Genomic DNA, 57430 nt, shown 5'->3' with positions numbered 1-57430 from the left:
TGGTATCAAAGAAATTCAGGGTGCGCCCGTTGGTGACACGCTGACCTTATCGAATACTCCTGAAGTTGAAATGCTGCCGGGCTTTAAGCGTATTAAACCGCAGGTGTATGCAGGATTATTCCCTGTCAGCTCTGATGATTTTGAAGATTTTCGTGATGCCCTAGAAAAACTCACCCTTAATGATGCGGCGCTGCAGTATGAGCCTGAGTCATCCGATGCGTTGGGTTTTGGTTTTCGTATTGGCTTTCTCGGCATGTTGCACATGGAAATTATTCAAGAGCGGCTAGAGCGTGAATACGACTTGGACTTGATCACTACTGCGCCTACTGTTGTCTTTGAAATTGTACAAAAAAACGGCGACGTAACCTATGTTGATAATCCGTCGCGCATGCCGGACCCTTCGCTTATCCAAGAAATGCGCGAACCCATTGTGCGTGCTACGATTTTAGTACCGCAAGAACATTTGGGTAGTGTGATTACCCTGTGTGTAGAAAAACGCGGTGTGCAGATTGATATGAAGTTTTTGGGGACTCAGGTTCAGGTTATTTACGAGCTGCCCATGAACGAAGTAGTACTGGATTTTTTTGATCGCTTAAAGTCGGTAAGCCGTGGTTATGCGTCATTGGAATATAGCTTTGACCGCTTCCAGGCTGCAAACCTGTCGCGCCTTGATATATTAATTAATAACGAAAAAGTGGATGCGTTAGCGCTCATTGTGCACCGGGATCAGGCTGCTAGTAAGGGGCGATTACTGACCGAGAAGATGAAAGATCTGATTCCGCGACAAATGTACGATGTGGCGATTCAGGCGGCAATTGGCGGTCAAATCATTGCCCGTACCACAGTCAAAGCGCTACGCAAAAACGTATTGGCTAAGTGCTACGGTGGCGACATCAGTCGAAAGAAAAAACTACTGGAAAAACAAAAAGCAGGTAAAAAACGTATGAAGCAGGTGGGTAACGTAGAAATCCCGCAAGAAGCGTTTTTAGCTGTATTGAGAGTGGATGACTAATTATATGAGCTTAAATTTCCCGCTTATTTTAGTTATTGCTGTGTTCGTTTCTGGGGTGGTGGCGCTGATTGATGTTGTTTGGCTGGCGCCTAAGCGTCGTCAGGCGGTAACAGCGTATAAACAGCAAGTAGGCACCACCGCCAATCAAGAGGTGGTTGAGCAGTTATCTAAAGCGCCCTTGCTTGCCGAATATGGCCGTTCTTTGTTTCCTGTATTGGCTATTGTGTTGGTGTTGCGCTCATTTTTATTTGAGCCGTTTCAGATTCCTTCAGGCTCTATGATTCCAACCTTGGTAGAGGGCGACTTTATTTTAGTGAATAAATTTGCCTATGGAATTCGCTTGCCAGCAGCGGATATCAAGGTGATGGATGTCGGCACCCCGCAACGCGGCGATGTGATGGTGTTTAAGTACCCCGAAGATCCACGAATTAATTATATTAAACGTGTGATTGGTTTACCCGGCGACACGATTAGGTACACCAGCGACAAAAGGATTTTTGTTAATGGACAGCTCGTACCGCAAAAGCTATTGCGCGAAGAGCCTGGCAGTTTGGGTAGCGCACACATTTTTTCTGAGCAGCTGGGTGATAACGCATATCAAATTCGTAAAATGCGCCGTACCCGTACAGAACCAACGCGCGAATGGGTGGTGCCGGAAGGACACTACTTTACCATGGGTGATAACCGAGACAATTCCAGAGACAGTCGTTATTGGGATGCGCCACATATTGCACCCGAGCTGCAGGGTATGGTTCCGGATGAGTATGTAGTGGGTAAGGCATCGCTAATTTGGGTAACCTGGCCATCACCAAAATTGAGCAAGCTGCCGCATTTTGAGCGTGTTGGTTTAATCAAGTAAGGGGTAAACTAGCACTGGCCGAATATCCGGCAACTTACATGCTTGTCGTTAGAATTCAACTTTGCTAGTTTTGTATATGGAGATAAATATGAGATTTTCGCGTTCGCAACAAGGCATGTCGCCTCTGAGTGGGTTGGTAATTATTATTCTGGTGGGCTTTATAGCCACTATCGCGTTTAAAATTATTCCGCATTATATTGATAATAAAGCACTGACTAAGATTATCACCGCCGTGGAAACCGATGCAGCTACAGCCAGTAGAGTGAATAGTCCAGCTGATTTTTATGCACATATCAGCAAAGGCATGCAAATCAATGCTATCAATGACATCAGACCGCAAGATGCAGTGAAGATAAGCTTGGAAAATAATGAGTTTTTAGTGCAGGTAAACTATGAAAAGCGAGAGCCTGTGATAAAAAATATCGATTTGGTGGTTAAATTTGAAAAAGAATATCGCGTGCGTGCCCGGTGAGTAATGCAATAACACGCTTGCAGGCTAGGCTGGGATATAGCTTCAAGGACACTGGCCTGCTCACATTAGCGTTAACCCATCGCAGTTTTTCGGGGCGCAACAATGAGCGCCTTGAGTTTTTAGGTGATGCGGTACTTAATTTTATTGCTGGCGAGGCGCTGTTTCAGCATTTCCCGCAGGCCAAGGAAGGGCAGTTATCGCGTTTGCGGGCACGTTTAGTTAAGGGCGAGACCTTGGCCGTTTTGGCGCGCGGATTTGATTTGGGTGAGTACCTACGTCTAGGTTCAGGTGAGCTGAAAAGCGGTGGTTTTCGCCGTGAATCTATCCTTGCTGACGCAACAGAAGCCATTATTGGTGCTATCTATCTTGATGCTGGACTGGAAGCTGCGCGTGAGCGTGTTTTGGCTTGGCTTGAGCAAGAGTTTGCGACGTTAACCCTAGTAGATACCAATAAAGATTCAAAAACTCGACTGCAAGAATTTTTACAATCCCGTGGCTGCGACCTGCCGAACTATGAAGTAGTAGATATTCAGGGTGAGCCGCACTGTCGAGTGTTCTTCGTTGATTGCGAAGTTAAGCTACTCGACGAAAAAACCAAAGGCAGCGGTGCGAGTCGTCGCATTGCTGAACAAGTAGCCGCTGCCGCTGCGCTGGCAGCCTTAGGAATTGAAAATGGCCATGACTGAAACTGAACAGCAAACAAGCCGCTGCGGCTATGTGGCCGTTGTTGGGCGACCCAACGTGGGTAAGTCCACCTTAATTAACCATATCTTGGGACAAAAGCTGGCTATTACTTCACGTAAGCCGCAAACCACCCGTCACAATATGCTGGGCATCAAAACAGAAGGCGCCGTTCAAGCGCTCTATATTGATACCCCAGGTATGCATCTTGGCGCGGAAACAGCGCTGAACCGCTATATGAATCGTACTGCAGGGCAGGCATTAAGAGATATTGATGTCTGTGTGTTTGTTGTCGATCGGATGCGCTGGACCGAAGAAGATGAATTGGTGTATGAGCGGATTAAAACGCTTACGTGCCCTCTTATTATTGCGGTTAATAAAACCGATCGCTTAGAAGATAAAAAGCAGATGTTGGCGCATCTACAGTGGTTGAACGATAAAATGCCGCACGCAGAAATCGTACCTATTTCGGCATTGCACACACAAAATATCGACACCCTTGAGCGTGTGATTGGTCAGATGCTGCCAGAAAATGAGCATTTTTATCCTGAAGATCAAATAACCGACCGTTCCAGTCGTTTTCTGGCGGCGGAATTGGTGCGGGAAAAAATTATGCGTCAGCTGGGTGCTGAGCTCCCTTACCAGATCACGGTTGAGGTGGAAGAGTTTAAGCAGCAGGGACGCATTTTGCATATTCACGCGCTGATTTTAGTTGAACGTGATGGGCAGAAAAAAATTATTATTGGTGAAAAAGGCGAGCGCATTAAACTGATTGGACAGGAAGCGCGCAAAGATATGGAAGTGCTATTTGACACCAAAATAATGCTCAACCTTTGGGTTAAGGTGAAGAAAGGTTGGTCTGACGATGAGCGAGCATTGCGTTCATTAGGTTATCAAGACAGTTAATCGGCATCTTCAGGCTATGCAAAGTCCTGCGTATATTCTGCATACTCGGCCTTATAAAGAATCCAGCGCACTGGTTGATCTGTTTACACCAGAAGGACGCATGCGTGCGGTTTTAAGAAGCGCGCGCAGCAAAAAAGGCAGCTTAGCCAGACCCTTTATTTTATTGGATATAGAACTTAAAGGTCGCTCCGAACTTAAAACACTGGCACGGCTGGAATCCGGCGGGCAGTTTCATTTATTGCAAGGTGAGCGTCTATTCTGTGCGCTGTATTTAAATGAACTGTTGATGCGCATGTTGCCTTTGGCCGATGCGCAGCCCGTTGTTTTTCAACATTATGAAATAACCTTGCAGGCATTGGCTCAAGAGCACGCGCTAGAGCCGTTGCTGCGCACCTTTGAATGGCGTTTGCTGGAACAGCTGGGTTATGGGTTTTCCTTAACGCACGACATTCAAGAAATGCCTATTGATATGCGATACTGGTACGCTTTACAGCCCGATGCTGGCTTTGAGCGTTTGAGTCGCGTTTTGCCCGGGGCTTTTTTTGGTGCTGATTTACATAATCTAGCGGCGACACAATGGCAGCAGCCAGAGGTGTTACAAGCGGCAAAGCGGTTGATGCGCCAAGCGCTGGCACCGCATTTGGGTCAACGCCCGTTAATGAGCCGCGAACTTTTTCTTACGCAAAAGGAGCTTTCTTCATGAATTTAAAACAACGTATTTTGCTCGGTGTAAATATCGACCATATCGCCACGGTGCGCCAAGCTCGCGGCGGCCAAGCTCCTGACCCAATTACAGCAGCTTTGTTGGTTGAGCAGGCTGGAGCAGACGGCATTACCATTCATTTACGCGAAGATCGCCGTCATATTCAAGACCGAGATGTCCACATGCTGCGTGAAGTGATGACCACCCCAATGAATTTTGAGATGGGTGTCACTGAAGAGATGCTGAAAATTGTTGAGAAAGTGCGTCCAGAGCATGTCTGTCTTGTGCCGGAAACGCGCGAAGAGTTAACCACTGAAGGCGGTTTGGATGTGTTAGGTCAAGAGGCGCGCATCAGCGAAGCCGTGGAGCGTTTGCAAAAAAACGGTTGCGAGGTATCCATCTTTCTGGATGCAGATAATGCGCAAATTCAGGCGGCTAAACGCGTTGGAGCGACCACCATTGAGTTGCATACTGGGCATTACGCAAAGGCTAAAGATGCTAAACAACTGGCAGTGGAGCTAGAAAAAATACAGAAAGCTACATCCTTTGCTCTGAAACAGGGATTAACTGTAAACGCAGGTCATGGACTGAATTACCAGAATGTCGAAGCCATTGCTGCGATTCCCGGTATCAACGAATTGAATATCGGCCACGCCATAGTTGCGCACGCGCTATTTGTTGGTATCGGCCAAGCGGTTACAGAGATGAAAGCTTTGATGCTTGCTGCATCGCGTCGCTAAATCTAGCGCAGGGTTGAAAGTCAGAGCCAACCTACCTTTCCGATAAACGGCATACCCGGCAACACCTAGTGTTGCCGGCATTCACAAGCCGACCATAATTTGAATCAAGAAATCCTTTCGTATCTAGCTTGATAAGCACAATATATGGTGTAGCATCGCTATCAATATACTATAGGTTGTGTTTTGCGATTTGCTTATGAGGCCTCTGGAAGTGCTTTTCAGGGGCTTTTTGCCGCAGAACAGATTGTTTAGGAGTTCATCATGATTCAAGCAAGTGCAGCAGTTACCCACGCTTCATCTCAGACGGATATTAATTTACAGCCCGCTTCGCAAGATATTTGGGATGCGAAATACCGCCTGAAAACCAAGGATGGCTGCGGCATTGATGCCAATATTGACGAAACCTACCAAAGGGTGGCACGGGCGTTGGCAGAGATTGAATTGCCTGAGCAGCGTGAGCACTGGTATGAGCAGTTTTTATGGGCGCTTTATCGTGGTGCTATCCCAGCTGGACGCATTATTTCCAATGCCGGAGCAACAGCCTACAAGCCAGCCACTTCCACCATTAACTGTACGGTTTCTGGAGTGGTTGGCGACTCAATGAACGATATTTTAAGCAAATTGCATGAAGCAGGCTTAACGCTAAAAGCCGGTTGTGGTATCGGCTATGAGTTTTCTACACTCAGACCCAAGGGTGCTTATGTTTCTGGCGCTGGTGCTTACACTTCTGGGCCGCTGTCGTTTATGGATATCTACGACAAAATGTGCTTTACCGTCTCCTCTGCAGGTGGCCGCCGCGGTGCGCAAATGGCGACCTTTGATGTCGGCCACCCTGATGTGTTGGACTTTATCCGTGCCAAACGTGAAGATGGTCGTTTGCGCCAATTTAACCTGTCGCTACTGATTACTCGGGAGTTTATGCAGGCCGTACAAGAGGATAGTGATTGGGCGCTGGCCTTTCCACTGAGTCCAGCGGAATTAGAAACCGATAAGCTGGATGTAAATGACACCAGCCAAGTGATTTGGCGCTATTGGCCCACCACTGAAAAATACATTACCCGTGAAGATGGCATGGTGGCGTGTCGTGTGTATCGCACCCTGAAAGCACGGCGGATTTGGGACTCCATTATGGCGTCCACTTATGATTTTGCCGAGCCCGGTTTTATTCTTATTGACCGGGTGAATGAGTTTAATAACAACTGGTTCTGTGAAGAAATTCGCGCCACAAATCCTTGCGGCGAACAACCCTTGCCTCCTTACGGTGCTTGCTTGCTGGGTTCGATTAATCTGACCCGTTTTGTGCGTCAGCCTTTTACCGAGCAAGCCAGTTTTGACTGGGATGAATACCGTAAGGTGGTGAATATCTTTACCCGCATGCTCGATAATGTGGTGGAGATTAATGGCTTGCCGTTGCCTGAACAGCGTGCAGAAATTATGCGTAAACGCCGCCATGGCATGGGTTTTCTTGGCTTGGGTTCAACCATCTGTATGTTGCGTATGAAATATGGCGATCCGCAGTCACTGCTGTTTACTGAGCGAGTGGCCAAAGAAATGGCGCTGGAAGGCTGGCGAGCGGGATTGCAGCTGGGGCAGGAAAAAGGTGTTGCACCGCTCATGGACGAGGTGTTTACTGTGACTGGTGCAATGCTAGCCAAGCGACCAGAAATGAAGAAGGATGGATATAAAATAGGCGAGCAAGTTACCGGCAAAGTACTGTGGGCCAAATACAGTCGTTATATGCAACAGGTCGCAGCTGAAGAGCCTGAGTTGGTCGAGGCGCTGGCTGAGCAGGGTGGGCGTTTTACCCATCACAGCTCGATTGCCCCCACTGGCACGATTTCTTTGTCGCTGGCTAATAATGCCTCCAATGGCATTGAACCGAGTTTTGCCCATCACTATTTTCGCAATATTATTCGTGAAGGCAAGAAGTCCAAAGAGAAAGTAGATGTGTTCAGCTACGAGTTGCTAGCGTACCGCACACTCATTGACCCGCAGGCGCAGACGAATAATCTGCCTGACTATTTTATTAGCGCCGATGAAGTCAGTCCGATTCAGCATGTGGACGTGCAAGCCGCAGCACAGAAGTGGATTGACTCCTCAATTTCGAAAACGGCCAACGTGCCCACGGATTATCCATATCAGGACTTCAAGGATATTTATCTGTATGCCTATCAGCAGGGCTTAAAGGGTTGCACCACGTTCCGTTTTAACCCAGCAGCATTTCAGGGCGTTTTGGTAAAAGAGGAGGATTTAGCAAGTAGCATCTATAGGTTCAAACTGGCAGATGGTTCTAATGTTGAAGTTAAAGGTGATGAGCAGATTGAGTATGACGGTGAAATGCATAGCGCCGCCAACCTTTACGAGGCTTTGAAAGAAGGTTATTACGGCAAATTTTAAGCAGAGGAAACAATAATGACGATTAAAATTGATGAGAAAATAGTTGGCTATGAAGTGGTTAAAGCTAATGAAAAAGTACAGCCTGCTGCCGCACCTGAACCAAAGTTTGTTGAAATGCACGAGAAAGTTAAGCGCCCTGAGCTGCTGGTAGGGTCGACCTATAAAATCAAAACGCCCAATTCTGAGCATGCGTTCTATATCACGATTAACGATATTATTTTGAATCAGGGCAGTGAGCATGAGCAGCGCCGTCCGTTCGAGATTTTTATTAACTCAAAAAACATGGAGCATTATCAATGGATTGCCGCATTAACTCTGATTATTTCAGCGGTGTTTCGCAAGGGCGGCGATTGTACGTTTTTGGTAGAAGAGCTGAAAAGTGTATTTGATCCCAAAGGCGGATACTTTAAACAGGGAGGGCAGTGGATGCCTTCTTTGGTGGCTGAGATAGGCGATGTGCTTGAGCGCCACCTTAAATTTATCGGCTTAATGGACAGTGGTTTGGATGAGCATCAGCAGCGGTTTATTGCGCAGAAAAAAGCTGAATTTGAGCAACTGGCTGCAGCAAAGCAAGCAGCGGCTAATTGTGATGACAGTACAGAGAAATACCCAGCTGGTGCGCAGCTATGCAGTAAATGTCATACACAAGCGGCTGTGCAAATGGATGGTTGTTTAACTTGCTTGGCTTGTGGTGATAGTAAGTGTGGTTAGACTCTGTGGCATGCAACGTTGGGAAGCTGTAAAAATAGAGATGCTAAGCCTGTTGATTAAGTTGAACAATTGGAACGTTTTGCAGTCATATTCGCAATGAGATTTGATTTTTTTTACCAAATCTTACTGCGTATAACCCGCATGAATTATTGTCTGGAGATACCATGAAAAAAACATTACTAGCTTCCCTAATTGTTTCTGCATCCTTACTGGCAGGCTGTGGTGATCAAGAACCCAGCAAGACGGCGCAGCCTAAAAAACAGGAATCCAGCGTGGTTGAAAAAGTGAAGGAGTCAACACATAGCGCCGCTGAAGCGACCAAAGATGCCGTTAAAGCGACTGATAAAAAAATTGGCGAAGTAGTGGATGCTACTGCGGAAAAATTGGGCGAAGCTAAAGATACAGTGGTAGAAAAATCTGCAGAGTTGAAGGATGCAACTGTAGAGAAAACAAAAGCCGCTAAAGAAGCAGTGAGCGAAAAATGGGATGATGTCAAGGACGCCACCAAAGAAGCTGCTGAAGACGTTAAGGAATGGGCTGAAGAAAAGAAAAAGTAATGCGTTAGTTGCTATTTTTGATTATGTCCGCTTGTTGTAATAAAAAAAGCCGCACACTTAGGTTGCGGCTTTTTTTATACGCTCAGAAGTTATTCAGGTTGCAACATATCCTCTGGGCGCACCCATTGGCTGAATTGCTCGTCGGTGACCAGACCTAAGTCCAGCGCCGCTTGGCGTAGGGTTTGATTGTCTTCGTAGGCTTTTTTAGCGATTTTAGCCGCATTATCGTAGCCGATATGCCGATTAAGTGCGGTAACTAGCATTAGGCCGTTTTCTAAGTGAGCGGCCATTTGTTGCTCGTTGGCAGTCATACCTGCAATGCACTGTTTTTGGAAGTTGACGCAACCGTCGGCCAGTAGTTCGATGGACTCCAGTAGATTATGCACAATAACGGGCTTAAATACGTTGAGCTGTAAATGACCTTGGCTAGCCGCAATGCTAATGGTGGTGTCGTTGCCTATTACCTGACAGGCCAGCATTGATAAGGCTTCGCATTGGGTTGGGTTTACTTTTCCCGGCATAATCGAGCTGCCCGGCTCGTTCGCGGGTAAGTGCACCTCAGCCAAGCCGGCGCGTGGGCCAGAGCCCAGCAAGCGTAAGTCATTGGCCAGCTTCATCAGGGTGACTGCTAGGGTTTTTATAGCACCTGATAAGGTTACTAGCGGTTCATGTCCGGCCAGTGCGGCAAATTTATTCGGCGCGCTACGTAAAGGCAACTCTGTCAATTGTGCTAATTCTTTTGCAATGGCCTCGGCAAAACCTGGGCTAGAGTTTAAGCCTGTGCCTACCGCTGTGCCGCCTTGTGCCAGTTCGCAAACAGCAGGTAGGCTGTTGTCGATGGCCGTCTGTGCATAATCCAGCTGGGCAACAAACGCAGAAAGTTCCTGCCCAAAGGTGACTGGCGTAGCATCCATCATGTGTGTGCGACCCGTTTTCACCAGTTTTTCATAACGCTTTGCTTGTTGGTCGATACCGTCACGTAGGGTTTTAATGGCGGGTGTTAGGTGCAGGGTAACAGCTTGCAGTACGGCAATATGCATGGCCGTGGGAAAGCAGTCATTGGAACTTTGTGCACGGTTGACGTGATCGTTAGGGTGTACCGGTGATTTACCCCCGCGTGTTTGCCCTGAAATTTCATTGGCGCGCCCAGCAATCACCTCGTTGACGTTCATGTTGGTTTGCGTGCCGCTACCGGTTTGCCAGACGGTGAGCGGAAAATGCTGATCCAATTCGCCAGCAATCACCTCATCGGCGGCTTGTTCAATCAGTTGAGCAATGTCGGTCGGCAGCTCGCCCAGATTTGCATTGACGCGCGCGGCTGCTTTTTTGATGTGTGCAAGTGCGTGCACCACGGCCAGTGGCATGGGTTGGTGGCCAATGGCGAAGTTTTCTTTTGAGCGCTGGGTTTGTGCGCCCCAATATGCTTTGCTTGGTACTTCTATAGCACCCATGCTGTCGGTTTCAGTGCGTGTGGACATGATGCGGCTCCTATAGGTCTGAATTTCCGGCGCGTTCTTTGGCGGCTAGCTCAGCGTTACGTTGTTGCATGCGTTCTAACTTTTCAGGATCGATGGGCATTTTGTCTGCGGTATCTCGTAACAGTAATAAACTGCTAATAACCGTAGCAAAAACAGCTGTGATGAGTGACCAGATATACCAAGGCATGTCAGTACCTATCAGTTGAAATGAAGTTGCTAAGTTAGACTAGCAGTCTGACAGCAGGTTCTACAAGACACAAACGCGGGCATCAATGCCCGCGCTACCAGCCGGTCAGTCCGGTTCGCGCAAAAGTTGCGCTCCAACAAAGCTCGTTACGTTTGTAGATACTCTGTTTAAGCGTTGCTACGCAGTTAGCGAGCGGTTAAGCGCGCTAAACAGCGCTTTGATACTCGCTGTGGTGATATTGCCGTCGATGCCCACACCATAGACCGCTTTATTACCGCCTTGGCGCAATTGAACGTAGGCAGCAGCTTGAGCTTGGCTGCCATTGCCGATGGCGTGCTCGTAGTAGTCCATGATGTCCACATCAAGAGCTAAGCTACTAACCACAGCCTCTAAAGGCCCTTTCCCTTGACCATTCAGAGTGTGCAGGTTGTTATCGAACAGTACGTCTATAACAACATCGGTTAGTCCATCGCTTTCTTGTAAACGGTGGCCTTGGTAATGATAGGGGCTATTAGCCGTTAGGTATTCCTGCTGCAAAATTTGATAGATTTTTGTAGCAGGAACCTCAAGTCCAGTACGATCGGTTTCTGCCTTAATGACCTGGCTGAACTCAATCTGCATGCGTCTTGGCATGTTTATGCCGTATTCTTGCTCTAGCAAATAAGTCACGCCACCTTTTCCTGACTGGCTATTAACGCGAATAACCGCTTCATAACTACGACCAATATCAGCTGGGTCGATGGGTAAATAGGGCACTTCCCAAGGCGCGTCGGCTTGCTGCTGGGCGAAGCCTTTGCGAATGGCGTCTTGATGCGAACCGGAAAACGCTGTGTGCACCAAATCACCTACATAAGGATGGCGCGGGTGTACCGGCAGCTGGTTGCACTCTTCGACGACTTTACGAATGCTGTCGATATCTGAAAAGTCGAGCTGCGGGTTAATGCCGTGGGTGTAGAGATTTAACGCCATGGTGACCAAGTCCACGTTGCCGGTGCGCTCACCATTGCCAAACAAACAGCCTTCCACGCGATCCGCTCCGGCTAACAAGCCCAGTTCACTGGCAGCGATACCGGTGCCGCGGTCGTTGTGGGTGTGCAGGCTGATAATAACGTTGTCACGGTGATTGATATGGCGGCCAAAGTACTCGATCTGATCGGCGTACACGTTAGGTGTGCTCACCTCAACGGTTGCAGGCAGATTAAGAATGACTTTGTGCGAGGGCGTGGGCTCTAAAATCTCCAGCACCGCATTGCAGACGCCCACTGCAAAATCGGGTTCAGTCGCACTAAAGGTTTCCGGTGAATACTCAAAACGCCAGTCTGTCTCTGGGTACTGCGCAGCGTATTTTTTTAACAACTGCGCTGCATGGACAGCCAAGGCTTTGGCACCTTCTTTGTCCTGTTTAAAAACGATTTTTCTAAAGGCTGGCGAGGTGGCGTTGTACACATGCACAATGGCTTTTTTAGCGCCCTGCAAGGATTCAAACGTGCGTGCAATCAAGTCTTCCCGTGCTTGGGTTAACACCTGAATAGTGGTGTCTTCAGGAATGTGATTGCCTTCGATTAGCATGCGTACAAAATCAAAGTCAGTTTGCGAGGCAGAAGGGAACGCGACTTCAATTTCTTTAATGCCTATAGCGACCAGCGTTTTAAAGAATTTAAATTTTTTCTCAGGGCTCATTGGTTCGATGAGCGATTGATTGCCATCGCGCAAATCCGAACTACACCAAATGGGCGCTTGAGTAAGCGTTTTGTTGGGCCAAGTGCGGTCAGGTAAGTTTAACACTGGATAAGCGCGGTATTTGCTGGCTGGACTGTCTAGCATGCTCATAGGTTGTGCCTTGATTGAATTGCAATAAAATTGGCTTTGGTAAAGCCTTGGTTGCTTAGAATTTAAATATAGTTTTGTTTGATTGCAACAAAATTATAATAATTGGCAGAAATAACTTTTGTGGCGGGTGTTTTCTTTCTTTCTTGCGCAAAGTTAACTTATTTCGAAATTAAATTTCTGGCGGCATTGTGACGCAAGTGCATCTGCGCTAATTTATGTACCATTAAAAGGCAGCAAATTTTAAGGGAAATACTTTGCTTACTTCTGCGCGACCTAGATTAGCGTTTTGGCTCAGCTGTTTTGCTGTGCTGATGATGCACTTAGGCCCCTTGATTTCAGGGGCGCAGAGTCTTTTGTCGCAAGAAAACGCTCACGAGCTTCAGTTGGTCGCCCCGTCGCACCAGTCGATGACGCACCACGAACAGCATGCTGATACTGAACATGATATGGACCATCATGCGCTGATGGGTCATATGAACAATCCCTCTTTGCCGCAGTGGGTTAACGACCTGATGATGTGCGGCTATTGTGATTTACTGACCTTCAGTCCAGGTTTGGTTTTGCAGCTTGTTTTTGCGCTACCCCCTAGGGCCGCGCAACCTGCTGTCATAGAGCTGGTTTCACTGGATGTTTACCAGTCTTGCTTACAGGCGCATGCTGCACCGCGCGCTCCCCCTATTTTCGCCTAAATTATTTGAAAAAGTGAATTAGCTAATTGCTGCACGCTGATACCTAGCGTGCAGCAGCTGGTTGTTTAAAAAGCTTTTAGGTGAATTTATGCAAAATATTTCTATAACTAAGCAGCCGCTTGCGTGGGCTGTAGCTATGGCGGTGGCCGGTATTTCCATTTCTTCGCTAGCGCAGGCTGAAGATGCTCAACAACTTAAGCTACCTACTGCGGTGGTGACTGGTGTTGCTCAGCAGTCCCCCGGTGTGGTGGTGACTGATACCAAGCAGCCACGTCAGCCTGTTCCGGCCAGTGATGGTGCGGACTATTTAAAAACTATTCCGGGTTTCTCTGCTATCCGTAGTGGCGGTGTCAACAGCGACCCTGTGTTCCGCGGCATGTTTGGTTCACGTTTAAAACTGCTAACCAATGGCGGGGAGATGCTCGGTGCCTGTCCAAGCCGTATGGACTCACCCAGCTCCTATATCAGTCCAGAAACCTACGATAAATTAACCGTGATCAAAGGGCCGCAAACCGTGCAGTGGGGACCGGGTAACTCAGCGGCGACCATCTTGTTTGAACGCTCGCCAGAGCAGTTTTCAGAGCCGGGCATGCGTGTAGATGGCAGTGTGTTGGTGGGTTCACACCGCCGTTTTGACCGTAACCTTGATGCGGCAATCGGCAATAGTCTGGGCTATGTACGTTTGATGGCGAACGCGTCCAAAGCGCATGACTATAATGATGGCGACGGTGACCGTGTACCTTCGCGCTGGAATAAATGGAATTCCGATGTGGCGCTAGGTTGGACGCCTACCGAAGATACCTTGCTGGAGTTAACCGTGGGTGGTGGTGATGGCGAATCACGCTATGCCGGTCGCGGTATGGATGGCACCCAGTTTGAGCGCGAAAGTGTAGCGCTGCGCTTTAAGCAGGAAAATATCACCGATACTTGGCAAGCACTGGAAGCGCAGCTGTACTACAACTACGCTGACCATATTATGGATAACTATAAGTTGCGTACAACACCGGCAACGGCAATGCCGATGGCTACCCAGCTTGACACCCGTACTACAGGTGGTCGGATTAAAGGAACTTGGCAGTGGGATAATTTTGAGTTGGTTACCGGTGCTGATGGATTAACCAGTGAGCATAGATTACGCGCTCGTGTTGGTGATTCAATGATGATGGGTAAAACACACTCAAATATGGTTAAGGATGCTGAATTTAAGCAGTGGGGTGTTTTTGGTGAGCTGAGTTGGGCGCTGACCCAAACAGATCGTCTGATTAGCGGTTTGCGTGTAGATCGTCATAAGGTTGAGGACCATCGTGACTATCTTGCCATGCGACGCAGAATTCCAACCCTGACTGTTGCAACTTGTAAGGCTCCAGGTTGTATTGTTAATCCTACTGCCAACAAAACTAGAACTGAAACGCTGCCCAGCGGTTTTGTTCGTTATGAGAGTGACTTGCAGTCCATTCCAGCAACGACCTATATTGGCTTAGGCCATGCTCAGCGTATGCCGGATTATTGGGAGCTGTTCTCTGCGGGTGGCGCAAACGGTATGCCAAGTGGTACGCCGAGCGCATTTGCTGCCACTGATCCCGAAAAAACCACCCAGCTTGATTTTGGCATTCAGTATGCTCAGGGTCCGATAGAGCTGTGGGCGTCTGGATATGTTGGACGAATTAGCGATTACATGCTGTTTGAATACTGGACAGGACCTGCGCCAGCCAATATGGCCTTATCAAAAGTGCGTAACGTTAACGCGCGCATTATGGGGGCAGAAGTAGGTGGTGCACATCGTTTTGCGCCGGGCTGGAAAGCGGATGCTAGCCTTGCGTATGCCTACGGTAAGAACACCACTGATGGTCGCGCGTTACCACAAATGCCACCACTTGAAGGGCGTTTCTCTTTGGGCTATGAACAAGGTGATTGGAGTAGCGCTGCATTGTGGAGAGTAGTTGCCAAGCAAAGTCGCGTGGACGAAAATCGCGGTAACGTGACGGGTAAAGACTTTGGAGAAAGCTCAGGCTTTGGCGTGTTCTCGCTTAACAGCGCTTACCGCATTGATTCGAGTTGGAAAGTCAGCGCCGGTATCGACAACCTATTCAACAAGAAATACAGCGAACATCTTAACCTTGCTGGCAACGGTGCTTTTGACTTGCCAGCCAATACCCGCGTGTATGAAACCGGTCGTACCTGGTGGACGCGTGTGGATGTGAGCTTTTAACGGCTAAGTCTGTGTACTGACAGAGCAATGCGGGCATGCTAGCACTGTCAGTAACGGACACAGAGAAAGCGCTAATCGATTCCAACTCAGGCGGGGCAAGGGATGCCGGACAGCCGCGCTGAGTTTGGGGCTCGACTTGGCGCTTTTTTATTAGCATCGTACCGTGGGCGCTTGTGCCCACTAAAACACTAGTCACGCAAGAATTACGTTCCTACCGGTCCGTGCTCCAACAAAAAGCTGTTATTAGTTAGCCTTGGTATGACTAGTAGCTTGAACCAACGCAGCAAAGTCGCCGCCACTGGGGGTTTGATAAACGCGTAGACCAAATTCAGGCGCAATCGCTAGCAGATGGTCAAAAATATCGGACTGTATTCCTTCATAAGCCACCCACGCGGTGGTATTAGTAAAACAGTAAATCTCTAAGGGTAAACCCTCTGGCGTAGGGCTTAGCTGACGCACAATCAGCGTCATATTTTGATGCACACCCGGATGGTTGCGCAGGTAGCGCTCTACATAGGCACGGAAGGTGCCTATGTTGGTCATGCGCCGCGAATCCACTGTTTCACCTGCTTTAGCGCTCAGATAGCGCTCGTTCCATACGTTAAGTTCGTCGATTTTACTGTCAAAATAACCATACATGAGCTTGAACTTTTTCAGGTGTTCAATTTCGTCGGCGGTGAGGAAGTGGATACTTTGCTGGTCGATTAACACGCTTCTCTTGATACGGCGGCCGCCACTTTCTTGCATGCCGCGCCAGTTTTTAAATGAGCTGTTAATAAAACTTTTAATGGGCACACTGCTGATGGTTTTGTCCCAGTTCTGAATTTTTATCGTATGCAGAGCGATATCAATCACATCACCGTCAGCATTTTGCTGCGGCATTTCAATCCAGTCGCCCACACGAATCATATCGCCAGAGGATATTTGCACGCTGGCGACCAGTGATAACAAAGTGTCTTGGAAAATCAACATCAATACCGCTGCCATAGCTCCCAAACCGGAGAGCAGAATGAGCGGGGAGCGGTCAATAAGGGTGGCGATAATTAGGATGGTGGCAATGGCATACACAGCAATTTTAACCAGCTGTATATAGCCTTTGATTGGCTTTAGGTGCGCATCTTTGCGTTTGTTGTAGAGCATATTGGCAAAGTTAAGGGTCGCGCCAACGGCTAGTGCAATAGTTAAAACAATAAAGCCACTGGCGACGTTTTTGACTACTGAAACTAAGGCGTTTGGTAGGTTTGGCACGAATTGAATGCCGTGGGCAATGATGATGGCGGGCACAATGTTGGCTAGCCGTTTAGCAACACCAAAGTCTTCAGCGTGCTCGTGGGAAACCTGCTTAAGAATGCGGTAAAAAGCACGCAGAATAATTTTCTTAACAATAAAGTTGGCTACATAGGAAAAAAATAAAACTAAACCGGCTGATGCGAGGGTTTGGATGAGTGGATGTTGGGAAACCCATAGATTCCAAATTTCATATATGGACTGCATATGTAAACCTTTTTTTGTGATGTGAAACTAGAGTACTTGAACGAGTAGCTGGCCGTCAGCTAGGCGCGCTTGTAGTTGTTGCCCGGTGCGCACTTGTTGGCTACTGCGAATGACCTGCTGAGTTTCATCGCGCAGGATGCTGTAGCCTCTTTCTAAAGTAGCTAATGGACTGACCAAATGCAAAGCTTGCGCCATGCCTTTTAGCTTTTTTTGCTCAGTGTTGAGCAGCATTGCCATGTTTTTAGTCAGTGCTTGCTGCAGGTGGGTTAACCATTGCTGCTGTTGATTAAGCAGGGTTTGTGGGTGTTGTATTTGTAACCGAGCTTGCCACAACTGAACCTGTTGCTGATTACTTTGTAGTAACTGAGTGCATGCGCGGGTTAAACGCAATTCAAGTTCATCTAAACGCTGCATGCTTTGCTCGATACGCTGCTTGGGGTGACGTATGCGTGCGTTAAGACCATGTAATTGTTGATTTAGCGTCTTGAGTCGATCGCTTAGACGGCGTTGCAAGCGTTGCTGTAAATAATCGATTCTTTGTAGTAATGCTTGACGTTCCGGTGCTAATAACTCAGCAGCTGCGGTTGGCGTAGGTGCGCGCACATCAGCGACAAAGTCACTGATGCTGATATCTGTTTCATGACCAATGGCGCTTACTATAGGCGTGATGCTGTCAGCAATGGTGCGCGCTACTATTTCTTCGTTAAAACACCAAAGATCTTCTAATGAACCACCGCCACGAGCCAAAATAATGGCATCAAACTGTCCGCGATCGGCCAGTTTTAGTGCCTGTACAATCTGAGCGGTAGCTTCTTTGCCCTGCACTGCGGTGGGTACCTGAGTTAAGGCAATTTGTGGTGCGCGGCGTGCAAACACGCTGAGAATGTCTTGCCATACAGCGCCGGTCGGTGAGGTGACCACGGCGATGCGGCGAGGGTATTTTGGCAGGTCTTTTTTACGCTGCTGATCAAATAGGCCTTCTGCTAGAAGCTGTTGTTTAAGCGCTTCAAATGCAGCGCGCAATGCGCCTTCACCTGCAGCCTCTAGCTGTTCAACAATTAATTGGTAATCACCACGACCTTCATAAAGAGATACTCGGGCAGCCAATTTAACCAAGCTGCCGTTTTCAATTATTTGCCGCGTGCGGGCTGCATTCTGCCGAAAAAAAGCGCAGCGTATCTGAGCTTGTGCATCTTTAAGGGTGAAATAAAGGTGTCCAGAAGCTGGGCGGGCTAGGTTAGAAATTTCACCTTCTACCCAGATGCGTGGAAATACATCTTCCAACAGCTGACGCGCCCGCTGATTAAGCTGGCTGACTGTAAGGATTTCGGATGCTGGATTTGTGGGTCGCGAAGAAAGGTTTTGCATGAACATATAATACCTTAAGGCGCAATGCTATGCGAGACCGGCGCAACTCCTGTTGAGGGTGCAGCGCTTTGTGCCGGTACTGTGTGGGAGCGCAACTTTTGCGCGATGAAAAATTCCCCGGTAACACCTAAGCCAGAATTACAAACCACATCGCCCAGAAGCTGGGAACCAACAAGGGCGAGTCAGCTCAAATACTTGCCGGCAGTTTTATAAGAGTGCTGAATGGCCGGCTTTTATTACCCTTAAAGAACTGTAGCTCTAGCAAGTAATTTTATGTTTTTCTGGTCATTTAATGCTGGATATGCTATAAAACGCGCCGCTTTGTAGAAAATCTATAAAGTGAGTGAATCCACACACATATCGACACAGTTTTCTGGGTGCCTTCGGGTTGAGAGCTGGGATATGTGGAGGCCTAACCCAAACTTAATCTTAGGAATTACCATGACTCAAAACGTAAATATGCGCGATATGCTGCAAGCTGGTGTGCACTTCGGTCACCAAACCCGCTACTGGAACCCAAAAATGGGCAAATACATTTTTGGTGCGCGCAACAAGATTCATATTATTAACTTAGAAAAAACCCTGCCCATGTTCAAAGAAGCGCTAAGCTTTATCGAGCAGAAAGCATCGGGTAGAAACAAAATTCTATTTGTTGGCACCAAGCGTTCCGCCAGCAAACTTATCAGTGAGCAAGCAACACGTTGTGGCATGCCTTACGTAGACCACCGCTGGTTAGGTGGTATGTTGACTAACTACAAAACCATTCGTACTTCCATTAAGCGTTTGCGCGACCTAGAAGTTCAGGCGCAGGACGGCACCTTTGAGAAGCTGACCAAAAAAGAAGCCTTGATGCGTACGCGTGACCTAGAAAAGCTAGAGCGCAGCCTCGGTGGTATCAAAGACATGGGCGGTCTGCCTGACGTTATGTTTGTCGTTGACGTTGATCATGAGCGTATTGCTATCAGCGAAGCTAACAAGCTAGGTATTCCTGTTGTAGGTATTGTGGATACCAACAGCAGCCCTGAAGGTATCGATTACATCATCCCAGGTAACGATGATGCTATCCGTGCCGTTCAGTACTACTTGACCCAAGTAGCAGACACAGTCATTGGTGCCCGCAAAGGCAGCGCAACAACTGCAGAAGAGTTTGTTGAAGTTGCTGATGAAGGTGTTGCCGAAGCCTAATTCATAGGCTCTGTGCTGTTCGCAAAAAAGGGGGCTGTGTACCCCCTTTTTTTCAGATTAAAACTTCAGCTATCCGTGCTGGGGGTTATCCAAATTTATGAGGAATAAAAGATGACGCAAATCACTGCTGCTCTAGTTAAAGAACTACGCGAGCGTACCGGCCAAGGTATGATGGATTGTAAGAAAGCCTTGGAAGCTGCTGGTGGTGATATTGAAAAAGCTATTGACGATATGCGCGCAGCAGGTTCGATTAAGGCGGCTAAAAAAGCCGGTAATATCGCTGCTGAAGGCGCCATCTCGGTAAAAGTCGCTGATGACAATAAAACTGCAGTTATTATCGAGGTTAACTCACAAACAGACTTCTTAGCGATGCAGGACGATTTCAAGGGCTTCGTTGCTGAAAGTTTGGATGCAGCTTTTACTAAAGGTTATACCGATGCAGCGCCATTGATCGCAGAGCGTGAAACAGCACGTGAAGCTTTGGTGGTCAAAACCGGTGAGAACGTAAACATTCGTCGCTTAACGCGCGTTGAAGGTGATGTGTTAGGTGCCTACCTGCACGGCAACCGTATTGGTGCGGTAGTGGCGCTCAAGGGTGGCAATGCTGAGTTGGCGCGTGATATCGCTATGCATATCGCTGCAAGTAGCCCACAGGTAGTGAGTCCTGAGCAAGTCGATGAAGATGTAGTCGCTAAAGAAAAAGAAATCTTTATGCAGCTCAACGAAGACAAGATTAAAGGCAAGCCAGAAAACATTGTTGAGAATATGGTTAAAGGCCGTATTAACAAGTTCCTTTCTGAAATCAGCTTGGTGAGTCAGCCCTTCATTAAAGACCCAGATGTTACTGTAGGTAAGCTGGCTGAAAAGGCAGGCGCAGAGGTACTCAGCTTTGTTCGCTACGAAGTGGGTGAGGGTATTGAGCGTGCAGAAGAAGACTTTGCTGCTGAAGTTGCTGCACAGGTAGCCGCTTCTAAAAAGTAAGCACCAGCGTTGCTAGGTGATTTAAAAAAGGCTGCCCACATTGAATATGTGTGGCAGCTTTTTTTTAAGGAGCTTCTAAATAATTAACTAAACATTAACCTGCGTAGCCAGTTATTTAGAACTTCCTTATAATTGTGCGTAAATTCGAGGAGAAAAAGTATGACGCAGCCAGAAGCTGGTCGCCAACCGCGCTACAAACGTATTTTACTGAAGTTAAGCGGTGAGGCTTTAATGGGGTCTGAAAACTTTGGTATTGACCCAAAAGTACTAAACCGTATGGCTCTAGAAGTAGGTCAGCTCGTTGGCATTGGTGTCCAAGTAGGGCTGGTCATAGGCGGCGGTAACCTGTTCCGTGGTGCGGCTTTATCGGCTGTGGGAATGGATAGGGTGACTGGCGATCATATGGGCATGCTGGCTACCGTAATGAATGCACTAGCCATGCGTGATGCGTTGGAGCGCTCTAATATTCCTGCGTTGGTTATGTCGGCTATTTCTATGGTTGGGGTGACTGATCACTATGACCGCCGTAAAGCCATGGAGCATCTGAGAAAAGGGCAGGTGGTTATTTTCTCGGCTGGTACGGGTAACCCGTTTTTCACCACGGATTCTGCTGCCTGTTTACGTGGTATTGAAGTCAACGCGAATGTGGTTCTGAAGGCGACCAAAGTAGATGGCGTATACACTGCTGATCCCTTCAAAAACCCTGATGCGGAAAAATTTGATCGCCTAACCTATGATGAAGTGTTAGCGCGTCAGCTTGAGGTGATGGATTTAACGGCTATTTGCCTGTGCCGTGACCATAAAATGCCTTTGCGTGTATTTAATATGAATAAGCCGGGTGCTTTATTGAATGTGGTTTTAGGTGGAGCAGAAGGCACCCTGATTGAGGAAGTAGATAATGATTAATGAAATTAAGTCAGACGCACAGCAACGTATGCAAAAATCGACCGAATCTTTACAGCATGCATTTGCCAAAATTCGTACCGGTCGTGCTCACCCCAGTATTCTTGATGGGGTTATGGTCTCTTACTATGGCAGCGATACGCCACTGCGTCAGGTTGCTAACGTTGTTGCTGAAGATTCACGCACCTTGGCGTTGACGATCTTTGATCGCAGCATGATTCAGGCTGTTGAGAAAGCCATTATGCAAGCTGATTTGGGTCTAAACCCAGCAACAGCTGGAACCACGATCCGTGTACCTATGCCAGCGTTAACTGAAGAAACCCGCAAGGTTTACAGCCGCCAAGCGCGTCAAGAAGCAGAAAATGCTCGCGTTGCAGTGCGTAACGTGCGTCGTGATGCGTTGTCGCAAATTAAAGAACTAGTAAAAGAAAAAGAAATCAGCGAAGACGATGAGCGTCGTGCAGCTGATGAAGTGCAAAAGGTAACAGACAAGTTCATCGACGAAATAGATGCAATGCTGACGGCTAAAGAAGCCGATTTGATGGAAGTCTAGCGCGGAGCCAGCATGGTCAAGCAAAAAAGTGCGCAAGCAGCGGTGGTGCCAAGACATGTGGCCATTATTATGGATGGCAACAATCGCTGGGCGAAAAAACGCTTTTTGCCTGGCATCGCTGGCCATAAAGCCGGTGTTGATGCGGTACGCGCAGCAATAGAGGTGTGCGTTGAAGCAGGGGTTGAGGTGTTAACGCTGTTTGCGTTCTCAAGTGAAAATTGGCGGCGTCCCGAGGATGAAGTCAGTGCTTTGATGGAGCTATTTTTGCTATCCCTAAAGCGTGAAGTCAATAAGCTCGATAAAAACGGCATTTGCTTAAAAATCATCGGCGAGCGCACCCGTTTTCATGCCGAGCTACAAAAAGAAATTGAACAAGCTGAACAGCGCACGGCTGATAATTGTAAATTCACCCTGCAAATTGCAGCCAACTACGGAGGGCGCTGGGATATTACCCAGGCCGCACGTCAAATAGCTTTGCAGTTACAGCAAGGGCATTTACAACTAAGTGAAATTAATGAGGAGCTGCTTAGTCAGCATCTGGCTACAGGTCGAGCTGGAGAGCCAGACTTGTTGATTCGCACAGGTGGCGAGCATCGAATTAGTAATTTTTTGCTATGGCAGCTTGCCTACACTGAACTTTATTTCTCGGACTTATTCTGGCCTGACTTTAAGCATCAAGCTATGCGCGATGCCTTAGAAGACTTTGCTTTGCGGCAACGTCGATTTGGTAAAACCAGCGATCAGATTGCAGCGGAGCATTAATTAGTATGTTAAAGCAGCGGATTATCACGGCCTTATGGTTGCTGCCGTTGGCCTTGTTTGGTTTTTTTGCTCTATCAGGCTGGGCATTTAGTTTGTTTGTTGGTCTGGTGTTAACTCTGGGAGCATGGGAGTGGGCACAGTTGGCAGGCAGCTTGCGGCAGTCGCAGCGTGTTGGCTATGCAGTGGTGACCGCTGTGTTATTTGCGACTCTACAGCTAGTGCCAGCAATAGAGTTACCCGTACTACTTGTTGCTTTGGCATGGTGGTGTGCGGCCACGCTAATGGTGATGAGTTATCCGCGCTCGGTCAGTCTCTGGGGCGGTTTATTGGGTAAGCTGCTTATTGGTTGGCTGGTTCTATTACCGGCAGGGATTGGTTTGCTGGTAATCAAATCATTCGTCCAAGGTAATGCTTTGATTTTCAGCATTATGCTGATGGTGTGGGCTGCTGATATCGGCGCCTACTTTTCGGGTAAAGCCTTGGGTAAGCGTAAATTAGCGCCTAATGTCAGTCCAGGTAAAAGCTGGGCGGGTTTATACGGCGGCTTGTTAGCCAGTGTGTTAGTAGCCTTGGGCTGTGCGCTGTATTTTTCTTTAACAGCCAAGCAGATCATTGTTTTTCTGATAGCAGCGGTGATTATAGTGTTGTTCTCTGTTATCGGAGACTTAACCGAAAGCATGTTCAAGCGCCAAGCTGGAGTAAAAGACAGCAGTAATCTGCTGCCCGGCCACGGTGGTGTGCTCGATCGTATTGATAGCCTTACCGCTGCCTTACCTTTGTTTGCTTTGTTTTTAATCTTTGCGGGTTGGGCGGTTCAGTAGTGCAGAAAATTACGATTCTTGGTGCTACAGGCTCCATTGGTGCCAGCACGTTGGATGTTATTAGCCAACATCCGCAGACGTATCAGGTGTTTGCGCTCACAGCCCACCGCCAGCTCGATAAGCTGGTAGAGCTTTGCCAGCGCTTTTGTCCGCGCTATGCCGTAGTCGAAACGGAGCAAGATGCCGAAGTATTGCAGCAGCAGTTGACCGGTTTGGGTTTAGACACTGAGCTACTATTTGGTGATGCGGGTTTATGTCAGGTTGCCAGTGCGTCAGAGGTAGACGCTGTGGTGTCCGCTATCGTTGGGGCAGCTGGTTTGGTGCCAACACTTGCGGCAGTCAAGGCAGGCAAGAAAGTGTTGCTGGCCAATAAAGAAGCACTGGTGATGTCTGGCGCGCTCTTTATGCAGGCTGTGCGTGAGCATGGCGCACAACTTTTACCTATAGACAGTGAACACAACGCTATCTACCAGTGTCTACCCTGTAATTATCATGAAGGCTTACAACAGGTGGGCGTGCGTCGTTTACTACTAACCGCTTCGGGTGGGCCTTTCCGTGAAACTGCTTTGGCTGATCTGGCTAAGGTGACACCAGCACAAGCCTGTGCGCATCCAAACTGGTCGATGGGGCAAAAAATCTCTGTCGATTCGGCCACTATGATGAATAAGGGCTTGGAGCTGATTGAGGCCTGCTGGTTGTTTGATGCTAAGCCGCAGCAGGTTGAAATAGTGGTGCATCCGCAAAGCGTGATTCATTCCTTGGTCGACTATGTGGATGGTTCTGTATTAGCCCAGTTGGGTAATCCAGATATGCGCACACCCATTGCCCATGCGCTGGCATGGCCTGACAGGATAGAATCGGGTGTGTCGCCGCTGGATTTGTATCAGTTAGCACGTATGGATTTTTATGAGCCGGATTTAGAGCGGTTTGCCTGTTTAAAATTAGCGCGTGATGCGGCTGAGCAGGGCGGCACCGCACCTGCTATTCTTAATGCGGCTAATGAAGTCGCGGTAGCAGGTTTTCTAGCGGGACAGATTGGTTTTTTAGCTATTGCTCATTTGATTGAAACGGTATTGCAGCAGCTAGCAGTGCAGTCTGTGACTAATCTGCAGACAGTTTTAACAGCGGATCAGCAAGCGCGTGAGTTGGCTCAGATATGGCTAACGCAAAACTGTAGTTTGGCGAGGAGATAGCAGGTGAGCAGTTTGTACATGCTCTTTGGCACCCTATTGGCTTTAGGTGTGTTGGTAACGATTCATGAATACGGCCATTTTTGGGTGGCGCGTAAGTGCGGTGTGAAAGTACTGCGCTTTTCTGTGGGTTTTGGTACGCCTTTGCTGCGTTGGTATGATCGTCACGGCACAGAGTTTGTCATAGCCGCCATTCCTTTGGGTGGTTACGTAAAAATGCTTGATAGCCGCGAAGGTGAACTGACCGAACAGCAACAAGCGTACGCCTTTAATCATAAGTCGGTACAGCAACGTATAGCCATTGTGGCCGCGGGTCCGGTGGCTAACTTTTTATTGGCTTTTGTGTTTTTTTGGTGTCTGGCCATGTTGGGCACGCAAGAACCAAGGCCCATCATAGGGCAGGTGTTGCCGCAAAGTTTGGCGGAGCAGGCAGGTCTAAAAGCAGGGCTGGAAATTAGTGCCATTGACGGCAATTCAGTGGTTGGCTGGTCAGATATTAATATTCAGTTAATTAGGCGAGCAGGTGAGACGGGCTTATTGCGTATTGATGCGCTCGTGCCCGGCGATTCAATAGCTACGGGTTATTTACTACAGCTGCAGGAGTGGCAGAGGGGAGCGGAGGATTTAAATCCACTGGTTTCGTTGGGTTTAATACCTTGGCGCCCTACGGTTGAAGCGCAGTTAACCCAGCTTGATGCACAAGGGCCTGCATATAAGGCAGGTTTGCAAGAACAGGACTTAATTCTTGCGATTGATGGACAGCCTATGGCTTCATGGCATGAGGTCGTTGGTTATGTGCAAGCCAAGCCCAATCAGCAGGTAGATGTTTTAGTCGAGCGCCAACAGCAACAATTACTTATCCCGGTGCACCTATCCGCACGTGGCGATGAACAGCAGCCAGTGGGTTATTTAGGGGCTGGTGCGAGTAGCTCGGCTTGGCCTGACGATAAACTAGTACATACGCGTTTTGGTCCAGTCGCCGCCATTGCTGAAGGCGCAAATCGCACGTGGTTAATGAGCAGCATGACGCTGGCCTCAATTAAGAAAATGCTTTTTGGTGAGTTGTCTGCAAAAAACTTGAGTGGACCCATAAGCATTGCTAAAGTAGCGGGCGCTTCAGCTGAATCTGGCCTGCGTAGTTTTTTGAACTTTTTAGCCTATTTAAGTATCAGTTTAGGGGTGTTAAATTTATTACCTATCCCTGTGCTAGACGGCGGACATTTGTTATTTTATACGGTCGAGTGGGTTCGTGGAAAACCGGTTTCAGAAAAGATACAAACGTGGGGCATGCAAATAGGTATTGCTCTGGTAATGTGCGTTATGTTTTTTGCAGTGTTTAATGATATAACGCGTTTATAAGATTGTTGGTTGCTGTGCTTAAGGCAGCTTTTTAACCACAAAAAAAACAAATAAAGGACAGCATGAAACGTCTGTTATTACCAGCGGTAATCTCCGCACTAATTATGTCTGAAGCTTCAGCAGCGCCTTTTACGATTGCTGATATCCGTCTCAATGGTTTACAACGCGTTTCAGCGGGCAGCGTGTTCGCCGCCTTGCCGCTGGGAGTGGGTGACGAAGTTGATGAGCGTGGTTTGGTTGAAGCGACACAGGCTCTGTTTAAGACTGGTTTTTTCCAAGATATCCAACTTAGCCGCGATGAGGCTGTGTTGGTGGTTAACTTGGTTGAACGTCCTTCAATTTCCAGTATTGAAATCACGGGTAACAAAGCAATTAAAACCGAAGATTTGCTTAAAGGGCTTAAGCAGTCGGGCCTAGCTGAAGGCGAAATCTTTCAGCGTGCCACTTTAGAGGGTGTGCGTAATGAGCTGCATCGGCAGTATGTAGCCCAGGGTCGTTATGGTGCACAGATTGAAGCCACTGTTGTGCAACAAGAGCGCAACCGAACGGCCATCAAAATTGAAATTAAAGAAGGCGCTGTTGCTTCTATTCGCCACGTGAACGTAGTGGGCAACAAGGTGTTTTCCAATGATGAACTGACGGACATTTTTGAGCTTAAAGAGCGCAATTGGCTGTCTTTCTTCAAGGGTGACGACAAGTACTCGCGCGAAAAGCTTTCCGGCGACTTAGAGCGCTTGCGTTCTTATTATCTGGACCGTGGTTATATCAACATGGATATAACTTCAACTCAGGTGTCGATCACGCCTGATAGAAAGCATGTGTATCTAACGGTTAACGTAGACGAGGGCGAGCAGTATCGCATTCGCGAGGTTAAGTTGTCGGGCGATCTCAAGGTTCCTGAGGAAGAAGTCACAGCTTTGTTGTTGACGGGCGAGGGGCAAATCTTCTCGCGCAAGGTAATGACCACTACAGCTGATTTGATTACCCGTCGTTTAGGTAATGATGGCTACACCTTTGCTAACGTGAGCGGTGTGCCGCAGGTTCACGAAGAAGACAATACAGTTAGCATTACCTTTGTCGTTGACCCAGGTAAACGTGCTTACGTCAATCGTATTAATTTTCGCGGCAACACCAAAACCCGTGATGAAGTGTTGCGCCGCGAAATGCGTCAAATGGAAGGCGGTTGGGCATCAACCTATCTGATTGATCAGTCTAAAACACGTCTTGAGCGTCTAGGTTACTTTAAAGAAGTTAACGTTGAAACACCTGCAGTGCCGGGTACTGACGATCAGGTTGACGTTAATATCAGTGTTGAGGAGCAAGCCTCAGGTTCTATTTCTGCCAGTATTGGTTACGCGCAAAACGCAGGTTTAATCTTGGGTGGCTCTATTAGTCAGAGCAACTTTATGGGGACGGGTAACTACGTCAGCTTTGGTTTAACGCGCAGTGAATACCAGAGCGCCTATAGCTTTAATTTTGTTGACCCCTACTGGACCGTTGACGGTGTTAGTTTGGGTTATAACGCTTACTACCGTGAAACTAACTTTAAGAAGCTCAAAGTTGATGTAGCCAGTTACTCGGTGGATAGTTACGGTGGTGGTGTAACGCTTGGCTACCCCATTAGTGAAGAGTCGCGCCTGACTTTTGGCTTGGGTGCGCAGAAAGACACGATCAAAATTGGCAGTATTCCAGCAAAAGAAATTGAAGACTTTGCTAAGCGCGAAGGTAAAGATCACAACATCTTTAAAGGCTCGGCAGGTTGGTCTACGTCCACGCTTAACCGCGGTGTATTGCCCACCCGCGGCTATTCGCAAGGTGTTTTTGTAGATGCAACGATTCCAGGCAGTGATCTGTCGTTTTATAGCCTGGACTATAACGGTCAAGTGTATAAGCGTTTAGGTAGCAGCGAACAATTGTTACGTTTCCATACCCAGCTTGGTTATGCTGACAGCTACGGCTCAACCAAAGTATTGCCCTTCTATGAGCACTATTATGCCGGTGGTTTTGGCTCAGTCCGTGGTTTTAGAGACAGCAGTTTAGGGCCTCGCAGCACGCCGCATGATAAAGATTGGGATAAAGACTACTTACCTTTCGGTGGTAACGTTTTAATCCAGGGTGGTGTTGAGTGGATTTTCCCCATGCCCTTTATCAAAGATCAGCGCTCATTCCGTAGTTATGCGTTCTGGGATGTGGGTAACGTCTTTAATACCAGCTGTAGTAAGTACCAAAAAGCCCGTAACGAAGAGGGCTGTAGTATAAGCGCCAGTGAATTAGCCAGCTCAGCCGGTGTGGGTTTAACTTGGGTAACTGCTATGGGACCGCTTAGCTTCAGTGTGGGTAGACCGCTTAAAAAGCCAGAAAACTCAAGCAGCCAGTTCTTCCAGTTTACTCTTGGACAAACGTTCTAGTACAAAATATATATCATTCAAGGAGTGTCATAGTGCGTAAATTAATTCAGTTAGCTGTGTTTGCCAGTTTAATTATCAGCGGTGCAGCGCATGCTGAGCTTAAAATTGCTGTGCTTGATGTACAGATGGCACTGATGGAATCAGATGCTGCTAAAAAATACGAAACGCAGCATGAAAAAGAATTCGGCGCGCAATTTGAAAAAATTAAAACGCTGGAAAACGATACGTTAAAATTGCAGCAGCGCTTACAAAAAGATGGCGAGAAAATGCAGCAGGCTGAGTACGAGCGTTTAGAGCTCGACTACAAGCAAAAAGTACGTGAAGTGCAGATTAAGTCACAAGAGTTCAACGAGGCACGCGCAAAAGCAGAGCAAGATTTTTTGCAAGGCATTAAGCCGAAGCTCGATAAAGCGATTGAGGAAGTTCTGAAAAGTGGCAATTATGATCTTGTTATAGACAGAGCAGCAGTAGTGGATGTAAGTCCTAAACTAGACATCACGTTGCGCGTAGTTGAACGCTTAAACCAGATGCGTTGATATGACAGGGTTTACTTACAGCTTAAAAGAGCTGGCTGATCAGGTTGATGCGCAGATACAGGGCGACGAACATGTTGTGATTAATGGCTTGTCTACCTTGCAGGATGCACAAGCCAATCAGATTAGTTTTCTGGCTAACCCACAGTACCGCAAGCAATTGGCCGAAACACAAGCGGGTGCGGTGCTGCTGACAGAAAAAGATGCACAGAATTACCGCGGTAATTGCCTGATAGTGGCCGATCCTTATTTGGCTTTTGCGCGAATTTCCCACCTGTTTGATCCCAAGCCAAAAGCACAACCCGGCATTCATCCGAGCGCGCATATTGATGATAGCGCTCAGATTGATGCAACGGCCTGCATTGGCCCAGGTGTAGTTATAGAGGCGGACGTACAGATCTCAGCCAATGTGGTGATTGGCGCACATTGTTTTATTGGTGCACGTAGTCGCATAGGCGCAGACAGTTGGTTAGCGCCACGAGTAACCCTGTACCACGATGTTAAAGCCGGAGCACGACTGGTGATTCAGTCAGGCGCGGTGATTGGTGGCGAAGGTTTTGGTTTTGCTAAACATGAAGGAGCATGGCAAAAAATTGCTCAAATTGGCGGTGTCACCATCGGTGATGATGTCGAGATAGGTGCGAATACCTGTATAGACCGGGGTGCATTAAAGGACACGCTAATTGGCAATGGCGTTAAGATAGACAATCAAATTCAAATTGCGCATAACGTCGAGGTGGGTGACCACACGGCTATGGCAGCCTGCGTTGGGATTTCTGGCAGCACTAAAATTGGTAAACACTGCCTACTCGCAGGTGGTGTTGGCTTAGTGGGTCATATTGAGCTATGTGACAATGTATTTGTTACAGGAATGACTATGGTGACTCATTCCATCACCGAACCGGGCGCATATTCTTCTGGTACAGCCATGCAGCCGGCTGCTGAGTGGAAAAAAAGTGCAGTACGTTTTCGTCAGTTAGATGAGCTGTCCAAAAAAGTACGTAAATTGGAAAAAGCCTTGGTAGGTGACTCTAAGGCGTAATAACTCATCTTACGAAGCATGTAATATATTTTTCTGTTGATAAATTGAAGTTCTGTGTTCGAGCTGCAGTGCTAATGCAGCTTTTATGATGACTTCAATTATAAAAAGGCTATAAAACCATGATGGATATAAATGAAATTCGCCAGTTGTTACCGCATCGTTACCCTTTTTTACTGGTGGATCGTGTAGAAACATTGGATTTAGAAAACAAAACAATTAGTGCGTATAAAAACGTCAGTATTAATGAGCCTTTTTTTAATGGTCACTTTCCGCAGCATCCCATAATGCCTGGCGTGTTGATTATCGAAGCTATGGCGCAGGCGGCAGGTTTGTTAGGTTTTAAAATGATGAATGCCACCCCGGAAGACGGAGTGCTTTATTATTTTGTCGGTTCAGACAAGCTACGCTTTCGTCACCCAGTAGTACCGGGCGATAAGCTGCAGCTCGATGCGCGCTTTATTAGTGTTAAGCGCGGCATTTGGAAGTTCGACTGCAAAGCTACTGTAGCGGGTACAGCGGTTTGTTCTGCTGAAATTATTTGTGCGGAACGAAAGTTATGAGTTTGATTGACCCTCGCGCTATTGTTGACCCTAAGGCTAAGCTTGCAGAAAATGTGCAGGTCGGCCCTTGGACAGTAATAGGTCCTGATGTAGAGATTGGTGAGGGTACTGTTATTGCTTCCCATGTGGTTCTTAAGGGACCAACAGTGATTGGGCGCAATAACAAGATTTTGCAGTTTTCCAGTGTGGGTGAAGATACTCCAGACTTGAAATATCAGGGCGAGCCCACCCGACTGGTTATCGGCGATAACAATACTATCCGTGAGGGTGTCACTATTCATCGTGGCACCGTTCAAGACCGTGGCGAAACCACTATTGGCGATAATAACTTGCTGATGGCCTATGTGCACATTGGTCATGATAGTGTGATTGGTAATCACTGTATTTTGGTCAACAACACCGCTTTAGCGGGGCATGTGCATGTGCATGACTGGGCGATTTTGTCGGGCTTTACGTTGGTACACCAGCATTGCCATATAGGTGCACACAGTTTTTCCGCGATGGGCACAGCTATAGGTAAGGATATTCCTGCTTTTGTTATGGTGGCAGGCAATCCGGCAGAAGCGCGCAGTATGAACTTTGAAGGCATGCGTCGTCGTGGCGTATCAGAGACGGCCATGCAGGCGCTGCGCCGCGCATACAAGATTGTCTATCGCAGTGGTAACACAGTCGATCATGCCCTGGCAAAACTTGAAGACAGTGCCGCGCAGTTTGCTGAAGTGGCTCTTTTTTGCGAGTCTATCCGCAACTCAACCCGCGGTATTACGCGTTAATTATCCATGACAAAGCCGCTTAAAGTTGCTTTGGTTGCCGGCGAGGCCTCAGGGGATATCCTCGGTGCTGGGCTGATGCAAGCATTGCGCGAACAATTAGGCCCAGCCCCAATAGAGTTTATTGGCGTCGGCGGCAAGCTGATGCATGCGCAGGGACTCGATTCTTATTTTCCGATCGAACGCCTATCCGTAATGGGCTTGGTAGAAGTATTAGGTCGCTTGCCTGAATTGCTGTCACGCCGTAAGCGCCTAATTAAAACCCTACTGGCTGAACGCCCCGATGTTTTTATTGGCATTGACTCACCCGATTTCACCCTGAATATAGAACTTAAACTGCGTGCGCATGGGATTAAAACCGTGCATTACGTCAGTCCTTCAGTGTGGGCATGGCGGCAAAAGCGTGTGTTTAAAATTCAACAAGCCTGTGATTTGATGCTGTGTTTACTGCCCTTTGAAGCAGAGTTCTATCAAAAGCATCAGGTTTCAGTGCGCTTTGTCGGTCATCCTTTAGCGGACTCTATTCCCGTAGTGAATCAGCCAGCACCTGCACGCGCCCGTTTAGCGGTTGCTGTCGAGCAAACCGTGGTTGCCTTAATGCCGGGTAGTCGCGCTGGGGAAGTGGCGAAGCTTGGCGAGTTATTTGTCCAAACCGCTGCATTAATAATGCAGCAGCGCCCTGATGTGCAGTTCTTATTGCCAGCTGCAAGTGCCGAACGCTTGCAGCAACTACAACTTATTTTAGCAGCGCATCAAGAGTTGCCCATTCGTTTAGTCGATGGCCAGTCGCAAGATGTGCTGCAAGCCTGTGATGCGGTTTTAATTGCATCAGGCACGGCGACTCTTGAGGCCATGCTGTTAAAACGTCCGATGGTGGTGGCCTACCGCCTAGCGCCTTTGACTTACATGCTGCTTCAACGCATGGTTAAAAGCCCGTATTTCTCGTTGCCTAACTTATTGGCTGGACGTGCCTTAGTGCCAGAGTTTATTCAGCAGCAAGCAACGCCAGAGGCTTTGGCTCAAGCCGTACTGCAGCAATTGGATGAGGGTGCGGAGCAAACCGAGCACTTTTTAGAGCTGCATAAGCTACTTAAGCGCGACGCTTCAAAGCAGGCGGCAGCTGCGGTGCTGGAGTTAATACAAGGCGACACAAACCATGCAAATTGATTTGGATTTAGTGCCGATAGAACCGTTTACTGCTGGTGTAGATGAAGTGGGGCGCGGCCCGCTTTGTGGTCCAGTGGTGGCTGCGGCAGTTATTCTGGATCCAGATAGGCCTATCCTCGGTTTAAAAGACTCAAAGCGGCTTACAGAACGGCGACGAATTGAATTGGCGGAAGAGATCAAAGCTAGGTCGCTGGCATGGTGCGTAGCGCGTGCTGAAGTGGCGGAAATTGATGAGCTAAATGTTTTGCACGCAACCATGTTGGCCATGCAGCGTGCGGTGGCTGGCTTGAGCACAGAGCCGAGTTCCGCACTTATTGATGGTAACCGCTGCCCTCAACTCGATGTGCCTTGTGCGGCAGTGGTTAAGGGCGATGATAAGGTGCCAGCGATTGCTGCGGCGTCGATTTTAGCCAAGGTCAGCCGCGATCAGGAAATGCAGCAACTGGATGCGCTTTATCCGGGATATGGGATTGCACAACACAAGGGCTACCCAACAGCGGCACACATGAAAGCGCTGGCTGAACTGGGTGCTACGCCCATCCACCGCCGTTCATTCAAACCTGTACAACAGGCGCTACAGAACAAGTCTTGATGGCTATTACTCGTTAATTTGTAGCTGCCGCGCTTTGGTGTAGATATAACGGATTTTCTCATACTCAAAAGGCGAGTTGAGCTGACCATAGCGCAGCTCAGTGGTATAGCGCATATCAATAATTTGCAGACCGTATAGTTCGGGATTGCGGCGACTTATTTCCGCGTAGTTGATCAGGTTGACCTCTCGGTCACCGAAGAAATCCGTGACCAAACCGGTGGTATCACGCAAATTGGAAGGGCCGAGGAAAGGTAGCACGAGATAAGGTCCTTCAGGCAAGCCGTACACACCAAGAGTTTGACCAAAATCCTCTTTGACTTTAACCAAACCCATCTTGCTGGCCGGATCCCAGAGTCCGCCGACACCCAAAATTGTATTAAACAGTAACCGTGCTGTGCTGTGCATGGCACGTTTAAATTTCCCCTGCAACAAGCTATTTGCACTGGTCGGAACTTGACCAAGGTTGCTAAAGAAGTTGCTAACGCCCGTACGCACAGGCTTAGGTGTTACGTAGCGGTAGGCTCTGACGCTTGGCAAAAAAACGTATTGATCAAACTTGTAATTAAAGTGATACAGATGGCGATTAACTAGCTCAAGCGGATCGTGAACCTGCAGGGCAGCGAAGTTGGAGCGCTCAAACTGGTATTGCTCCAAAGCTGGGGTAAATTCCAGCTGTTTGAGAGGGGTTTTAAAGCCCGCATCCTCAAGAGTTTCTGCCCAGAGTGGGGGGCTTAAGCTTGCGCTCACGGATAGAATAAAAGCAATTAATACAGGCTTAGTCATGGAAGAATTCCAGTATGTCGTCGGCATTTTTCACATAATCTAAATTACCCAAGTGTCCACCGTAAGGATAAAGAATCAGGCGGTCTTGGAAAACCTGTTCCAGAAATGTCAGATCGCCAGCGCCTAAAATAAAATCGTCCTGATTGTGCATGACAGAGATATTTTTATTCGTGCGTAAATGCTCACTAACCGCATAAAGACTGGTTTGTTGGATTAAGTCTTCCAGCTCGCCCGCTTGAAAAACGTTCTGCCAAAAGGGTAGGAGTTGCTCGCGTATATAGCAGCTAAAATCACAGAGCAGCGCGATTTCAAAATACGGCGTTAAGCTGGTGCCGTCGGTGATTCTTGTGCCTGTAGGGATGATTAAGCCGCGGCGGTTAATTAAGTCGGTAGTGAAGTTAATGTCTGTGGCGGTGAAACGAAACATAGTGCCAATAAGCATGGCCATTTCAGCATCCGTAAAACGTTCTGGTGAATTTTGGAAGTCAGCGAGGATGGCTTGGTCGAAATTAAAATGACCTCTTTTTTCAAAGTAGCGCGCTAACTTATCGAATACGTCTTGGTAAAAATCATGCCCTTCATAGAGTTCGGGTAGCTCTACGTTGGCCATTTGGTCGAGGTTGTTTACCGAGGTGTACAGGTTAACGGGCGGATTAAGCAGCAGCGTGCGTTTGAAATTAAAAAATTGCTGCTGTTGATCGATTTCACTAATAAATGCCGCATGCAAGCCACCAAGGCTGTAACCCGTTAAAAACCAGTCAGTTACTGGGAGGTTTTTATGCTTGCGGGCAATGGTTTGCATGACGTAATACAGCTCTTGTGCATCTAAGGGCGAGTAGCCGGGGGTGGCGTAATGCGATGCGGCGGCCATAAAGTCATAGCTGGTGGGTGAGGAAATCTGCACCACATGCATGCCCGCGCCATAAAAAAGCTTTTTCAGGTACTCGGCCTTGTCGCTGTCATAGCGAGCACCTGTACCAGCGATGATAAAAATAAGCGGTGCAGGTTTTTTTTGTTTAGCGAGGCGGTAATGCAAGGTTTTTACTGGCCAAAAATTACTCGGTAAGCTTTGTTCACGCTCTGGACGTAGGCGCAGCTGATAGTCTTTTTGCTTGATTTGCTCGTTGCCAATCAGCTGCGGTTGCAGCTCAACTGGAGAGCCAGCAATGGTGGCTTGGAAAGGGTTATGGATGGGAAAGCCATAACTTTGTTCATCAATGAGTTGATAGCCCACTGCTGTCGTGGCTGACAGCAGTGTGGCTAAAGCACAGAATAAAACCGCTAGTAGGTGCATAAGTAACCCTGTGCGACTTGGAGGTAATTAACTAATACGCTGACCGGGTATAGCACCGCTATCAGGGCTGAGCAGGAAAATGTCCTTGCCGCCTGGACCTGCGGCCATCACCATGCCTTCGGAGATACCAAACTTCATTTTGCGTGGTGCAAGGTTCGCTACGCAAGCGGTTAGGCGACCTTCCAGTTCGGCTGGGTTGGGGTAGGCGCTTTTGATGCCGGCAAACACATTACGTTTTTCACCGCCCAAGTCCAAGGTCAATTGCAGTAGTTTATCTGCACCTTCAACGAATTCGGCTTTTTCAATGCGTGCGATACGCATATCAACCGCGGCAAACGCATCAAAGTTAATTTCAGCAGCGATAGGGTTTTTATCTAGCTCGTTGGGCTCGGCGGCGGGTTGGTTATCCATTTCTTGTAAATCCTCTTTCGCGGCTTCGACCATGGCTTCAATGTTTTTGGCATCGATGCGGGTCATCAAGGGGGTAAAGGGGTTAAGTTGATGCTGGGTGAGGCGCACATCTAGATGCGTCCAGTCCAAGCTGTTTACGTTAAGGAATTGCTCTGCTTGCTGAGCGAGCTGTGGCAATACCGGCTTGAGCAGAATGACCAGCTGTTTGAATAGGTTGATGCCTAGTGAGCAAATAGCCTGCACTTCTTCCTGCTTGCCTTCAATCTTGTTCATGGCCCAAGGAGCTTTGTCGGCAATCCAAGCATTGGCGGCATCAGCCAGTGCCATGGTTTCGCGCATGGCGCGGGCAAAGTCACGTTTTTCATAGGCATCGGCAATGGAGGGTGCTGCCTCTGCAAAGCTGCTCCATAATGCCGGTTCAGCAAGCTCACTAACTAAAACGCCTTGATTGCCCTTGTGTACAAAGCCGGCGCAGCGGCTGGCGATGTTTACCACTTTGCCGACGAGGTCGGAGTTCACTTTCTGAATAAAATCATCAAGGTTGAGATCCAAGTCTTCCACGCCACGGCCCAGCTTAGAGGCGTAGTAGTAGCGCAGGTATTCAGGGTTTAAATGGTCTAAATAGGTGCGTGCTTTGATAAAGGTGCCGCGCGATTTAGACATTTTCGCGCCGTTGACAGTAAGGTATCCGTGTACGTTTACTGCGGTTGGCTTGCGAAAACCTGCGCCTTCGAGCATGGCGGGCCAAAATAACGCGTGGAAGTTAATAATGTCTTTACCAATAAAATGGTACAGCTCGGCGGTCGAATCCACAGACCAAAACGCATCAAATTCCAGTTCGGGTGTGCGATCGCAAAGGTTTTTAAAGCTGGCCATATAGCCAATGGGTGCATCCAGCCAGACATAAAAATATTTGTTTGGCGCGCCCGGGATTTCAAAACCAAAGTAGGGTGCGTCGCGGGAGATGTCCCACTCTTGCAGGCCCGCGTCCAACCATTCGGCTAGTTTGTTAGCCACTGAGGTTTGTAAGGCTCCACTGCGCGTCCATTCTTTGAGCATGGCGGTAAAATTGGGCAGCTTAAAGAAAAAATGCTCGGAGTCTCTTAGTTCGGGTGTTGCACCAGAAATAGCTGAACGTGGGTTTTTAAGTTCAGTTGGGTGATAGGTTGCACCGCATTTTTCGCAGTTGTCACCGTATTGGTCTTCTGCTTTGCACTTGGGGCAGGTGCCTTTAATAAAGCGGTCAGCCAGAAACATGCCTTTTTCTGGGTCGAAATACTGAGTCACTGAGCGGTTGGCAATATGACCGGCCTCTTTTAAACGACTGTAAATCAGCTCGCTAAAGTAGCGGTTTTCTTCACTGTGAGTGGTGTAGTAGTTGTCGAAGTTCACGTGGAAATCAGCAAAATCAGAGCTGTGTTCTTTATGAACGGCTTCAATCAGCTGTTCAGGAGTAATGACTTCGTGCTCGGCGCGCAGCATGATGGCGGAGCCGTGTGCATCATCGGCGCAGACATAAATGCATTGATGACCGCGCATTTTTTGGAAGCGTACCCATATGTCAGTCTGGATGTATTCAAGCATGTGGCCCAAATGAATGGAGCCGTTGGCATAGGGTAAGGCGCTGGTCACTAAAATTTTGCGGATCGGATTCATGGTGTTAATTACTTTGTTAAAGTGAAAAAGGTTGCTAAGTATATAGAATTTTACGGTTTTTTTCATCCTCTGTGGTATCTGTTGTATTAATCGCACAAGCAAAACGAAAGAGAATGCACTACACTCCAACACAGCTTTTTTAACGATTCTGGGAGCCTAAAATGAGCCAGCTAAACCGAGAGCAGATAGAGTCAGCTTTGCGTGAACTTACCGATCCACATTTGAATCAAGACCCAGTGAGTGCTGAATGCGTGAAAGATATTCGCATTAACGGCAGCTCGGTGGTCGTGGATGTGGTGTTGGGTTATGCCGCCGACCAGTTTAAGCAAGGTTGGGCGCAGATACTGCAAAGTGCGGTGGAGCAAGTTGCGGGCGTTAGCCAGGCGCAAGTGAATGTGTCTTGGCAGGTACCAGCACAGCCAAACGTAGGGGCACCAGACACCCTAGCACAGGTGAAGAATGTAATTGCAGTGGCTTCGGGTAAAGGCGGGGTGGGTAAGTCCACTACCGCAGCCAATCTCGCGCTAGCTTTGGCTCGTGAAGGCGCTAAGGTGGGTGTGCTGGATGCGGATATCTATGGCCCAAGCCAAGGAATAATGTTTGGTATCCCAGCAGGAACACGTCCAGCCGTGCAAAATGAGAAACTGTTTGTGCCGATCGAGGCTATGGGTGTGAAGGTTATGTCCATGGCGTTTTTAACCGATGACAATACGGCTATGGCATGGCGTGGACCGATGGCAGCTGGGGCATTACAACAGCTATTAACACAAACCCTTTGGGGAGATCTGGATTATCTGGTGGTGGATATGCCGCCGGGTACCGGTGATATCCAATTGACGCTGTCACAAAAAGTATCGGTGGCTGGCGCATTGATTGTGACTACACCGCAGGATATTGCTTTGTTAGATGCCAAGAAAGGCATTGAAATGTTCCGCAAGGTGAATATTCCAGTGCTGGGCGTGGTGGAAAATATGGCGGTGCATGTGTGCTCAAACTGCGGTCATATTGAACATGTGTTCGGTGAGGGTGGCGGTGAGCGTTTAGCCGAAGCCTATGAGGTTGACCTGCTGGCTTCGATGCCCTTATCGATGGCGATTCGGATGCAGTGTGATGGCGGTAAACCGACCACAGAGGCTGATCCTGAAAGCCAAATTGCGATGATTTACCAGCAGTTAGCGCGCACAGTAGGTGCTCGCTTAAGTGTGGCAGCTTATGCAGGTGCAGTGCCTGAGATTGAGATCGATTAGCGTTGTTACGCTGGATTGCCGTCGAATAGCATTTAGTTTGTCTTGAATAAAAAAACGGGCTCGCACGCGTTTAGGTGGAGCCCGCTTGATTTAGCTGGATTGTTGCTTATAGGTTAAGCAAGTTCGCTACAAAGTCCGCGTCTTTATCGCCGCGACCCGATAGATTAACCAGAATTTGCTGGTTGGGTTGCATGGTTGGTGCGGTGCGGATAGCCCATGCCACGGCGTGTGCGCTTTCCAATGCTGGAATAATTCCCTCTACACGCGATAAGCGCATAAAAGCGTCCAGAGTTTCTTGATCGGTCACGCTGTCGTAATCCACACGGCCAAGATCGTTAAGATAGCTGTGTTGTGGTCCAATACCTGGGTAATCCAAACCGGAAGCAATCGAATGTACTGGGGCAGGATTGCCATCTTCGTCTTCCAACACATAGCACGCCATGCCGTGCAAATGCCCCGGCTTGCCCTTGGTCAGTGTGGCTGCGTGACGCTGAGTGTCTAAGCCCTCACCAGCAGGCTCAACACCAACCAGTTTTACCTGGGTGTCATCAAGGAAGGCGGTAAATATACCAATCGCATTCGAACCGCCACCAACACAGGCGGTAACTACATCGGGTAGACGCTTGTAGCGCGTCAAGCATTGTTCGCGAGCTTCAGTGCCGATAATGGATTGGAAGTCGCGTACCATTTTTGGAAAAGGGTGTGGTCCTACTACCGATCCAATCGCATAAATAAAGCTTTCTGGGTCTTTTAGGTATTCTTCAAAAGCACTGTCAACAGCGTCTTTAAGTGTAGCGGTGCCGCGGGTTACAGAGATTAAGTTGCAGCCTAAAATCTTCATCTTCACCACGTTAGGGTGTTCTTTTTCGATGTCGGCTTGGCCCATATGAATCTCACAAGGAATACCCACCAAAGCACAGGCGGTAGCCAAGGCGACACCATGCTGACCTGCACCGGTTTCAGCGATGACTTTTTTCTTGCCCATAAACTTGGCTAGTAGCGCTTCGCCTAAGCAGTGGTTAATTTTGTGCGCGCCGGTGTGGTTGAGATCTTCACGCTTTAGCAGAATCTGCGCGCCACCGAGCTGGTCAGATAAACGTTTAGCGTGAAAAATAGGGCTAGGGCGACCAACATAATCAGCAAATAGGCTGGCGAGCTCTTGCTGGAACTCTGTGCACTGACGAATTTCTTCGTAGGCTGCGTTAATGTCGTTCATCACTTTTTGCAGCTCAGTGGGTACGTATTGGCCGCCGTAAGCGCCGAAATAGCCTTGTTCGTCAGGCATGGGGGCGAAAGAAAGGTTGGTCATCGTTTATTCGTCTCAATAGGTATGTTGTGCCAAACGGGTTAGTGTATTTTAACTATAATTAATTTGCAGTGCTTTTGTTATAAGGCAAAAGAAGTGTTTAAAAATAAACAATCAGAGTCACCACAGGATTGGTATGCGCGTGCGCTGAAAGGAGGGTTTGTTGCCGATCGTGCGCAAGAACAGGCTATCCAGGTATTGACGCAAAGCCATCAAGCCATCATGCAAGCACATTATGCGCAAGGCAGTGTTTATTTGTGGGGGCCGGTAGGCCGGGGTAAAACGTGGTTGATGGATAACTTTTTTGCCCAGCTGGCTGTACCGGCTAAGCGCCAACATTTTCATCATTTTATGCAGTGGCTGCATCAGCGGTTAAATCAGCTAAGCGGCACAGCCAATCCTTTGCAGAGGGTTGCGCGTGAGTTAGCCGCAGAAATTAAGGTGCTGTGCTTTGATGAGGTTTTTGTTAACGATATAGCCGATGCCATACTGCTGGGTTCTGTCTTTCAGGTGTTGTTTGAGCATGGGTTAGCCATCATCATGACCTCTAACCAGCCGCCTCATGAACTCTACATAGATGGTTTTAATCGAGAGCGGTTTTTGCCTGCTATTGCCGCCATAGAGAAAAACATGCAGGTGGTAGCAGTCGATGGGGGGCAGGATCATCGGTTGCACGAAGGTGACACTGTAGAGCGGTATTGGGTGCGCCAAGCTGAGCAAGCCAGTGTTTTGCCGCAGTTATTTAAGCAGTTAAATCAGGGTGAAGCAGCCAAGGCGAGTGAGTTGAACTTGGCAGGACGAGCGATGCAGGTCTTAGGCTGTAGTGAACGGATTCTTTACTGTGATTTTGCCGAGCTGTGCATGCAGCCGTTTTCGGCGCTTGATTTTATTGAGCTGTGCGATCGTTTTGATAGTGTTTTATTAGCTAACGTGCCGCGTTTAACTAGTAATAAAAACGTACCCGCAATAGCACGTGGTACTGAGGATGCGGTGCAGCAAGTTCAGGCTGGAGAACGGAAATTGCCGCGTTTGACACGTCTGGATGATGCAGTGCGGCGTTTTATAGCCTTGATTGATGAGTGCTATGACCGTAAGGTGGTGCTCTATATTGAGGCGCAAGTGCCCATGGAAAATTTATACATGGAAGGTTATTTATCATTCGCGTTTCGTCGAGCTTATAGCAGATTGAGAGAAATGCAGTTGCGTACCTTTAGTGATAGGTAGTAAATTTGCCTACTTAATTAGCCGACTAGCCAATAAATCGAGAAAATAATGCACTATTTTAGTCGTTTAATACTTTTATCTGCGCTACTACTGAGCGTTGCCTGTGCCCCACAACGCACGGTTACGCAAGGTCCGTACGCAGAAAAAAATTCTGTGGCGCGTGTGGCGATACAGCAGCCGGCTAATAAAGAGTTGGCGGATGATGTGCTGTTCCGTGCGTTTGGCTTAGTGGGGACACCCTATAAATATGGGGGTAACACTCCAGAGTCGGGCTTTGACTGCAGTGGTTTAATTAAATTCGTTTACTCTGACACCGTTGGCTTGCAGCTACCGCGCACCACAGGCGCCATGATGCAAACCAAAGCACCCGTAGTGCCGCGCAATCAACTGCGTAGTGGTGATATCGTATTCTTTGCTACCAGTGGCGGACGACGTGTTAGCCATGCAGGAATCTATGTCGGTGAAGGTCGCTTCGTGCATGCACCCTCCAGCGGTGGAACAGTGCGACTGGACAGCCTTGATTCGCAATACTGGAAAAAAGCCTATTTGCAGGCCAAGCGCTTTTTACCTGAGCAGCAATTAGTTAGTAATCCTTAAGCAAATAGGTCACACACTTCAATGACAGACACAAAGCAGCTACGTATCGGCATTTTAGGTACAGGCGCCATAGGTGGATTTTATGGGGCCAAACTGGTGCAAGCGGGATTTGAAGTGCATTTTTTAGCCCGCAGTGAGTACGCAGCTCTCAAGTCGAATGGTTTGCGTATTGAAGGGCCCGAGCAAGCAGTGTTGCAGCTTGATGACATTCATGTCTGGTCCGATGTCGAAGAAATGCCGACTTGTGATTGGGTGTTGGTTGCAGCTAAAACGACCAGTAATGTTCACTTAGCACCGCTAATTAACCGTATGACCCAATCCGGTGGCAAGGTTGTTTTAATGCAAAATGGCTTAGCCGTTGAGGATGAGCTGCGAACGTTGTTGCGTGATGATATCCACCTGCTGGGCGGACTCTGTTTTATTTGCGTGCACCGCGACGAACCCGGCGTTGTGATTCATCAGGCCTACGGCGGGGTTAACTTGGGCTATCACAGCGGTCCGAATACAACGCTAGAGCAGGGGCGTGCGATTGCTGAGCAGGGCGCGCAGTTGTTTGTGCAGGCAGGCTTAGATTCGCAAGCGATAGGCTTGGAGAAAGCGCGCTGGCAAAAGCTGGTGTGGAATGTGCCCTACAATGGACTGTCGGTACTGCTGGATACCACCACAGGCGCACTAATGAAACATGCCGTCAGCCGTGCGTTAATTGAAGCGATCATGCAGGAAGTGGTGCAAGCAGCCACTGCTTGCGGGCAGGATTTACCCGATACTATTGTGGCTGCCATGCTGAAAAGTACCGAGCGCATGCCGGATTATCATCCAAGTATGTATCACGACTTTGCCTTGCAGCGACCACTGGAATTAGACGCTATCTACCGTGCCCCCATTGCAGCGGCCAAAGTTGCGGGTGTGCGCATGCCAAAGACTGAAATGCTCTTGCAGTCATTAGAGTTTTTAACTCTGCCTTAAATACCCTTGTTTTTTTAACGTCTCATAGGCGCTATTCAATGCTTGTACCTGTACGGTGCAGCCACCGCGGTCGGGGTGGTGCTGGCTGACTAGCTGACGGTAGCGAGTTTGAATTTGCTGTGCGCAGGGCGTGCTCGGTGTTGCAGCAAAACCTAAAGCAATGAGCGCCTCTTGCGCGCTATCTTGCTGGGTTAAGCGCAGTTGGCTGAAACTCAATAGCTCCTCAACCGCCTCTCGGTCAGTGCTTTCCAATTGACTGACATCTAAATAGTATTCACGCAACTTATCTTGTACGCACAGCCCTTCAGCGCCTTCTCGCCAAGGCGTTAGACGGATACTAAGGGTGTGTATTTCTAGGGTAGCTAATTGCTGTGCATGCAGCTGATCTCTGAGCTGATAGAGCAGGTGAAAAAGCAAAAAATGGGTTTGAAACAGGCTTAAGGGCTCTTGTAGATCAGCTTTAACAAATACTTCCAGCTCCTGTTTGCGTAACTCTTGAATAAGCTGGTATTCGGTAATGCCAGCAGGGTGTTGCTCTAAAATCTGAATAACGGTTTTAATCACGACCATAGACGGGGTTGGTGGATGTGTGAACATGAAAGCAGTTTTAGTATGTTTTGTCTAATAGTCTGCCAATGCAGTGACATAGAGTTGATTTCAAATTAGGCAAAATATGAACTGTTGAAGTAGTATTGCTGACCTTCTTGAATGACCTAAAAGAATTTAATTTATAACTACGCTTGCGAGCGATTTGCAGTAACCCTGCCATCTAATTATGGATTTCATAACGTGTTAAATCAAAAAACTGATCCTTACAACGCCTTACAAGCCAAATCAGTGGCACAAAAACTAGCCTTTGCTCCTATAGTTTTTCAAACAGCCCGCTCTCTGCGAGATCTTGGCATTTTATCCGCGCTAGAAAAATCAGGTAAAAAAGGTCTGTGTGCTGAACACATTGCGCAACAGACAGAGGTATCGGAGTATGGCGTAAAAGTTTTGCTCGACATGGCTATTAGCGCCAATATGGTGACCTGGGATAAACCCAATTATTACCTAGCCAATCTGGGTTATTTCATTTTGCATGATGACATGACTCGCGCCAATATGGATTTTACAGCGGACGTTTGTTACGCCGGAATGATGCATCTGACTGAAGCCATTAAAACGGGCAAGCCTACTGGATTGGTTGAGTTGGGTGATTGGGACACCATTTATCAAGGGCTGTCAAAACTGCCTGAGCAAGCAAAAAGGAGTTGGTTTGAATTTGATCATTTTTATTCGGATCGTGCTTTTCCTGAGCTGCTTAAACTGGTTTTTGCGGCAGCACCGAAAAAAATCGTAGATATTGGCGGCAATACCGGTAAATGGACAATCCAGTGTTGTGCGCATAACCCTCAGGTGGAGGTAACCATTGTCGATTTGCCACAGCAACTGGCGATGGCGATGGAAAATGTACGCCAGGCTGGTTACCAGGAGCGTGTTCATGCTTTTGCGGCCGATATGCTGGACGAGCAGCAAGAGTTACCAGAACAGGCTGATATCTGGTGGATGAGCCAATTCTTGGACTGCTTTTCTCCGGTAGAGATTATTAGCATTTTGAAAAAGGTAAAGGCTAAGCTCGGGCCCGACGATCGTGTTTATATTCTTGAGTTATTCTGGGATGCGCAAAGATATGAAGCCGCCGCGTTTTCCCTCAATGCCACCTCGCTGTACTTCACCTGCTTAGCCAATGGTAATAGCCGTTTTTATCGCAGTGATGACTTTTTGCAGTTTATAGAAGCTGCTGGGCTTAGCGTAGAGGAACGATTAGATGACGTAGGCATGGGCCACACATTGTTGAAGCTTAAAGCGTAACTGGAAGCGCTTGTGGTGGTAGCTAAGTCAGTTTTGGAGTCTCTGAATAACCACCTAAGTTGCTACCACAGCGTTAAAAACGTACTCACAATCTTTAGCTTGAACGTGCTTTAGCGAGGAGCGAGGCGACTATAAATGCTCATTTACTCGGTGTAAACTGCGCTTTTTGTACGTTTTGACGCGCTAGCGATCGCCTTTCGGGTCAGCCTTATGCCGTTACTCACGTTGGTCGTTGCGCCTTGAGTTAGCGTCTTGGATAACGTTATTCATAGACTCTTTAACACCGAATAAAAATTCTATACCTGCCGTGCGGTTAAACGCCTAGTGTTTTGACCTGCCACTCAAGTTGTACCAAGGCGAGTCGAAACATTACATAGGCTGCATTAATAAGAAAAATAATTTACTAAGTGAAAAAAACGGTGAACATTATGGCTGATCAGGGATTATCACTTTGGCAAAGGATGAGTTTTGCAATGCGCTTAACTTTAATTTTGCTGACACTATTACTATCCTCAATTGTGGTATTGGTAGGGGCTTCTAGCTACCAGTTTCGGCAGTCATTAACAGAAAGCACGCTTGAAAACCTTGCCCAGCAAAGCCAGTCTCATGCCCATGCTTTTACTGAATGGTTGAATGTCCGCCAAGATGAAATGCGTGTGATGGCTAATACCAGAGAGGCACGTGCGCTCGATGCTTGGGGTATAGCGCAGCTTTTGGTTACGCTCACTGAGACGAATCAGTTTTACGATACGGTTTTCTTGCTTAACCCAGAAGGTCGAGGTTTAGCAGGTGTCAGCTTTGAAAACAATCAGGCGCGAATCCTAAGCGCGAATGAAGCGTGGGATTTTAACGTAGCTGACCGTGAGTGGTTTAAATCTGCGGTGGCGGGCAATGATGTTTTTTCTCAGCCAATTATTTCGCGTGCTAGCGGTAATCTTGTGAGTACCGTTGCTATTCCAGTACGGCAAAATGGCCAAGTGGTTGGGGTGGTGCGTGGAGCCGTGCAGATTGACACGCTTGTTAAACGTTTGGCCGCGCTGCCACGGGATGCTGGTACTGAGATTTATATCGTTGATGAATTGGGCAAGGCAATTACACCGGCAGCGTCTATAAAAGACTCCAATGTTGCTTTGCAAACAGAAGCCGTAACAGCTGCCACTAAACGCGCTCATTTCACCGGGCTATATAAAAATGCAGCAGGCTCCGCGGTAGTGGGCAGTCAGACATTTATGGACTTGTTGGGCTGGGGCTTAGTGATTGAAACCCAAGAGTCAGTCGCGTTAGCCAAGCTGATCGACATGCTGCGCATTATGCTGGTCATTGCTGTAGTGGGCGTAATTATAGCTGTGCTTAGCAGTTTATTACTGGTGAAAAGTATTACCCGCACTTTAGGGGGCGATCCCAACTACGCTGCCGAAGTGGTGCAGCAGGTGGCTGATGGCGACCTTAACGTAACTATCAAACTGGCTGATAACGACAGTCGCAGCTTGCTGGCCTGCATTGCTAATATGCAGCAAAAACTGCGTACCATTGTGGGTGAGATTAGTAGCTATGCCGAGCAGGTAGCTGCAGCATCGACGGAGCTGGCGCAAACCAGCGAGCAGGCTAATGCTGGGGTGCAAATCCAGGTGGAAGAGCTAAACGCCTCGGCAACTGCCATGACGCAGATGACTGCCACATTGGAAGAAGTAGCGCGTAGCACCTTAGATACAGCTAATGCCTCCAATACAGCGTTATCGACCGCGGATGATGGTCGTGTAGCAGTGGATGCTACTTTGCGCTCGATAGAAAATCTTGGGCAAGAAATGGAGTTGGTAACAGAAAGCATTAATGCGCTTAAAAGTGATAGCGATCAGATCGACAATATCCTTACGGTGATTGAAGGCATCGCCGAGCAGACCAACCTGCTGGCACTGAATGCGGCTATTGAAGCAGCGCGTGCGGGTGAGGCAGGTCGTGGGTTTGCGGTGGTGGCCGATGAGGTGCGCGGCTTAGCCAGTCGTACCATGACGTCAACCGCAGAAATTCAAGCCATGATTGAGCGACTGCAAACAGGCTCTGACCAAGCCGTGCGCGTGGTGAATAAAAGCATGCAAGGCACCTTGAGCAGTATTGAAAATGCTCAGGAAATGAACACTAAACTCACGGATATTGTAGGTGCAGTGCAGAATATTGATCAGTATGCGCAGCAAATTGCCAGCGCCACCGAAGAGCAAACCCAGGTCTCGCGCGACCTTAATCAAAGCATTCATCGCATCAATGGCATTGCCGAGCAAACAGCGGATAATATTTATCACACCACCGAAGCCAGTAATGCTTTAGCCAAGTTAGCGGAGCAGCTTAAGGCGCAAGTAGGTCATTTCCGTGTTTAAGTGCATTAAAAATTTTATTTGATTAGAGGTGAGCGTGCAGGATTCTTTAGCGCAGTTTTTAGCCAAGGCCATTGAAGTGTTAGAGCGCATCGAGCCTTGGTTGCCTGAAACCGTAGAAAACGTAGATTGGCAACAACATTGGGCGGCACGCTGGGTGCGTACTCAGCGGCAGGGTTATTTGCGACCAATCGCCGTACACAGTCAGCTAAAGTTGGCGGACTTGCTGGGTATAGAGCATCAGCAACGCCAACTGGTTGAAAATTCTCAGCAGTTTTTACAGGGCTTGCCGTGCAACCATGCCCTAATGTGGGGTGCGCGCGGCACGGGTAAGTCGTCTTTGGTGCGTGCGATTTTGGCGGAATATGCTGCTTTTGGGTTGCGCTTAATTGAAGTTGAGCGTAGCAACTTGGTGGATTTACCGCTGATTGTTGAAGCGTTGCGCGGGCGCCCTGAACGGTTTATTATTTTTTGTGACGATCTATCTTTTGATGCGGGTGAAGCTGATTTTAGGCAGCTTAAAAGCATTTTGGACGGCTCACTGGAACAGGCACCTGAGAATGTGGTGCTCTATGTCACCTCCAATCGACGTCACTTATTGCCCGAGCACCAGTCCGATAATCAAAACTGGCAACGCAGTGAGTCTGGCGAGTTGCATCCCAGCGAAGCGGTGGAAGATAAAATAGCCTTGTCGGATCGCTTTGGTTTGTGGCTGTCATTTTATTCGTTTAGCCAAGAGCACTATTTGGATGTGGTGTGCCATTGGGTGGACCACCATGCGCGAGCGCTAAAGCTGGTGTGGCAGCGCGATGAGGGTTTTGAAAAAGCCGCTATTCGTTGGGCGACAGCACGCGGAAACCGCAACGGTCGTTGTGCTGAGCAGTTTGCTAAACACTGGGTGGGTCAGTTGGGTTTGCAGCGTTAGTTTGCTTGGATAAATCACAGTATAAAAAACGCCGCGCTTCCCTAGGAATGCGCGGCGTTGTTAGTTTAGAGACGCTGATACAGCCCGGTAACCTTGCCTTGTTTGTCTAGGCTTAAGACTTCCAAACTGCCTTTTTTCTCCGGTCCCATGCCTGGTGAATTGAGCGGCATACCGGGCAGGGCGATGCCTTGGATATCCGGGCGTTCGTTTAGCATTTTATTAATCGCTGCCACCGGCACATGACCTTCCACCACATACCCATCAATTTCAACGGTATGGCAGCTGGCGGCTTGGCTGGTGCCCAGCTTGCGTTTGATAGGCGCCATGTCTTGCTGGTCAATACGTGTCACGGCAAAGCCATTTTCTTCAAGGTAGTCGGCATAGGCATTACAGCAGCCGCACCAAGGATCTTTATGGAGCGTGGCTTGGATGAGCTCTTGTGCACTGAGTTGTTGGCTGACGCCGAAAATCATCGCGATGCTTAAAAATGCGCGTAATAGGTAGTTTTGCATAGTAGTTGCCTCTGCTTTAATCTGTACTTACTGGATGCTCGTCAAGCGAGCCTTAAACATTTAGGAGTAGGTCAGCAGTTTTGGCGGTGGGGTTTGCGGCGGATAATACAAATTGATGAGTTTTGATTGTTGTTCAGGAGCAGTCGTGTAACTGGTGGTGAGCAGGGTTAAGTGTGGGTTTTGACTAAGATTGATACAGCTGCTGCAACTTTGCACCTGTACACAACAGTCCAAGCTGGACTCGCTGGGCTGAGGGCATTCCTGGCAATGCGCCATGGTTGAGCTGGGCTGGGTTACTTCAGACAGGTGCGCAGTACTGGCGAAAGAGGCAGACGACAGGCTCAGCAAAAATAGGCAAAGCGCCAGTAATGCTTGGATGGAGCTTGGTCGCTGTGTGCGCATCGCGGTTAGCCTACTTTAATCTGCATGGGGTTTTAGGTGGTCAATAATGGCACACTCGGGGCGATCATCGCCATGACAATGGTCAACCCAGTCGCGTAGCTCGTTGCGCATGGCTTGCATCTGCGTGATGCTTTCATCCAGCTCGGTAATGTACTGCTGAGCAAGGGCTTTAACGTCCGCGCTGTGGCGCTTATCGTCATGCCAGAGGCTCATCAACTGCCCGACACGTTCTAGTGAAAAACCCATGTCCCGTGCGCGTTTAATAAATTGCATTTGCTCTACCGCCGCTTGATCGTAATAACGATAACCGGATTCACTGCGCCGCGCTGGCGGCAGCAGCCCGGTTTCTTCGTAATAACGAATCATCTTACGGCTAATACCAGAGGCTTCTGCGGCTTGACCTATGGTCATACTGGCGTTCATGTTAAGCCTCGGCCAGCATGGGTTTTAGGCGACGCAGGCGCAGCGCGTTACTGACCACAAAGACGCTCGACATAGCCATGGCCCCTGCAGCGAAAACCGGTGAAAGTAGAGTACCGTTAAATGGATAGAGCACGCCCGCTGCGACAGGGACCAGTGCAGCGTTATAGGCAAAAGCCCAGAACAGGTTTTGTTTGATGTTGCGTAACGTACTGCGCGAGATCTGTAGCGCGTTAACCACGCCGGTAAGCTTGCCGGATATCAACACCACATCCGCAGCGTCAATGGTAATGTCTGAGCCTGTACCAATAGCAATGCCAACATCCGCAGTAACAAGGGCAGGGGCATCGTTAATACCATCACCGACAAACGCCAACTTGCCATGGCGTTGTTGTAGCTGCTGCACCGTTTCCACTTTTTGTGCGGGCATTACTTCGGCGACCACTTCATCAATACCCAGTTGTTCAGCAATGGCTTGTGCTGTATGTCGGTTGTCACCTGTAACCATGACAATTTTTAAACCCAGTTCATGCAAGGCATTAATCGCGGCTGGTGTGCTCGCTTTAATGGGGTCGGCGATCGCCAGCAAAGCAGATAGCTTTCCATTTATGGCTAGGTACATTGGGGTTTTACCTAGCTGGGCTAACTGCTGTGCTTGCGCGGCAAAGCTGTCGACTTGAATAGCCAATTGGGTCATAAAGCGATCAGCGCCTACTTCGATACGCAAACCATCGACTGTGCCGCGAACGCCTAAACCTGTTAGTGATTCAAACTCAGTCACAGGCAAAAGCTCAAGATTTTTTTGGTGTGCTGCGCTGACCAGTGCTTGCGCTACGGGATGGCTGGATTGATGTTCCAGCGATGCCAACAGCTGTAAAGCGCGTTGTGCATCTGCACCTTCAGCCGCAATAAAATCGGTCAGAAGTGGTTTACCTTCGGTAAGCGTACCAGTTTTATCCAATGCGACCACTTGCACATCCTGTAGGCCTTGCAGTGCGGTACCTTGGCGAAACAAAACGCCCATCTGCGCGGCACGACCCGTGCCCACCATAATGGACGTGGGTGTGGCCAAACCCATAGCGCAAGGACAGGCAATAATCAATACGGCTACTGCGTTGACCAAAGCAAGGGTTAGGGCGGGGCTGGGACCAAAAACCAGCCAGACTAAAAACGTCAGTGCTGCAGCCGCCATGACTGCAGGAACAAACCAGGCGGTAATTTGATTGACCAGATTTTGAATCGGCAAGCGACTGCCCTGGGCTTGTTCAACAAGACGAATGATCTGTGCCAGCATGGTGTCTTGGCCGACTTTTTCGACACGCATACGCAACACGCCAGTTTGATTAATGGTGCCGCCTACCACGGCGCTGCCTTCAGTTTTCTCTACGGGAATAGGCTCGCCACTAAGCATCGATTCATCGACAAAACTGTGTCCAGAAAGCACCACGCCATCTAATGGAATACGTTCACCAGAGAGAATTTCCAAGGTTTTGCCCACGGTGATTTCGGCAATAGGCGTTTCTTTGGCATTGCCGCAGCAGGTAATCACGCGGGCGGTTTTTACTTGCAGCTTTAGTAACCCCTGAATTGCCTCAGAGGTGTTACTTTTGGCTTTGTTTTCTAGATAACGTCCCAACAAAATCAAGGTAATAATTACCCCGACTGCTTCGTAGTACACATTGACTGTACCCTCGGGCAGCAGCTGTGGGGAAAAAGTGGCTACCAGCGAATAGCCAAAGGCCGAGCCAGTGCCTAACGCCACTAACGCATTCATATCCGGCGACCAGCGCAATAAACCGCGTACACCGAGCTTTATCAGCGGCCAGCCGGGACCAAAAAATACCCCAGCCGCCAGTAACGATTGGATAACCCAGTTGGTTTTTTGTCCAATTAAATCATTTAGCCAAACATGAAAGGCAGGCAGCACATGCCCACCCATTTCCAAAATAAATAGCGGTAATGCCAGTGCAAACGCAATCCATAGGGATTTTTTTAGCTCAGACAATGTTTCAGTAAAGTGTGCGCTGGGGTCTTGCTGTTCACTTACGGGTGTTTCGTCAATGCGTTTGGCGGGATAGCCTTGCTCGGTGAGTAGTGCGGTGAGGCTGTTAAAATCGGTATCGGTAATTTCAAGCTGAGCTTTTTGCGTAGCCAGATTCACTGTAGCGCTGACGACACCGGGAAAGTTAAGCAGGGATTTTTCTACTCGGCTAACGCAGGACGCGCAGGTCATGCCCTCAATAGCTAACTCAGCATGACTAAGAATGGGTTTAAAACCAAGCTCGATAATGTTGTTAACCAGCGCTTGAGAGGTTTGCTCATCGTTGTACTTGGCCTGAACTTTACGGGTAGCCAGATTGACATTAACGTCCTGCACGCCGGGCATGGCTGCCAAAGAGCTTTCGATACGACCTACGCACGATGCGCAGGTCATGCCATCAACTAAGGCGTTAAATGAATGCAGAGTAGCCATGCTGGTACCTCCTATAATGTATGTAGCTAAGTGTAAAGCTTACCACGATGGCAAGGTCAAGCAGGAAAAACAATTCTGTTTAACTTTGAACGCACGCAAGCTTTCTATTGTTATTCTGTGGTCAGTGTTTAAGTGGGCTGCTAACATGCAAACCTAGATTTTTAAATCCACATTGGTAAAAGGGTAGCAAATGAAATTTCACCATTTAGCTGTTGCAGTAGCTGTAACCAGCATATTGATAACCGGTTGTAACAAAGATGAAGGCAAGGCAGAGTTAAAAACACCGGCCCAAAAAGTTTCCTATGGTATTGGTTACAGCATGGGGAAAAACTTTAAGGACGACGGCGTGGATGACCTGAGCCCGCAGGCTATTGCCGCAGGTGTTGCTGATGCGTTAGCCAATAAAGAACAGCGCGTGGATGATGAGGCGCTGATGGAAGCTTTTGGATTTATGCAGGAGCGCGCACAGGAGCGCATGAATGCTGTCAATGACGAAGCAGCCAAAGCAGGAAAGGCTTTTTTGGCTGAAAATGGCAAACGTGAAGGCGTGATCACTACAGATACTGGATTGCAGTATGAAATACTGGTTGCAGCGCAGGGTGCACAGCCAAAAGTGAATGACACTGTGCAGGTTCACTATCACGGCACTTTAATTGATGGTTCGGTATTTGATAGCTCTGTAGAGCGCGGCATGCCAGCTGAGTTTCCAGTAGGCGCGGTGATTCCAGGCTGGGTTGAAGGTCTGCAGCTGATGCATGTCGGGGAAAAATTTAAATTTTATATCCCCAGTGAGTTGGCCTACGGTACTAAGAGTCCTGCGCCGGCAATACCTGCAAACTCAGCGTTAATTTTTGAGGTTGATTTGTTAGCTATTGCTGGACAAGAATTAGAAGAGTCTGTCGATGAGGCAGAAGAAGAAAACGAGTAAATACAGGTTGCATGCCTGTCTGCACAGTGTTTGCAGGCAGGTGCCCCGTGAGTTTTACAGTGAATAATGTGAACAATACAACGCAAATTATTTATAACCAAGGCGAACCTGAGTATGCCGTTTTGCCTTGGCATGAGTACCAACAATTATTGCAAGCAGCGGGCTACCACAAGGCGCAGAGTGTGAATTGTGAGCAGACTCAAGCTCCGATAGCCAAACGAGTGAGCAATGTGTCTGAGCTTAATGCATTGCGTGAACAGGCGGGTCTTTCAGTTGAGCAACTTGCCCGTGGCGTAGGGATTAGTCCACATTACCTGCTGCTCATTGAGCAGGGCGAGCGAGAAGCCAGCGATGTGGTTTTACGTTCATTGGCTAGGATTCTGCACGTTGACCAGTGGAACCAATGAGGAACAAGTGACTCAAAGCGTTCTACAACACCTGCTACAGCAGCTGCAACAAGCACAACAGCAGCAGCGTCCAGCCACCTATCGCCAGCTTTTAGAACAGTTAGACTTGCCTGCACCAAAAATGCAAAGTTTAGCGCGTGTACTGGAGCAGCTGGCAGTGCATGATGTGCAGCAAGGCTGGCCCATGCGCAGTGTCTTGGTGATTAGCCAAACAAGCTTAAAGTTACCACGGCAAGGTTTTTTTGATTTTTTGGTTGAGCAAAAAATACTTGCGCAGATGAGTGAAACACAGCAGCAGAGTTGGTATCAACATGAACTGGCGCGTGTGTATGCATTCAGTTACCCAGGGGAAAAATTATGTTTTGGTGGAAATGGCGAGCCAAGTTCAGTTACTGGATAGCAAGACGCTTATTTAATCAGCGCTGGGCGGTGGATAACGATAGACTGTGGGAGTGGATGCAGGGTCAGTTTGCACGTATGGCTGCTTTTGAGGATGTGCCAGCGCGAGCGTTCTATGGTCACCTGTTGCTGTACAAAGGGCAGGGGCAGGCGGCACGTAACGAAGGCGTACGCTTATTACGCTTGGCGGCTCAGGGTGGCGATGAAAAATCCGCGTATCGGCTGGGTATGTATTGCCTAGAAAGCAGTGAAACGCAAACGCCTGAGCCACAACAAGCAGCTGACTGGTTTGAGCTGGCATTGCAGCATGGTCACCCGTTAGCAGCGAGCAAGCTGTTAGAGCTTTATGCAGAGAGCGGGCCAGCCGAAACTGCCAACGCTAAAAAAGCAGAGCAAATTCGCCAGCAAGCGAAAAATGATCCGTTACTGGATATTTAATTCGACAACCCATTGAAGTCTGACAATTAAACCCCATTAATGTAGCAGGCACACGGAGTGCATCGACAAACAGTGGCGTTTAGCGTACACTGTTCGTCACCTGAACAAGCAAGCTTTTGGGGTCGATTAGGATTCGACGCCGGTTGCGAAACTTGAGGGGCATGCCGAGTTGGTAACAGAACTCGTAAATCCACTGTTGCACATTGATAGTTGCCAACGACGACAACTACGCTCTAGCCGCTTAAGTCGGCTAGCTGTCCTTAGGGGATGCCTGTAAACCCGAAATCCGGACAGTCATATAGAACAGGATCGCCGCCAAGCACGCTGTGGGCGTAACGGCTAAAACTCACACAGCTCGCTCCAAACACCCTGCCACTCGGGTCGTGAGGAGTTAACTTAATAGAGATGGCTACGCATGTAGAACCGATAGCGGAGTACTGGCGGACGGGGGTTCAAATCCCCCCGACTCCACCAAACAAGCATCTAAAGGCGTCCTAGGACGCCTTTTTTATGCCTGTAAATCACGTATATCAAGGGTTTCAGCGCTATAGACGTCTATAGGTGTCTTTTCCAATCTACGGTGTTTGGTATTCCAGTAATGTTTAATGCATTCTTGGAATACCAAGGCATGTGGAGAAATGTTATGACAGCCGTGCCATCGCGTCTTAGTGATAGAAGAATCAAAGCGTTGCAACCTAAAGAAAAAGATTACGTCTTAACTGATGGTAATGGCCTTCTACTGCGTGTGCGCGTTAATGGATCGCTGCTATAGAATATGCGCTATTTCAATTTTGAATGCTTCATACTGCCAGTGGCGATATGAGCCCTGCTGAGTATGAAAGCTGTAAAAAAAGTGTCTACTTTTGGTTGATTAGAACAATAAAGCCCCTAACAAGACTAAGCGCAATCGCTAATTGCTAAAGGCATACTTGGCTGGACGGCCTGCACTGGGTTTCATCAGCCTGCGCTGGCAGCTTTACACCTAGGAAAGTTTATGCTTGCCCCAAGAGTTGGTTTTTTTCACCAGAAGTAGATTAAGAATCTTCAACATATTCAGCGCTTTGAGGGCTGTCTGCTTGGTCTTGCTTGCGCAGATGCTGTTGGGGCAACGGTTGAGTTTGTTCCCCGTGGCCGCTTTGAACCGATGACGGACATGGTAGGCGGCGGTAAGTTTCGCTTGCAAACAGGTGAGTGGACCGACGACACCTCCAAGGCTCTCTGTCTGGCCTGCTGTCAATAATTTGCTTTGGTGTTGCAACGTGCGCTGATGGGTGCGCAAGATAAGGCCGCTGTGTTTCCTGGTAAGGTAGATTTTGCGATGGAAGGAGCAGCTGCGCGAATTGAGCAACAAAGCTTCCGTTATTTGGATGAGTCTGAAGTAAGGGGTTCTGGTTATGTGGTAGAAAGCTTAGAAGCTGCCTTGTGGGCCTTCTGGAATATCGATAGCTTCGTAGATGCTGTGCTGGCAGCTGCCAATTTGGGTGATGATGCTGATACCACGGCAGCTATCTGTGGTCAGCTGGCTGGCGCTTACTATGAGGTGGATGCAATCCCTGCAGACTGGCTTGAGCATCTGTACCGTGCAGACGATATTAGGGCGTTGGCCAGGCGGCTAGCGACGAGCAAAGCACTTGGCTGTTGCTCCTGAAATACCAACACTCTTTCGATAAAGAGTTCCGTTGGAGTGCTTGGGTTGCCCCTAAAGATGCTAAGAAGCCTCTGAATAACTACCTGCGTAGCTATCACTGCGTTAAAAACGTACTCAAAATGCTCATTTACTAGGTGTAAACTGCGCTTTTTCATACGTTTTGCCTTGTGCTAGCGTCCTCGGTAACGTTATTCAGACGTTCCCTAATGGAAATCTAAGCCACAATAATGCGTTCACCGGTCACTGTTTTTGTCTTCGATATATACAAAAAAACGGTTTATGTACATATCGGCGGGCGCTGTATACATCCGGAAAACAAGCTAAAAATTACCTCTAGGCCGAGATAACGGTTCCTCGTGCAGCATGGCAAATTGTTCCCTTAGCGCCAGAATATGCTCTGCCCAATAGCGCTCGGTATTGAACCATGAAAAGGCAGAGGGGAAAGCTGGATCTGACCATCGCCGCGCAATCCATGCCGCGTAGTGCATCATGCGCAGCGTGCGTAACGATTCGCAGAGGCTTAATTCACGGTCATCGAACGCGTGGAACATCTCGTAGCCCTCCAAAAGAGCGTCGAGTTGCTCAGTTTGCTCCTGACGGTCGCCGCTAAGCAGCATCCACAAGTCCTGTACCGCAGGCCCCATACGGCAGTCATCAAAATCAACAACCACGGCTCGATCATCCCGCCAGAGGATATTGCCGATGTGGCAATCTGCATGGATGCGAATTGCCGTGTACTTGCAGTCTCTGAAGCGTGCATCAATGATTGTTAGAATATCGCGTGTAAGCGTGTCATACGCCTCTCTAAGACTTTGGGGAAGACAGTCGTTGCTCAGCAAAAACTCACGGCTAGCCACCCCGTAATCCTCGATATTGATGGCTGGACGATGCTGGAACGCAGACAGTGCGCCAATCGCATGGAGGCGACCTAATGAACGACCAAGCACCTCAATCGTGTTGAGGTTGTCAGGCTCTGGAGCGTGACCGCCAAAGCGGGTGAATAAAGCAAAGACAAACTCTCCATCGCGGTGCGCAGACTGCCCCTCGGGATCGATTAATGGCGCAAGCACAGGCCATTCAGCAGCGGTAAGCTCAGCACAAAATGCATGCTCCTCAAGGATTTGCTCGTAGGACCAGCGCGCAGGTCGATAGAACTTTGCAATCAGTGGCAACTCATCTTCAATGCCCAATTGGAACACGCGGTTTTCAAAGGAGTTTAATACAGTGATGCGCCCATCACAGCGATATCCTTGCGCTTCAACTGCATCCAGTATCCGCTCGGGCGTGAGCACGCTATAAGGGTGAGATGACATACGAAAAGCCTATTCTGAGTGCGGGCGGTCATTGTAGGGTAAAACAGCTATCAATAGTGGTTCATTCCCCGGCAAGAAGCTGGGTTCTACAAAAGCGGCAGCAGCGCATTGGTTGACAGCTATTAATTAGGCGTACTGAAACTAGACAGGCTGGCGCACTTTATACTCAAGTAGGCGTTGTACAGGGCGGGTGTAATGCGCAATAAAACTGAAAGCAAATATGAAAATTGCGGGGTAACACATGGACGAGTTAAGCATACGAATCGATAGCGCAGAGCGGTTTCTAGAGCCTGAACCTGAGACAAAACAAAAAACATCGATTGTGCTGATTAGCCTTGGCGTCATTGCTGTGGCTTCAGCGATGGGTTTGATGCACGCCAGCCAGTTTTTGCCGTTGATATTCATGCCGTCAGAGCCGCACACACCTTCGCGGCATGAGCGCCGATAGGCAAGGGTTGAATCTTCGGCGCGCAGGTATTCCAGTGCATCCAAAACCATACGGCTGCGAAATTCTTCGGGCAGAGTTTTGGACTGCATATAGGGGGTAGTGTCGTGTTCTGGATGGTATCGATAAATCTGTACATTGATCATGAGATAGTTTCCCACTGTAATGGAGCGTTAGGAAGCCTCTGAATAACTACCTGCGTAGCTACCACTGCGTTAAAAACGTACTCACAATCTTTAGATTGAACGTGCTTTAGCACGGCCCCGAAGGGGGAGCGAAGCGAATAAAATGCTC

Annotated in this window: 56 protein-coding genes, 1 other RNA gene and 1 pseudogene (1 of these 58 running past the window's edge); 42 read left to right on the top strand and 16 right to left on the bottom strand. The window is 48.4% G+C overall.

The genetic code is table 11. The annotated features are described in order from the left end of the window. The 10 genes from lepA to QEZ41_RS02530 form a co-directional block, all read left to right on the top strand. Positions 1–1012, top strand: partial view of a translation elongation factor 4 gene (gene lepA, locus QEZ41_RS02575; protein ID WP_289409821.1) — the 3' portion only. 788 nt of this gene lie to the left of the window's left edge; the window shows 1012 of its 1800 coding nt (coding positions 789–1800); its start codon lies off the left edge, out of view; its stop codon occupies positions 1010–1012. Between the two features lie 4 nt (positions 1013–1016). After that, positions 1017–1871: a signal peptidase I gene (gene lepB, locus QEZ41_RS02570; RefSeq protein WP_289409820.1), complete on the top strand. Its 855-nt coding sequence runs from the start codon at positions 1017–1019 to the stop codon at positions 1869–1871. An 88-nt stretch (positions 1872–1959) separates the two neighbouring features. After that, the gene (locus QEZ41_RS02565) at positions 1960–2343 is read left to right on the top strand and encodes a DUF4845 domain-containing protein (RefSeq protein ID WP_289409819.1); all 384 of its coding nucleotides are present in this window, start codon (positions 1960–1962) and stop codon (positions 2341–2343) included. Next, positions 2340–3029 (top strand): ribonuclease III, encoded by a 690-nt coding sequence (gene rnc, locus QEZ41_RS02560; RefSeq protein ID WP_289409818.1) that lies wholly within the window; start codon positions 2340–2342, stop codon positions 3027–3029. Before QEZ41_RS02565 ends, rnc begins: the two co-directional genes overlap by 4 nt. Next, positions 3016–3930, top strand: a complete 915-nt coding sequence (era, locus tag QEZ41_RS02555; RefSeq protein ID WP_289409817.1) for a GTPase Era — start codon at positions 3016–3018, stop codon at positions 3928–3930. Before rnc ends, era begins: the two co-directional genes overlap by 14 nt. Before the next feature lie 16 nt (positions 3931–3946). Continuing rightward, positions 3947–4633 carry a DNA repair protein RecO gene (gene recO, locus QEZ41_RS02550; RefSeq protein ID WP_289409816.1) on the top strand — a complete coding sequence of 229 codons (687 nt, stop codon included), beginning with the start codon at positions 3947–3949 and terminating at the stop codon, positions 4631–4633. Continuing rightward, complete coding sequence (gene pdxJ / locus QEZ41_RS02545; RefSeq protein WP_289409815.1) at positions 4630–5373, top strand: pyridoxine 5'-phosphate synthase; 744 nt, start codon at positions 4630–4632, stop codon at positions 5371–5373. The genes recO and pdxJ overlap by 4 nt, the downstream gene beginning before the upstream one ends. 261 nt (positions 5374–5634) lie before the next feature. Beyond that, complete coding sequence (locus QEZ41_RS02540; RefSeq protein ID WP_289409814.1) at positions 5635–7770, top strand: adenosylcobalamin-dependent ribonucleoside-diphosphate reductase; 2136 nt, start codon at positions 5635–5637, stop codon at positions 7768–7770. Between the two features lie 15 nt (positions 7771–7785). After that, positions 7786–8481: a TSCPD domain-containing protein gene (locus tag QEZ41_RS02535; protein ID WP_289409813.1), complete on the top strand. Its 696-nt coding sequence runs from the start codon at positions 7786–7788 to the stop codon at positions 8479–8481. Between the two features lie 164 nt (positions 8482–8645). Beyond that, positions 8646–9038, top strand: a complete 393-nt coding sequence (locus tag QEZ41_RS02530; protein WP_289409812.1) for a hypothetical protein — start codon at positions 8646–8648, stop codon at positions 9036–9038. Between the two features lie 89 nt (positions 9039–9127). On the opposite strand, the gene QEZ41_RS02525 is transcribed toward QEZ41_RS02530, so the two are convergent. From QEZ41_RS02525 to leuA, 3 genes are all read right to left on the bottom strand, one after another. After that, complete coding sequence (locus QEZ41_RS02525) at positions 9128–10516, bottom strand: class II fumarate hydratase (RefSeq protein WP_289409811.1); 1389 nt, start codon at positions 10514–10516, stop codon at positions 9128–9130. A gap of 10 nt (positions 10517–10526) precedes the next feature. Further along, on the bottom strand, positions 10527–10703 hold the full coding sequence (locus QEZ41_RS02520; RefSeq protein ID WP_289409810.1) for a DUF2897 family protein: 177 nt from the start codon (positions 10701–10703) through the stop codon (positions 10527–10529). 177 nt (positions 10704–10880) lie between these two features. Beyond that, positions 10881–12533 (bottom strand): 2-isopropylmalate synthase, encoded by a 1653-nt coding sequence (leuA, locus tag QEZ41_RS02515; RefSeq protein WP_289409809.1) that lies wholly within the window; start codon positions 12531–12533, stop codon positions 10881–10883. Positions 12534–12787: 254 nt separating this feature from the next. Between leuA and QEZ41_RS02510 the strand changes: the two genes are divergently transcribed. After that, entirely contained in the window at positions 12788–13222 is a 435-nt protein-coding gene (locus QEZ41_RS02510) for a DUF2946 domain-containing protein (protein WP_289409808.1), read from the top strand. 88 nt (positions 13223–13310) lie between these two features. Further along, positions 13311–15431, top strand: a complete 2121-nt coding sequence (locus QEZ41_RS02505; protein ID WP_289409807.1) for a TonB-dependent copper receptor — start codon at positions 13311–13313, stop codon at positions 15429–15431. Positions 15432–15674: 243 nt separating this feature from the next. Here QEZ41_RS02505 and QEZ41_RS02500 read toward each other — a convergent pair whose 3' ends face one another. After that, entirely contained in the window at positions 15675–16925 is a 1251-nt protein-coding gene (locus QEZ41_RS02500; protein ID WP_289409806.1) for a mechanosensitive ion channel family protein, read from the bottom strand. Positions 16926–16952: 27 nt separating this feature from the next. Beyond that, positions 16953–18293: an exodeoxyribonuclease VII large subunit gene (xseA, locus tag QEZ41_RS02495; protein ID WP_289409805.1), complete on the bottom strand. Its 1341-nt coding sequence runs from the start codon at positions 18291–18293 to the stop codon at positions 16953–16955. A gap of 441 nt (positions 18294–18734) precedes the next feature. Here xseA and rpsB point away from each other — a divergent pair, with 441 nt between their 5' ends. From rpsB to rnhB, 15 genes are all read left to right on the top strand, one after another. Beyond that, complete coding sequence (gene rpsB, locus QEZ41_RS02490) at positions 18735–19478, top strand: 30S ribosomal protein S2 (protein ID WP_289409804.1); 744 nt, start codon at positions 18735–18737, stop codon at positions 19476–19478. 111 nt (positions 19479–19589) lie between these two features. Beyond that, entirely contained in the window at positions 19590–20459 is an 870-nt protein-coding gene (gene tsf / locus QEZ41_RS02485) for a translation elongation factor Ts (RefSeq protein ID WP_289409803.1), read from the top strand. A gap of 159 nt (positions 20460–20618) precedes the next feature. Beyond that, positions 20619–21365, top strand: coding sequence for a UMP kinase (gene pyrH / locus QEZ41_RS02480; protein WP_289409802.1), 747 nt, complete (start codon positions 20619–20621; stop codon positions 21363–21365). Beyond that, positions 21358–21915, top strand: coding sequence for a ribosome recycling factor (gene frr / locus QEZ41_RS02475; RefSeq protein WP_289409801.1), 558 nt, complete (start codon positions 21358–21360; stop codon positions 21913–21915). The genes pyrH and frr overlap by 8 nt, the downstream gene beginning before the upstream one ends. 12 nt (positions 21916–21927) lie before the next feature. After that, positions 21928–22677: a polyprenyl diphosphate synthase gene (gene uppS / locus QEZ41_RS02470; protein WP_289409800.1), complete on the top strand. Its 750-nt coding sequence runs from the start codon at positions 21928–21930 to the stop codon at positions 22675–22677. Between the two features lie 5 nt (positions 22678–22682). Further along, the gene (locus QEZ41_RS02465) at positions 22683–23498 is read left to right on the top strand and encodes a phosphatidate cytidylyltransferase (protein WP_289409799.1); all 816 of its coding nucleotides are present in this window, start codon (positions 22683–22685) and stop codon (positions 23496–23498) included. Continuing rightward, positions 23498–24691: a 1-deoxy-D-xylulose-5-phosphate reductoisomerase gene (ispC, locus tag QEZ41_RS02460; RefSeq protein WP_289409798.1), complete on the top strand. Its 1194-nt coding sequence runs from the start codon at positions 23498–23500 to the stop codon at positions 24689–24691. Before QEZ41_RS02465 ends, ispC begins: the two co-directional genes overlap by 1 nt. Positions 24692–24694: 3 nt before the next feature. Beyond that, the gene (gene rseP / locus QEZ41_RS02455; protein WP_289409797.1) at positions 24695–26047 is read left to right on the top strand and encodes an RIP metalloprotease RseP; all 1353 of its coding nucleotides are present in this window, start codon (positions 24695–24697) and stop codon (positions 26045–26047) included. A gap of 62 nt (positions 26048–26109) precedes the next feature. Further along, positions 26110–28455 carry an outer membrane protein assembly factor BamA gene (bamA, locus tag QEZ41_RS02450; RefSeq protein ID WP_289409796.1) on the top strand — a complete coding sequence of 782 codons (2346 nt, stop codon included), beginning with the start codon at positions 26110–26112 and terminating at the stop codon, positions 28453–28455. A gap of 32 nt (positions 28456–28487) precedes the next feature. Next, a complete protein-coding gene (locus QEZ41_RS02445) occupies positions 28488–28991 on the top strand; it encodes an OmpH/Skp family outer membrane protein (RefSeq protein WP_289409794.1) in 504 nt (167 codons plus the stop codon). A gap of 1 nt (position 28992) precedes the next feature. Continuing rightward, the gene (gene lpxD / locus QEZ41_RS02440; RefSeq protein ID WP_289409793.1) at positions 28993–30030 is read left to right on the top strand and encodes a UDP-3-O-(3-hydroxymyristoyl)glucosamine N-acyltransferase; all 1038 of its coding nucleotides are present in this window, start codon (positions 28993–28995) and stop codon (positions 30028–30030) included. A 119-nt stretch (positions 30031–30149) separates the two neighbouring features. Then, a complete protein-coding gene (fabZ, locus tag QEZ41_RS02435; protein ID WP_289409791.1) occupies positions 30150–30590 on the top strand; it encodes a 3-hydroxyacyl-ACP dehydratase FabZ in 441 nt (146 codons plus the stop codon). Then, positions 30587–31363, top strand: a complete 777-nt coding sequence (gene lpxA / locus QEZ41_RS02430) for an acyl-ACP--UDP-N-acetylglucosamine O-acyltransferase (protein WP_289409789.1) — start codon at positions 30587–30589, stop codon at positions 31361–31363. The genes fabZ and lpxA overlap by 4 nt, the downstream gene beginning before the upstream one ends. 6 nt (positions 31364–31369) lie before the next feature. Then, complete coding sequence (gene lpxB, locus QEZ41_RS02425) at positions 31370–32527, top strand: lipid-A-disaccharide synthase (protein WP_289409788.1); 1158 nt, start codon at positions 31370–31372, stop codon at positions 32525–32527. After that, the gene (gene rnhB, locus QEZ41_RS02420; protein WP_289409787.1) at positions 32517–33119 is read left to right on the top strand and encodes a ribonuclease HII; all 603 of its coding nucleotides are present in this window, start codon (positions 32517–32519) and stop codon (positions 33117–33119) included. Before lpxB ends, rnhB begins: the two co-directional genes overlap by 11 nt. 6 nt (positions 33120–33125) lie before the next feature. Here the strand turns inward: rnhB and QEZ41_RS02415 are convergent, their stop codons facing one another. From QEZ41_RS02415 to metG, 3 genes are read right to left on the bottom strand one after another with little or no spacing between them, the layout of a single operon-like run. Further along, positions 33126–33902, bottom strand: a complete 777-nt coding sequence (locus tag QEZ41_RS02415; protein ID WP_289409786.1) for an MlaA family lipoprotein — start codon at positions 33900–33902, stop codon at positions 33126–33128. Continuing rightward, positions 33895–35196, bottom strand: coding sequence for an RNA-binding protein (locus tag QEZ41_RS02410; protein WP_289409785.1), 1302 nt, complete (start codon positions 35194–35196; stop codon positions 33895–33897). Before QEZ41_RS02410 ends, QEZ41_RS02415 begins: the two co-directional genes overlap by 8 nt. Before the next feature lie 27 nt (positions 35197–35223). Then, a complete protein-coding gene (gene metG, locus QEZ41_RS02405) occupies positions 35224–37329 on the bottom strand; it encodes a methionine--tRNA ligase (RefSeq protein ID WP_289409784.1) in 2106 nt (701 codons plus the stop codon). A 95-nt stretch (positions 37330–37424) separates the two neighbouring features. Here metG and apbC point away from each other — a divergent pair, with 95 nt between their 5' ends. Further along, on the top strand, positions 37425–38510 hold the full coding sequence (gene apbC / locus QEZ41_RS02400; protein WP_289409783.1) for an iron-sulfur cluster carrier protein ApbC: 1086 nt from the start codon (positions 37425–37427) through the stop codon (positions 38508–38510). 106 nt (positions 38511–38616) lie between these two features. Here apbC and trpB read toward each other — a convergent pair whose 3' ends face one another. Next, positions 38617–39819, bottom strand: coding sequence for a tryptophan synthase subunit beta (gene trpB / locus QEZ41_RS02395; protein WP_289409782.1), 1203 nt, complete (start codon positions 39817–39819; stop codon positions 38617–38619). Between the two features lie 93 nt (positions 39820–39912). Here trpB and zapE point away from each other — a divergent pair, with 93 nt between their 5' ends. From zapE to QEZ41_RS02380, 3 genes are read left to right on the top strand one after another with little or no spacing between them, the layout of a single operon-like run. Then, positions 39913–41040, top strand: coding sequence for a cell division protein ZapE (gene zapE / locus QEZ41_RS02390; protein ID WP_289409781.1), 1128 nt, complete (start codon positions 39913–39915; stop codon positions 41038–41040). Between the two features lie 48 nt (positions 41041–41088). Continuing rightward, positions 41089–41637, top strand: coding sequence for a C40 family peptidase (locus tag QEZ41_RS02385; protein ID WP_289409780.1), 549 nt, complete (start codon positions 41089–41091; stop codon positions 41635–41637). Positions 41638–41658: 21 nt separating this feature from the next. Then, positions 41659–42603: a putative 2-dehydropantoate 2-reductase gene (locus tag QEZ41_RS02380; RefSeq protein ID WP_289409779.1), complete on the top strand. Its 945-nt coding sequence runs from the start codon at positions 41659–41661 to the stop codon at positions 42601–42603. On the opposite strand, the gene QEZ41_RS02375 is transcribed toward QEZ41_RS02380, so the two are convergent. Continuing rightward, positions 42589–43200, bottom strand: coding sequence for a DNA-J related domain-containing protein (locus QEZ41_RS02375; protein ID WP_289409778.1), 612 nt, complete (start codon positions 43198–43200; stop codon positions 42589–42591). The two genes, QEZ41_RS02380 and QEZ41_RS02375, sit on opposite strands and share 15 nt — an antisense overlap. Before the next feature lie 192 nt (positions 43201–43392). Between QEZ41_RS02375 and QEZ41_RS02370 the strand changes: the two genes are divergently transcribed. The 3 genes from QEZ41_RS02370 (at position 43393) to QEZ41_RS02360 (ending at position 47751) form a co-directional block, all read left to right on the top strand. Next, a complete protein-coding gene (locus QEZ41_RS02370; protein ID WP_289409777.1) occupies positions 43393–44457 on the top strand; it encodes a class I SAM-dependent methyltransferase in 1065 nt (354 codons plus the stop codon). Positions 44458–44930: 473 nt separating this feature from the next. Then, the gene (locus QEZ41_RS02365; RefSeq protein WP_289409776.1) at positions 44931–46829 is read left to right on the top strand and encodes a methyl-accepting chemotaxis protein; all 1899 of its coding nucleotides are present in this window, start codon (positions 44931–44933) and stop codon (positions 46827–46829) included. 34 nt (positions 46830–46863) lie between these two features. Further along, positions 46864–47751 carry an ATP-binding protein gene (locus tag QEZ41_RS02360; RefSeq protein ID WP_289409775.1) on the top strand — a complete coding sequence of 296 codons (888 nt, stop codon included), beginning with the start codon at positions 46864–46866 and terminating at the stop codon, positions 47749–47751. Positions 47752–47816: 65 nt separating this feature from the next. On the opposite strand, the gene QEZ41_RS02355 is transcribed toward QEZ41_RS02360, so the two are convergent. From QEZ41_RS02355 to QEZ41_RS02340, 4 genes are read right to left on the bottom strand one after another with little or no spacing between them, the layout of a single operon-like run. Then, positions 47817–48263, bottom strand: coding sequence for a DUF411 domain-containing protein (locus QEZ41_RS02355; RefSeq protein ID WP_289409774.1), 447 nt, complete (start codon positions 48261–48263; stop codon positions 47817–47819). 60 nt (positions 48264–48323) lie between these two features. Continuing rightward, positions 48324–48665 (bottom strand): hypothetical protein, encoded by a 342-nt coding sequence (locus QEZ41_RS02350; protein ID WP_289409773.1) that lies wholly within the window; start codon positions 48663–48665, stop codon positions 48324–48326. Between the two features lie 15 nt (positions 48666–48680). After that, the gene (gene cueR / locus QEZ41_RS02345) at positions 48681–49076 is read right to left on the bottom strand and encodes a Cu(I)-responsive transcriptional regulator (RefSeq protein WP_289409944.1); all 396 of its coding nucleotides are present in this window, start codon (positions 49074–49076) and stop codon (positions 48681–48683) included. Between the two features lie 13 nt (positions 49077–49089). Further along, a complete protein-coding gene (locus QEZ41_RS02340; RefSeq protein ID WP_289409771.1) occupies positions 49090–51558 on the bottom strand; it encodes a heavy metal translocating P-type ATPase in 2469 nt (822 codons plus the stop codon). 190 nt (positions 51559–51748) lie between these two features. Between QEZ41_RS02340 and bamJ the strand changes: the two genes are divergently transcribed. The 8 genes and pseudogenes from bamJ to QEZ41_RS12030 all read left to right on the top strand — a co-directional run bounded on the left by bamJ (position 51749) and on the right by QEZ41_RS12030 (position 55378). Further along, positions 51749–52486 carry a BamJ family beta-barrel-assembly machinery protein gene (bamJ, locus tag QEZ41_RS02335; RefSeq protein WP_289409770.1) on the top strand — a complete coding sequence of 246 codons (738 nt, stop codon included), beginning with the start codon at positions 51749–51751 and terminating at the stop codon, positions 52484–52486. A gap of 47 nt (positions 52487–52533) precedes the next feature. Continuing rightward, positions 52534–52893, top strand: a complete 360-nt coding sequence (locus QEZ41_RS02330; protein ID WP_289409769.1) for a helix-turn-helix domain-containing protein — start codon at positions 52534–52536, stop codon at positions 52891–52893. Between the two features lie 7 nt (positions 52894–52900). Beyond that, the gene (locus QEZ41_RS02325; protein WP_289409768.1) at positions 52901–53293 is read left to right on the top strand and encodes a hypothetical protein; all 393 of its coding nucleotides are present in this window, start codon (positions 52901–52903) and stop codon (positions 53291–53293) included. After that, positions 53251–53730, top strand: a complete 480-nt coding sequence (locus QEZ41_RS02320; protein WP_289409767.1) for an SEL1-like repeat protein — start codon at positions 53251–53253, stop codon at positions 53728–53730. Before QEZ41_RS02325 ends, QEZ41_RS02320 begins: the two co-directional genes overlap by 43 nt. 118 nt (positions 53731–53848) lie before the next feature. Beyond that, positions 53849–54204, top strand: a transfer-messenger RNA (tmRNA) gene (gene ssrA, locus QEZ41_RS02315). Positions 54205–54373: 169 nt separating this feature from the next. Further along, positions 54374–54499 (top strand): annotated as a pseudogene (locus QEZ41_RS02310) (integrase); the annotation flags it as partial. 264 nt (positions 54500–54763) lie between these two features. After that, the gene (locus tag QEZ41_RS12035) at positions 54764–54970 is read left to right on the top strand and encodes an ADP-ribosylglycohydrolase family protein (RefSeq protein ID WP_434556781.1); all 207 of its coding nucleotides are present in this window, start codon (positions 54764–54766) and stop codon (positions 54968–54970) included. A gap of 27 nt (positions 54971–54997) precedes the next feature. Beyond that, positions 54998–55378, top strand: a complete 381-nt coding sequence (locus QEZ41_RS12030) for an ADP-ribosylglycohydrolase family protein (protein ID WP_434556779.1) — start codon at positions 54998–55000, stop codon at positions 55376–55378. Positions 55379–55698: 320 nt separating this feature from the next. Here QEZ41_RS12030 and QEZ41_RS02300 read toward each other — a convergent pair whose 3' ends face one another. Both QEZ41_RS02300 and QEZ41_RS02295 read right to left on the bottom strand, forming a co-directional pair. Further along, on the bottom strand, positions 55699–56691 hold the full coding sequence (locus QEZ41_RS02300) for a serine/threonine protein kinase (RefSeq protein WP_289409766.1): 993 nt from the start codon (positions 56689–56691) through the stop codon (positions 55699–55701). A gap of 141 nt (positions 56692–56832) precedes the next feature. Beyond that, positions 56833–57282 carry a 2Fe-2S iron-sulfur cluster-binding protein gene (locus QEZ41_RS02295; protein ID WP_289409765.1) on the bottom strand — a complete coding sequence of 150 codons (450 nt, stop codon included), beginning with the start codon at positions 57280–57282 and terminating at the stop codon, positions 56833–56835. Positions 57283–57430 lie beyond the last annotated feature (148 nt).

Source organism: Thiopseudomonas acetoxidans, from assembly GCF_030362935.1.
In the GTDB taxonomy this organism is placed as follows: Bacteria; Pseudomonadota; Gammaproteobacteria; order Pseudomonadales; family Pseudomonadaceae; genus Thiopseudomonas; species Thiopseudomonas acetoxidans.
The sequence above is the reverse complement of the archived record's forward strand: the minus strand, read 5'-3'. Positions and strand labels throughout refer to the sequence as shown.

Excerpts from the sequence above, each read along its gene's own strand:
- QEZ41_RS02365 (WP_289409776.1), top strand. The coding sequence starts at position 44,931 with ATGCGCTTAACTTTAATTTTGCTGACACTATTACTATCCTCAATTGTG.
- QEZ41_RS02535 (WP_289409813.1), top strand. The coding sequence starts at position 7,786 with ATGACGATTAAAATTGATGAGAAAATAGTTGGCTATGAAGTGGTTAAA.
- tsf (WP_289409803.1), top strand. The coding sequence starts at position 19,590 with ATGACGCAAATCACTGCTGCTCTAGTTAAAGAACTACGCGAGCGTACC.
- QEZ41_RS02505 (WP_289409807.1), top strand. The coding sequence starts at position 13,311 with ATGCAAAATATTTCTATAACTAAGCAGCCGCTTGCGTGGGCTGTAGCT.
- QEZ41_RS02530 (WP_289409812.1), top strand. The coding sequence starts at position 8,646 with ATGAAAAAAACATTACTAGCTTCCCTAATTGTTTCTGCATCCTTACTG.
- QEZ41_RS02295 (WP_289409765.1), bottom strand. The coding sequence starts at position 57,282 with ATGATCAATGTACAGATTTATCGATACCATCCAGAACACGACACTACC.
- lepB (WP_289409820.1), top strand. The coding sequence starts at position 1,017 with ATGAGCTTAAATTTCCCGCTTATTTTAGTTATTGCTGTGTTCGTTTCT.
- QEZ41_RS02300 (WP_289409766.1), bottom strand. The coding sequence starts at position 56,691 with ATGTCATCTCACCCTTATAGCGTGCTCACGCCCGAGCGGATACTGGAT.
- lpxA (WP_289409789.1), top strand. The coding sequence starts at position 30,587 with ATGAGTTTGATTGACCCTCGCGCTATTGTTGACCCTAAGGCTAAGCTT.
- rnhB (WP_289409787.1), top strand. The coding sequence starts at position 32,517 with ATGCAAATTGATTTGGATTTAGTGCCGATAGAACCGTTTACTGCTGGT.
- trpB (WP_289409782.1), bottom strand. The coding sequence starts at position 39,819 with ATGACCAACCTTTCTTTCGCCCCCATGCCTGACGAACAAGGCTATTTC.
- QEZ41_RS02355 (WP_289409774.1), bottom strand. The coding sequence starts at position 48,263 with ATGCAAAACTACCTATTACGCGCATTTTTAAGCATCGCGATGATTTTC.
- QEZ41_RS02520 (WP_289409810.1), bottom strand. The coding sequence starts at position 10,703 with ATGCCTTGGTATATCTGGTCACTCATCACAGCTGTTTTTGCTACGGTT.
- QEZ41_RS02350 (WP_289409773.1), bottom strand. The coding sequence starts at position 48,665 with ATGCGCACACAGCGACCAAGCTCCATCCAAGCATTACTGGCGCTTTGC.
- QEZ41_RS02465 (WP_289409799.1), top strand. The coding sequence starts at position 22,683 with ATGTTAAAGCAGCGGATTATCACGGCCTTATGGTTGCTGCCGTTGGCC.
- lpxB (WP_289409788.1), top strand. The coding sequence starts at position 31,370 with ATGACAAAGCCGCTTAAAGTTGCTTTGGTTGCCGGCGAGGCCTCAGGG.
- QEZ41_RS02380 (WP_289409779.1), top strand. The coding sequence starts at position 41,659 with ATGACAGACACAAAGCAGCTACGTATCGGCATTTTAGGTACAGGCGCC.
- QEZ41_RS02500 (WP_289409806.1), bottom strand. The coding sequence starts at position 16,925 with ATGCAGTCCATATATGAAATTTGGAATCTATGGGTTTCCCAACATCCA.
- QEZ41_RS02525 (WP_289409811.1), bottom strand. The coding sequence starts at position 10,516 with ATGTCCACACGCACTGAAACCGACAGCATGGGTGCTATAGAAGTACCA.
- lpxD (WP_289409793.1), top strand. The coding sequence starts at position 28,993 with ATGACAGGGTTTACTTACAGCTTAAAAGAGCTGGCTGATCAGGTTGAT.
- bamJ (WP_289409770.1), top strand. The coding sequence starts at position 51,749 with ATGAAATTTCACCATTTAGCTGTTGCAGTAGCTGTAACCAGCATATTG.
- QEZ41_RS02540 (WP_289409814.1), top strand. The coding sequence starts at position 5,635 with ATGATTCAAGCAAGTGCAGCAGTTACCCACGCTTCATCTCAGACGGAT.
- QEZ41_RS02375 (WP_289409778.1), bottom strand. The coding sequence starts at position 43,200 with ATGTTCACACATCCACCAACCCCGTCTATGGTCGTGATTAAAACCGTT.
- QEZ41_RS02410 (WP_289409785.1), bottom strand. The coding sequence starts at position 35,196 with ATGCACCTACTAGCGGTTTTATTCTGTGCTTTAGCCACACTGCTGTCA.
- fabZ (WP_289409791.1), top strand. The coding sequence starts at position 30,150 with ATGATGGATATAAATGAAATTCGCCAGTTGTTACCGCATCGTTACCCT.
- bamA (WP_289409796.1), top strand. The coding sequence starts at position 26,110 with ATGAAACGTCTGTTATTACCAGCGGTAATCTCCGCACTAATTATGTCT.
- frr (WP_289409801.1), top strand. The coding sequence starts at position 21,358 with ATGATTAATGAAATTAAGTCAGACGCACAGCAACGTATGCAAAAATCG.
- metG (WP_289409784.1), bottom strand. The coding sequence starts at position 37,329 with ATGAAAAAAACCGTAAAATTCTATATACTTAGCAACCTTTTTCACTTT.
- QEZ41_RS02320 (WP_289409767.1), top strand. The coding sequence starts at position 53,251 with ATGTTTTGGTGGAAATGGCGAGCCAAGTTCAGTTACTGGATAGCAAGA.
- rpsB (WP_289409804.1), top strand. The coding sequence starts at position 18,735 with ATGACTCAAAACGTAAATATGCGCGATATGCTGCAAGCTGGTGTGCAC.
- QEZ41_RS02565 (WP_289409819.1), top strand. The coding sequence starts at position 1,960 with ATGAGATTTTCGCGTTCGCAACAAGGCATGTCGCCTCTGAGTGGGTTG.
- QEZ41_RS02385 (WP_289409780.1), top strand. The coding sequence starts at position 41,089 with ATGCACTATTTTAGTCGTTTAATACTTTTATCTGCGCTACTACTGAGC.
- leuA (WP_289409809.1), bottom strand. The coding sequence starts at position 12,533 with ATGAGCATGCTAGACAGTCCAGCCAGCAAATACCGCGCTTATCCAGTG.
- uppS (WP_289409800.1), top strand. The coding sequence starts at position 21,928 with ATGGTCAAGCAAAAAAGTGCGCAAGCAGCGGTGGTGCCAAGACATGTG.
- xseA (WP_289409805.1), bottom strand. The coding sequence starts at position 18,293 with ATGCAAAACCTTTCTTCGCGACCCACAAATCCAGCATCCGAAATCCTT.
- recO (WP_289409816.1), top strand. The coding sequence starts at position 3,947 with ATGCAAAGTCCTGCGTATATTCTGCATACTCGGCCTTATAAAGAATCC.
- era (WP_289409817.1), top strand. The coding sequence starts at position 3,016 with ATGGCCATGACTGAAACTGAACAGCAAACAAGCCGCTGCGGCTATGTG.
- pyrH (WP_289409802.1), top strand. The coding sequence starts at position 20,619 with ATGACGCAGCCAGAAGCTGGTCGCCAACCGCGCTACAAACGTATTTTA.
- QEZ41_RS02340 (WP_289409771.1), bottom strand. The coding sequence starts at position 51,558 with ATGGCTACTCTGCATTCATTTAACGCCTTAGTTGATGGCATGACCTGC.
- QEZ41_RS12030 (WP_434556779.1), top strand. The coding sequence starts at position 54,998 with ATGGGTGCGCAAGATAAGGCCGCTGTGTTTCCTGGTAAGGTAGATTTT.
- cueR (WP_289409944.1), bottom strand. The coding sequence starts at position 49,076 with ATGACCATAGGTCAAGCCGCAGAAGCCTCTGGTATTAGCCGTAAGATG.
- QEZ41_RS02415 (WP_289409786.1), bottom strand. The coding sequence starts at position 33,902 with ATGACTAAGCCTGTATTAATTGCTTTTATTCTATCCGTGAGCGCAAGC.
- pdxJ (WP_289409815.1), top strand. The coding sequence starts at position 4,630 with ATGAATTTAAAACAACGTATTTTGCTCGGTGTAAATATCGACCATATC.
- apbC (WP_289409783.1), top strand. The coding sequence starts at position 37,425 with ATGAGCCAGCTAAACCGAGAGCAGATAGAGTCAGCTTTGCGTGAACTT.